Source organism: Bradyrhizobium sp. LA2.1 (assembly GCF_040547725.1).
Lineage (GTDB): Bacteria > Pseudomonadota > Alphaproteobacteria > Rhizobiales > Xanthobacteraceae > Bradyrhizobium > Bradyrhizobium barranii.
Genome location: NZ_JBEPQI010000005.1, coordinates 1 through 56,720 on the forward strand (window position 1 = coordinate 1; position 56,720 = coordinate 56,720).

The 56,720-nt window shown below is 58.6% G+C and carries 55 protein-coding genes and 2 pseudogenes; 42 read left to right on the forward strand and 15 right to left on the reverse strand.

Going from position 1 to position 56,720, the window contains the following annotated elements:
* Positions 1-52 precede the first annotated feature (52 nt).
* From ABIB95_RS10370 to ABIB95_RS10400, 7 genes are all read left to right on the forward strand, one after another.
* Entirely contained in the window at positions 53-796 is a 744-nt protein-coding gene (locus ABIB95_RS10370; protein WP_354239118.1) for an outer membrane protein, read from the forward strand.
* Between the two features lie 80 nt (positions 797-876).
* The gene (locus ABIB95_RS10375; RefSeq protein ID WP_354239120.1) at positions 877-1,593 is read left to right on the forward strand and encodes an outer membrane protein; all 717 of its coding nucleotides are present in this window, start codon (positions 877-879) and stop codon (positions 1,591-1,593) included.
* Between the two features lie 26 nt (positions 1,594-1,619).
* Positions 1,620-2,096 (forward strand): DUF992 domain-containing protein, encoded by a 477-nt coding sequence (locus tag ABIB95_RS10380; protein WP_354239122.1) that lies wholly within the window; start codon positions 1,620-1,622, stop codon positions 2,094-2,096.
* A gap of 56 nt (positions 2,097-2,152) precedes the next feature.
* Positions 2,153-2,509, forward strand: coding sequence for an HdeA/HdeB family chaperone (locus tag ABIB95_RS10385; protein ID WP_354239721.1), 357 nt, complete (start codon positions 2,153-2,155; stop codon positions 2,507-2,509).
* 51 nt (positions 2,510-2,560) lie between these two features.
* Positions 2,561-2,710: a DUF992 domain-containing protein gene (locus tag ABIB95_RS10390; protein ID WP_354239124.1), complete on the forward strand. Its 150-nt coding sequence runs from the start codon at positions 2,561-2,563 to the stop codon at positions 2,708-2,710.
* Between the two features lie 4 nt (positions 2,711-2,714).
* The gene (locus tag ABIB95_RS10395; protein WP_354239126.1) at positions 2,715-3,296 is read left to right on the forward strand and encodes a TAXI family TRAP transporter solute-binding subunit; all 582 of its coding nucleotides are present in this window, start codon (positions 2,715-2,717) and stop codon (positions 3,294-3,296) included.
* Complete coding sequence (locus ABIB95_RS10400) at positions 3,275-4,051, forward strand: type 2 periplasmic-binding domain-containing protein (protein WP_354239128.1); 777 nt, start codon at positions 3,275-3,277, stop codon at positions 4,049-4,051. The genes ABIB95_RS10395 and ABIB95_RS10400 overlap by 22 nt, the downstream gene beginning before the upstream one ends.
* A gap of 145 nt (positions 4,052-4,196) precedes the next feature.
* Here the strand turns inward: ABIB95_RS10400 and amiF are convergent.
* Positions 4,197-4,421: pseudogene (amiF, locus tag ABIB95_RS10405) on the reverse strand (formamidase); the annotation flags it as partial.
* Between the two features lie 360 nt (positions 4,422-4,781).
* Here amiF and ABIB95_RS10410 point away from each other — a divergent pair.
* Together ABIB95_RS10410 and ABIB95_RS10415 are read left to right on the forward strand one after the other, a co-directional pair.
* A complete protein-coding gene (locus ABIB95_RS10410; protein WP_354239130.1) occupies positions 4,782-5,333 on the forward strand; it encodes a hypothetical protein in 552 nt (183 codons plus the stop codon).
* Positions 5,334-5,465: 132 nt separating this feature from the next.
* On the forward strand, positions 5,466-6,365 hold the full coding sequence (locus ABIB95_RS10415; protein ID WP_354239132.1) for a hypothetical protein: 900 nt from the start codon (positions 5,466-5,468) through the stop codon (positions 6,363-6,365).
* On the opposite strand, the gene ABIB95_RS10420 is transcribed toward ABIB95_RS10415, so the two are convergent.
* Together ABIB95_RS10420 and ABIB95_RS10425 are read right to left on the reverse strand one after the other, a co-directional pair.
* A complete protein-coding gene (locus tag ABIB95_RS10420; protein ID WP_247312503.1) occupies positions 6,307-6,966 on the reverse strand; it encodes a Rossmann-fold NAD(P)-binding domain-containing protein in 660 nt (219 codons plus the stop codon). The genes ABIB95_RS10415 and ABIB95_RS10420 overlap by 59 nt on opposite strands.
* Before the next feature lie 104 nt (positions 6,967-7,070).
* Positions 7,071-7,469, reverse strand: a complete 399-nt coding sequence (locus ABIB95_RS10425) for a RidA family protein (RefSeq protein WP_247312506.1) — start codon at positions 7,467-7,469, stop codon at positions 7,071-7,073.
* Between the two features lie 183 nt (positions 7,470-7,652).
* Between ABIB95_RS10425 and ABIB95_RS10430 the strand changes: the two genes are divergently transcribed.
* The 5 genes from ABIB95_RS10430 (at position 7,653) to ABIB95_RS10450 (ending at position 11,507) form a co-directional block, all read left to right on the forward strand.
* Entirely contained in the window at positions 7,653-8,228 is a 576-nt protein-coding gene (locus ABIB95_RS10430) for a TetR/AcrR family transcriptional regulator (protein ID WP_247312625.1), read from the forward strand.
* 207 nt (positions 8,229-8,435) lie between these two features.
* Positions 8,436-9,395, forward strand: coding sequence for a quinone oxidoreductase family protein (locus ABIB95_RS10435; RefSeq protein ID WP_247312511.1), 960 nt, complete (start codon positions 8,436-8,438; stop codon positions 9,393-9,395).
* A gap of 313 nt (positions 9,396-9,708) precedes the next feature.
* Positions 9,709-10,767, forward strand: coding sequence for an NAD(P)H-dependent oxidoreductase (locus ABIB95_RS10440; RefSeq protein WP_354239135.1), 1,059 nt, complete (start codon positions 9,709-9,711; stop codon positions 10,765-10,767).
* Positions 10,768-10,770: 3 nt separating this feature from the next.
* Positions 10,771-11,136 carry an ABC transporter substrate-binding protein gene (locus tag ABIB95_RS10445; protein ID WP_354239137.1) on the forward strand — a complete coding sequence of 122 codons (366 nt, stop codon included), beginning with the start codon at positions 10,771-10,773 and terminating at the stop codon, positions 11,134-11,136.
* Positions 11,043-11,507, forward strand: coding sequence for a type 1 periplasmic-binding domain-containing protein (locus ABIB95_RS10450; RefSeq protein ID WP_354239139.1), 465 nt, complete (start codon positions 11,043-11,045; stop codon positions 11,505-11,507). The genes ABIB95_RS10445 and ABIB95_RS10450 overlap by 94 nt, the downstream gene beginning before the upstream one ends.
* A gap of 40 nt (positions 11,508-11,547) precedes the next feature.
* Here ABIB95_RS10450 and ABIB95_RS10455 read toward each other — a convergent pair whose 3' ends face one another.
* A complete protein-coding gene (locus tag ABIB95_RS10455; RefSeq protein WP_247312520.1) occupies positions 11,548-12,444 on the reverse strand; it encodes a LysR family transcriptional regulator in 897 nt (298 codons plus the stop codon).
* A gap of 148 nt (positions 12,445-12,592) precedes the next feature.
* On the opposite strand from ABIB95_RS10455, the gene ABIB95_RS10460 reads away from it, so the two are divergent.
* From ABIB95_RS10460 to ABIB95_RS10500, 9 genes are all read left to right on the forward strand, one after another.
* A complete protein-coding gene (locus ABIB95_RS10460) occupies positions 12,593-13,246 on the forward strand; it encodes a hydrolase (RefSeq protein ID WP_247312522.1) in 654 nt (217 codons plus the stop codon).
* Between the two features lie 249 nt (positions 13,247-13,495).
* Positions 13,496-14,224, forward strand: a complete 729-nt coding sequence (locus ABIB95_RS10465; RefSeq protein ID WP_354239142.1) for a nuclear transport factor 2 family protein — start codon at positions 13,496-13,498, stop codon at positions 14,222-14,224.
* An 18-nt stretch (positions 14,225-14,242) separates the two neighbouring features.
* Positions 14,243-15,286, forward strand: coding sequence for an LLM class flavin-dependent oxidoreductase (locus ABIB95_RS10470; RefSeq protein ID WP_354239144.1), 1,044 nt, complete (start codon positions 14,243-14,245; stop codon positions 15,284-15,286).
* A 31-nt stretch (positions 15,287-15,317) separates the two neighbouring features.
* Complete coding sequence (locus ABIB95_RS10475; RefSeq protein WP_354239146.1) at positions 15,318-16,163, forward strand: SDR family NAD(P)-dependent oxidoreductase; 846 nt, start codon at positions 15,318-15,320, stop codon at positions 16,161-16,163.
* Between the two features lie 54 nt (positions 16,164-16,217).
* The gene (locus tag ABIB95_RS10480) at positions 16,218-17,060 is read left to right on the forward strand and encodes an alpha/beta fold hydrolase (RefSeq protein WP_354239148.1); all 843 of its coding nucleotides are present in this window, start codon (positions 16,218-16,220) and stop codon (positions 17,058-17,060) included.
* Complete coding sequence (locus ABIB95_RS10485) at positions 17,057-17,362, forward strand: GNAT family N-acetyltransferase (RefSeq protein WP_354239150.1); 306 nt, start codon at positions 17,057-17,059, stop codon at positions 17,360-17,362. The genes ABIB95_RS10480 and ABIB95_RS10485 overlap by 4 nt, the downstream gene beginning before the upstream one ends.
* Positions 17,359-18,243, forward strand: coding sequence for a pirin family protein (locus tag ABIB95_RS10490; RefSeq protein WP_354239152.1), 885 nt, complete (start codon positions 17,359-17,361; stop codon positions 18,241-18,243). Before ABIB95_RS10485 ends, ABIB95_RS10490 begins: the two co-directional genes overlap by 4 nt.
* A 147-nt stretch (positions 18,244-18,390) precedes the next feature.
* Positions 18,391-18,705, forward strand: coding sequence for an ATP-binding protein (locus ABIB95_RS10495; protein WP_256472344.1), 315 nt, complete (start codon positions 18,391-18,393; stop codon positions 18,703-18,705).
* A gap of 100 nt (positions 18,706-18,805) precedes the next feature.
* Positions 18,806-19,435, forward strand: a complete 630-nt coding sequence (locus tag ABIB95_RS10500; RefSeq protein ID WP_354239154.1) for a CPBP family intramembrane glutamic endopeptidase — start codon at positions 18,806-18,808, stop codon at positions 19,433-19,435.
* A 185-nt stretch (positions 19,436-19,620) separates the two neighbouring features.
* Here the strand turns inward: ABIB95_RS10500 and ABIB95_RS10505 are convergent, their stop codons facing one another.
* Positions 19,621-19,962 carry a hypothetical protein gene (locus ABIB95_RS10505; RefSeq protein ID WP_247312543.1) on the reverse strand — a complete coding sequence of 114 codons (342 nt, stop codon included), beginning with the start codon at positions 19,960-19,962 and terminating at the stop codon, positions 19,621-19,623.
* Between the two features lie 491 nt (positions 19,963-20,453).
* On the reverse strand, positions 20,454-21,992 hold the full coding sequence (locus ABIB95_RS10510) for an alginate export family protein (protein ID WP_354239156.1): 1,539 nt from the start codon (positions 21,990-21,992) through the stop codon (positions 20,454-20,456).
* Between the two features lie 371 nt (positions 21,993-22,363).
* On the opposite strand from ABIB95_RS10510, the gene ABIB95_RS10515 reads away from it, so the two are divergent.
* A complete protein-coding gene (locus tag ABIB95_RS10515; RefSeq protein WP_247312548.1) occupies positions 22,364-23,944 on the forward strand; it encodes a Na+/H+ antiporter in 1,581 nt (526 codons plus the stop codon).
* A 305-nt stretch (positions 23,945-24,249) separates the two neighbouring features.
* On the opposite strand, the gene ABIB95_RS10520 is transcribed toward ABIB95_RS10515, so the two are convergent.
* Positions 24,250-24,990, reverse strand: coding sequence for an SDR family NAD(P)-dependent oxidoreductase (locus ABIB95_RS10520; protein ID WP_247312551.1), 741 nt, complete (start codon positions 24,988-24,990; stop codon positions 24,250-24,252).
* Positions 24,991-25,737: 747 nt separating this feature from the next.
* Here ABIB95_RS10520 and ABIB95_RS10525 point away from each other — a divergent pair.
* The 5 genes from ABIB95_RS10525 (at position 25,738) to ABIB95_RS10545 (ending at position 35,936) form a co-directional block, all read left to right on the forward strand.
* Positions 25,738-27,543, forward strand: a complete 1,806-nt coding sequence (locus ABIB95_RS10525; protein WP_354239159.1) for an amidohydrolase — start codon at positions 25,738-25,740, stop codon at positions 27,541-27,543.
* Positions 27,544-29,284: 1,741 nt separating this feature from the next.
* Positions 29,285-30,331, forward strand: a complete 1,047-nt coding sequence (locus ABIB95_RS10530) for an alpha/beta hydrolase (protein WP_354239161.1) — start codon at positions 29,285-29,287, stop codon at positions 30,329-30,331.
* Positions 30,332-31,605: 1,274 nt separating this feature from the next.
* Complete coding sequence (locus ABIB95_RS10535; RefSeq protein WP_502917816.1) at positions 31,606-32,817, forward strand: ABC transporter substrate-binding protein; 1,212 nt, start codon at positions 31,606-31,608, stop codon at positions 32,815-32,817.
* A gap of 25 nt (positions 32,818-32,842) precedes the next feature.
* On the forward strand, positions 32,843-34,816 hold the full coding sequence (locus tag ABIB95_RS10540; RefSeq protein WP_354239165.1) for an AMP-binding protein: 1,974 nt from the start codon (positions 32,843-32,845) through the stop codon (positions 34,814-34,816).
* Positions 34,817-34,925: 109 nt separating this feature from the next.
* Complete coding sequence (locus tag ABIB95_RS10545; RefSeq protein ID WP_354239167.1) at positions 34,926-35,936, forward strand: NADP-dependent oxidoreductase; 1,011 nt, start codon at positions 34,926-34,928, stop codon at positions 35,934-35,936.
* Positions 35,937-36,157: 221 nt separating this feature from the next.
* Here the strand turns inward: ABIB95_RS10545 and ABIB95_RS10550 are convergent, their stop codons facing one another.
* The 3 genes from ABIB95_RS10550 to ABIB95_RS10560 form a co-directional block, all read right to left on the reverse strand.
* A complete protein-coding gene (locus tag ABIB95_RS10550; RefSeq protein WP_354239169.1) occupies positions 36,158-37,321 on the reverse strand; it encodes an acyl-CoA dehydrogenase family protein in 1,164 nt (387 codons plus the stop codon).
* Between the two features lie 22 nt (positions 37,322-37,343).
* Positions 37,344-38,408 (reverse strand): acyl-CoA dehydrogenase family protein, encoded by a 1,065-nt coding sequence (locus tag ABIB95_RS10555; RefSeq protein WP_354239171.1) that lies wholly within the window; start codon positions 38,406-38,408, stop codon positions 37,344-37,346.
* 197 nt (positions 38,409-38,605) lie between these two features.
* On the reverse strand, positions 38,606-39,601 hold the full coding sequence (locus ABIB95_RS10560; protein ID WP_354239173.1) for an IclR family transcriptional regulator: 996 nt from the start codon (positions 39,599-39,601) through the stop codon (positions 38,606-38,608).
* Between the two features lie 454 nt (positions 39,602-40,055).
* Here ABIB95_RS10560 and ABIB95_RS10565 point away from each other — a divergent pair, with 454 nt between their 5' ends.
* The 3 genes and pseudogenes from ABIB95_RS10565 to ABIB95_RS10575 all read left to right on the forward strand — a co-directional run bounded on the left by ABIB95_RS10565 (position 40,056) and on the right by ABIB95_RS10575 (position 41,743).
* A complete protein-coding gene (locus ABIB95_RS10565) occupies positions 40,056-40,889 on the forward strand; it encodes an enoyl-CoA hydratase/isomerase family protein (RefSeq protein ID WP_354239175.1) in 834 nt (277 codons plus the stop codon).
* Between the two features lie 47 nt (positions 40,890-40,936).
* Positions 40,937-41,329 (forward strand): annotated as a pseudogene (locus ABIB95_RS10570) (glutamine--tRNA ligase); the annotation flags it as partial.
* Between the two features lie 27 nt (positions 41,330-41,356).
* Positions 41,357-41,743 (forward strand): YybH family protein, encoded by a 387-nt coding sequence (locus tag ABIB95_RS10575; protein ID WP_354239177.1) that lies wholly within the window; start codon positions 41,357-41,359, stop codon positions 41,741-41,743.
* Between the two features lie 203 nt (positions 41,744-41,946).
* On the opposite strand, the gene ABIB95_RS10580 is transcribed toward ABIB95_RS10575, so the two are convergent.
* The 4 genes from ABIB95_RS10580 to ABIB95_RS10595 form a co-directional block, all read right to left on the reverse strand.
* On the reverse strand, positions 41,947-42,231 hold the full coding sequence (locus ABIB95_RS10580) for a ubiquitination-like system serine protease family protein (RefSeq protein ID WP_354239724.1): 285 nt from the start codon (positions 42,229-42,231) through the stop codon (positions 41,947-41,949).
* Positions 42,232-42,419: 188 nt separating this feature from the next.
* A complete protein-coding gene (locus tag ABIB95_RS10585) occupies positions 42,420-42,662 on the reverse strand; it encodes a hypothetical protein (RefSeq protein ID WP_354239179.1) in 243 nt (80 codons plus the stop codon).
* 364 nt (positions 42,663-43,026) lie between these two features.
* Positions 43,027-43,722, reverse strand: a complete 696-nt coding sequence (locus ABIB95_RS10590) for a hypothetical protein (RefSeq protein ID WP_354239181.1) — start codon at positions 43,720-43,722, stop codon at positions 43,027-43,029.
* Positions 43,723-44,579: 857 nt separating this feature from the next.
* Positions 44,580-45,287, reverse strand: a complete 708-nt coding sequence (locus tag ABIB95_RS10595) for a hypothetical protein (RefSeq protein WP_354239183.1) — start codon at positions 45,285-45,287, stop codon at positions 44,580-44,582.
* 1,125 nt (positions 45,288-46,412) lie between these two features.
* On the opposite strand from ABIB95_RS10595, the gene ABIB95_RS10600 reads away from it, so the two are divergent.
* The 3 genes from ABIB95_RS10600 to ABIB95_RS10610 all read left to right on the forward strand — a co-directional run bounded on the left by ABIB95_RS10600 (position 46,413) and on the right by ABIB95_RS10610 (position 48,568).
* On the forward strand, positions 46,413-46,898 hold the full coding sequence (locus ABIB95_RS10600; RefSeq protein ID WP_502917817.1) for an Xre family toxin-antitoxin system antitoxin: 486 nt from the start codon (positions 46,413-46,415) through the stop codon (positions 46,896-46,898).
* Between the two features lie 760 nt (positions 46,899-47,658).
* Positions 47,659-48,126, forward strand: coding sequence for a hypothetical protein (locus ABIB95_RS10605; protein ID WP_354239187.1), 468 nt, complete (start codon positions 47,659-47,661; stop codon positions 48,124-48,126).
* 181 nt (positions 48,127-48,307) lie between these two features.
* Entirely contained in the window at positions 48,308-48,568 is a 261-nt protein-coding gene (locus ABIB95_RS10610; RefSeq protein WP_354239189.1) for a helix-turn-helix transcriptional regulator, read from the forward strand.
* 5 nt (positions 48,569-48,573) lie between these two features.
* On the opposite strand, the gene ABIB95_RS10615 is transcribed toward ABIB95_RS10610, so the two are convergent.
* A complete protein-coding gene (locus ABIB95_RS10615; protein WP_354239191.1) occupies positions 48,574-49,647 on the reverse strand; it encodes a helix-turn-helix domain-containing protein in 1,074 nt (357 codons plus the stop codon).
* A gap of 705 nt (positions 49,648-50,352) precedes the next feature.
* On the opposite strand from ABIB95_RS10615, the gene ABIB95_RS10620 reads away from it, so the two are divergent.
* From ABIB95_RS10620 to ABIB95_RS10650, 7 genes are all read left to right on the forward strand, one after another.
* Positions 50,353-51,369, forward strand: a complete 1,017-nt coding sequence (locus tag ABIB95_RS10620; protein WP_354130653.1) for an alpha/beta fold hydrolase — start codon at positions 50,353-50,355, stop codon at positions 51,367-51,369.
* Positions 51,370-51,614: 245 nt separating this feature from the next.
* Positions 51,615-51,797: a hypothetical protein gene (locus ABIB95_RS10625; RefSeq protein WP_354239193.1), complete on the forward strand. Its 183-nt coding sequence runs from the start codon at positions 51,615-51,617 to the stop codon at positions 51,795-51,797.
* Between the two features lie 392 nt (positions 51,798-52,189).
* Positions 52,190-52,831, forward strand: coding sequence for an HD domain-containing protein (locus ABIB95_RS10630; protein ID WP_354239195.1), 642 nt, complete (start codon positions 52,190-52,192; stop codon positions 52,829-52,831).
* Positions 52,832-52,899: 68 nt separating this feature from the next.
* Positions 52,900-54,237, forward strand: coding sequence for an MFS transporter (locus ABIB95_RS10635; RefSeq protein ID WP_354239197.1), 1,338 nt, complete (start codon positions 52,900-52,902; stop codon positions 54,235-54,237).
* A gap of 49 nt (positions 54,238-54,286) precedes the next feature.
* Positions 54,287-55,561, forward strand: a complete 1,275-nt coding sequence (gene soxC, locus ABIB95_RS10640) for a sulfite dehydrogenase (RefSeq protein ID WP_354239726.1) — start codon at positions 54,287-54,289, stop codon at positions 55,559-55,561.
* Positions 55,548-56,087, forward strand: coding sequence for a c-type cytochrome (locus ABIB95_RS10645; RefSeq protein ID WP_354239199.1), 540 nt, complete (start codon positions 55,548-55,550; stop codon positions 56,085-56,087). The genes soxC and ABIB95_RS10645 overlap by 14 nt, the downstream gene beginning before the upstream one ends.
* Before the next feature lie 10 nt (positions 56,088-56,097).
* Positions 56,098-56,622 (forward strand): DUF302 domain-containing protein, encoded by a 525-nt coding sequence (locus tag ABIB95_RS10650; protein WP_354239201.1) that lies wholly within the window; start codon positions 56,098-56,100, stop codon positions 56,620-56,622.
* Positions 56,623-56,720: the final 98 nt, after the last annotated feature.

Genomic DNA, 56,720 nt, shown 5'->3' on the forward strand with positions numbered 1-56,720 from the left:
CGGTACAGGCCCGCGAACTTGCGGCTGATGTGTGTTTCCAAAGGATTCAAAAATGAAAAAGATCGTACTCGCCGCTGCTGCGTTCGCTGCATTCGCAGTCCCTGCGTTCGCCGCCGACCTGCCGCAGCGAACCTACGCCCCGGTCAAGGCCCCCTTGATGGCTGCGGTCTACGACTGGACCGGCTTCTACATCGGCGGTAACGGCGGCTATGGAACGAGCCGTAATTGCTGGGGTGTCGTACCGGCAGGTGGCGCGGTCATTCCCGACGGTTGCCACAGTCAGTCGGGAGGCGTCATCGGTGGACAGGTCGGCTACCGTTGGCAGGCTGGTCAGTTTGTGTTCGGTCTGGAAGGCCAGGGCGACTGGGCAAGCATGCGCAGTTCACACGTGAGTGTTGTTGATCCGCTTCTTGCCGATTCTTCCAAGGTTACTAGCTTGGGCCTTTTCACCGGCCAGGTTGGCTACGCCTGGAACGCAGCGTTGCTGTATTTGAAAGGCGGCGCGGCGGTGACGAACAACAACCTTCTTCAAGCGACCACTTTTGGAGGCGTTGGCCTGAACTATGCGACCTCAACCCGTTGGGGCGGCGCCATCGGCGTTGGGTTCGAATACGGCTTCACGCCGAACTGGTCGGCCGCCATGGAATACGATCGCTTGATCATGGGTAGTGCCAACAATTCCTTCTCGGTACCGGCAGGCGCTGCTGCTGTGGTCAATCGGATCAGCCAAGATGTGGATCTGATCACCGTGCGCGTGAACTACAAATTCGGTGGACCCGTCGTTGCGGCATACTGATCTTTGCTAGCTAACGCAAAGGCCGGCTTGGCAGCTGGCCCTCGTCGGCCTCTTGGCCATTTTGGAGCGGAGTTTTCGTGATGAACGACATGAAGAAGTTTATTTTTGGAGCAGCGTTTGCTGCAGTCAGTGCTACCGGCGCCTTTGCGGCAGACCTTCCTGTGCAGGCCTATAGGAGCGCGCCCGTGGTGGCCCAGGTCTATAACTGGACCGGCCTCTATGTCGGCGTGAACGGAGGTTACGGCTGGGGCTCGCAAGATCCGCTGACGTTCGTCTCTAACAGGTTCGACCGTACAAGCTTCAATATCAGTGGCGGGATGCTCGGCGGCACTATGGGCGCCCAGATCCAGCAGGGATATGTGGTGATCGGCCTCGAGGGTGATCTTGATTGGGCGAACATCAAGGGCAAGGGCATCTCAAATCCGGCTATCGCTGGCATCGGGCAGGGTATTACGCTCGATATCGCGTCCAAGGTCAGCGCCATTGGAACGGCAAGAGCACGCGTTGGCGTCGCTTTGAATAACTCGCTGTTCTACGTAACCGGCGGTGCGGCATTTGTGAAATCGAGCGCCAATGGCACCTCAGTTGCGGGCTTGCCTTGCGGTACGCTCGGTGTGCTCCCGAATTGTGCGGCCTCCGCCTGGCGCCCTGGCATCGTTGCAGGCCTGGGCATCGAATATGGCTTCACACCTAACTGGTCCTTGAAGGGTGAATATCTTTTCACGCAGGTGGTCGGCACGGGCGCAAGCACTGACAAGCTCAACACCTTCCGCGGCGGCATCAATTATCGATTTTGAAATGGAAGATGCGGGGAGGCGTTATTATGAGTCCTAAGGCATTGGCTCTTTGTGCAACGTTGGTTGCACTTGCCGGTCCTGCTTCGGCCCAGGCGCCGACATGGACCCAGACGGGTATGCTTAGCTGTAGGCTTAACCCGAGCATTGGCTTCATTATCGTCGGACACCAGTCGATGGAGTGCCGCTTCGCGCCATCCATGCCCGGTCCCCCGCAACTTTACGAGGGGGCCCTCAACACGGTGGGAATTGATATTGGGATAATCGGTGGCGGCGCTTTGGCGTGGGGCGTTCTGGCGCCCAGCGCCGGCGTTCCTGCCGGCGCTCTGGCTGGCACCTATGTTGGTGCAAGCGGTGATGTGGCGTTGGGCGTTGGGGTTGGGGCAAACGTTCTGGTCGGCGGATCCAACAGAAGCTTCGCACTGCAACCTGTGTCAGTCGAGGGCTCGGTCGCGCTGGATGTCACACTTGGTCTGTCAGCGCTTCAACTGCGATCGGTTCCTTGAGCAAAGCGCGCCTGCCGCGGAACGCCCAAGTCGAACAAGAGATAGAGGATTTCAGAATGCGGTATTGCCACCTTCTTGCAGTTGCTATGACGATCGCTTGCTCCGGCGCTCTCGCCCAGACGCCGCTGTCGACCTATGTCGACAGCAACGGCTTCATCGATGTGCAGAAACTGACATGCGCCCAACTCGCGGGCACCTACCAGGAAGACGCGGACGCCCTGACGTCCTGGTACAGCGGTTGGTACAACGGTCTGGCCAAGAAGCACTACCTGGATCTCAGGAAGGGAAAGGTCGTGGAGCATGAGGTGATCCAGTACTGCAAGGCAAATCCTGACAAACTCATCATCGAAGCCATCGCTGTCGTATTCAAGGATGAGCGGGCGAAACTGGGAGTTCGGATGAAGGCCGATTGAGACAAGAGCGCCATTCGCTAGGTCTAGTGTTCGATGATAGGAGACCTGCTGATGTTGCCCATTGCGAAGCGGACAGTTGCCAACATACTGTTTGGTGGTTCAAACCTTACCATTGCACTGCTGCCGCTCTCGGTGAAGGAGCAGGCGGGTATCAATGTTTCCTTGGGGGTATGCGGCCTGATCCTGGCGTTCGTATCGTGATGCCATGAGCACCCTCGCAATCAATCTGTGGCCGCGATGGCTCAGGATATTGATTGTCGGAGCGGCCACAGCCGCGGCGATCGGCAGCGGATGGTTTGGGTATCGCTACTTCGCAAAGCCTGTTGTGCTCATCGTGGCTGCCGGGTCGGCCGATGGCGAGTCGCTGCCGCTGATCTCGGCGATATCAGCGCGCTTGTCGGCGTCGAACTCGCATGTCCTGTTGAAGGTCAGCGATGCGGGAAGTTCAGCGAAGGCCGCCGAATTGTTGGCGGCGGGCAACGCCGATCTTGCAGTCGTTCGCGGCGATACCAGAGGCCTGGCGGACGCGCGGAGCGTTCTGCTCCTGACCCATGGGGTGGTCCTGATCGTGACGCCCGCGGCTGTCAGCGCCGACAGCCTCGGTGACTTGCACGATACGACCATTGGCGTCGTCGGCGGCGCCGTCAACGCTCCGACAGTTGAGGCCCTCAAGCAGGTGTATCAATTCGACCGCGCCAAGGTCACCTTTCAGAATGTGCCATCAACGACGCTGCGGCGTCGCTCGCATCAGGAAAAGTTCACGCGTTGCTGGCCGTTGTTCCGCTAACGGAGAAATACCTCGCCAAAGTCAGGCAGTTCTTTCACCAGGAACGCGCTAAAGGGTCGGGGCCAAAACTGATCGAAATCGGGTCGGCTGGCGCGGTCGCCAACGTCGCGCAGTATTACGAGAGCTATGACATCCCGAAGGGCACCTTGCGGGGCGCTCCGCCGGTTCCCTCCGATGACCTGACGTCGCTGCGCTTGTCGTATTTTCTCGTCGCCAACAAGTCAGTCAATGCCGACGCCATTACCGATCTGGCGCAGTCGCTGGTCGATGCAAAACGGGATCTGCTGTCACAGTTTCCGATATTGGCCCAGGCCGCGGCGCCGAGCACGGATGCGGACGCGTTGATCCCGATCCATCCGGGGGCTGCGACCTATTACAATGGCAACCAGCAGAGCTTCTTCGACAAATACGATGACAAGCTTTACTACGGGTCGCTGCTGCTCGGCTCTCTGATCTCCATCCTCGTGGCAGCCTGGCGTTTCGCCCGCTCAGGCAGCGGATCGGAAAGTATGCTGGAGCCGCTTTACGAGCTTGGCAACGAAATCAGGATGGCGAAGAGCGAGGCCGAACTGGACCAAATCGAACGGAGAATTGACGGCATCCTCAAGGCTGAACTCGCCAGAAATGCAGGCGGTGAGGGCGCCGACGGAGCCGAGATGGCCGCGCTAGGTCTTGCCTCTCAACGGCTCCAATATCTGATGAGCCATTGCCGGACCCGGGTCGGCCACACATCGGCTCGCCCGGCGAGCAACTAGCGCGTGCACGAACACTCAGCCCTGCTGGGCAAGCGCCGCATCCTTGATCCGGATCAGCGCGGGCGGGGACTATACTCCGGCCGCCGATTAACCGCGCAGGTGACCGAGAACGTCTATGATACGCCGACTGGCCGCCTCATGGTGCTGGCCCGTCGAGGCACATAACCTCAGGATTGGTGTCCATCGACAGGCCATGCAGCGAATATTCCCGCAACCCCACAATGTCCATGGTCGAGAGTTTGCGCCGCGCTTTGCCGACCATCAAGGCGATGCGCTCGTTTTGCTCGACAAGATTGGCCCGAGTCGCGACATGCACGAACTGGATTGCCACGAGCTTCCGGAGCGCAGCTTCCATGGTGAGGAAGCTCATCGCCGATTCGGTCGAAGCAACACATTTGCAATACGCCGCAGGTAAGTCATTGTTTTTCCGTGCAAGAGAACGGCTTCCTAAACCGTAGGTCGGAAGTTCGAGTCTTCCCGGGATCGCCAACGCTCGAATTCGAGAAACCCAATAAATACGCGCATTTCTCGGCGTACGCGCTTCGTTCGCCTGTCAAATTGCGGTCCAATGGGCCCATTACGCCCATTACGCCCAGTACGTTGGATTACAATGGGTTAAGCGTAGTACCGTCTGCTCCATGCAACACGGATGCAACACGGTCGACCCCACAGTGTTCACCGTTCATCCCGCTTTAACCGCCGCCTTTTCATCCGCAGACCGGAGGCTCTTTTGAAGCTCAAGCGCCCGCGCTTCCCGACCATCGAGGGCACGGCGGGACACTGTTTCGTTCACGCTGGCCACAGGGAAACGGCTGTCGAACATGCGATCGAAGCAATACGCGATCATGCCGCACGGGCGCGATTGAGCTTTGCTGGCGACGTAGTGATGTGCGAGCTCGAGGCGCCGATGGAGGCTTGGGTAATCGAGTCTCTCATCCAGGGTGCGTGGCTGCGCGAATATCACGAGTGGGAGAAGGCCACGAAGGGTTACTTCGACGGCCAGCACGAACGAAATGTCAGCCCGAAACCAAACTGGCAGGCTCGGTTACCTGGACGTTCGGGCGGTGCCTCCCACGTAGAACGCGTCCGCGCCCAATTGATGATCTTCGGAGCACACGTGGCGAATGATATTCTCGACGCGATCGACGACCAACGTCGCTTGATCAATGTCTCGAAGCACGAAGACGAGTATTTCGCGACCGAGCAAGATTGCAGGACTCTCGTGGACGCCATTGCCGCCTTCTGGAATGAATTGGCTCAACAGGAGGAGATCACGGCGTGATCGGCACCAACCGCCTTCTGTTCTGCACAGAAGAGGGAAAAAGACGGGGGAAGGCGGCCCGCCCGCGAGGCCAGCGTTCATCGCGGGTCGATGCCGTTCTCATGTAGTTAAGCGAAAGCCCAAAAGGACAAAATGGCGACAATCTACGCGATAGAATCAACCGCCGAAACGCCGGATCTATCGACTGGCGATTACCCGACGGTGCTTTCCGAAGTCCAGCATGGAGAACTTAGTCGGGCGGTAGCTGTGATCGACGTGCTCTGGTATCTGGAAGAAAGCTACGACGTTGTGTTACAGAACGCGGTGGAGCTGGAGGTCGCGGTTGCTCGCATTGAAGCCGGCCAGCGGGCGAACGTTTCTTCTTTCCCCGACGAAGTCGACCTGGAAATTCGCCTGCTAAACAGGCTGCTAATCAATTTCCTGGCGAGCGCGCGGGCATTCGTCGACTCCGTGAAGCACCGGGTCAGTGAAGCCGGTGAATTGTTCGCCGGAAAGTTCGCTGGCTTCGAAGCGCTTTTCCGGGAGCAATTCGATGCCGAGTTCAGTTATCGTCTTATGGATGCCCTAAGGAACCATAGTCAGCATCGTGCGGCAGTGATCGGGCAGACGCTTAGCATCATCCGGACCTGGCAGAGCTCGAAAGGAGAATCGAAGCAGATGCTAACGGTTTCTCCGCAAATCGAACGAGACGCTCTCGTCCAGGATAAAAAGGTGAGGGGCAAGACCCGAGAGGAGATCGCTCAGAACTGCGACGTGATGATCGACCTGCTTCCTCATCTCGCAGTCTACGTTCGATGTTTCGGAAAAATCGTCGATAAGGCGCGGCTGCTTTTTCAATCTGAGTATGACGCCGCTGTCTCGACCCATATGTCACTTCTGAAGGACCATTTAGCGGACGATTGGGCCGCCGTTTGGGTCACGTGCAGCGAGGGATCGAAGCAATGCGAGACGCTCGTTACCGGCGCGTACGAGCTCAGACGGCTTGAGCGCATACGGTATCGCAACGCGGCGCGCGACCCCGAGTCAAAGTGATGGTGCTGAAATCTAAGACGCCCGGACCCGCGAACGACGAGCGTCGATCCGCTCTGCCGCCGTCAATTCGCGCGCCCCCGGCCGCGGGGTTTCGGCTGATGGCGCCAAGTGCACGCGCGGCGGCAGCAGGTAAAGTCAATCGGCACCATGCGCGACCTTGTCGGAACGTGGACTTCAGGACGCGGGTAGCCGCCCCTTGCCGCCGCACTTTTTGCAGGGCGGCGGATAGATCCGTCATCGCCGAGCGTGTGGGATCTTGCATGAAGCCCGCGACCTCGATGCCGATCTCCTCGATACCCGTGGAAATTCCAATGTAGGGCAGGCTTCGTCGCCGGGCAAAGCGGAAGCCGGACAGGGCCTCGTCCCGCAAGAGCACCGCAACGGCGCACACTTCCTGATCGCCAATACCCACGTCCGGCGCCGCGAGATCGAGCGCTACCCCGGCGGCGTGCCCGACCTCCTCCGCTGCTTTCCGCGCCTTGGCGAGATTTCGGCCTCCGATGAGCAGGGGAACGCCAGGAGCGGCTGCTCGCAGATATCTGGCTGCATGGCGACCGACGACGCCCGATCCGCCGATCAGAAGAATGGGATCCAGTGACATGACAGGCCCCCTTGCGGGTAACGTTTGTGTTTTCGATTGCTGCCGCCCGTTGTGGCCTGGCCCAGCCGTTCGGCGGGCCGATGGCTGCATCGGACCGCGACGGATCAGGATTTGTCCGGCACACGCGCGATCACCTTGATCTCGAAGTCGAAGCCGGCGAGCCAGTTGACTCCGATAGCGGTCCAGTTCGGAAAGGGGTCTCGCGGGAAGTTCTCGCTCTTCACCGTCATGATCGTGTCGAATTGCTTCTCTGGATCCGTATGGAAGGTCGTCACGTCGACAATGTCGTCGAAAGTGCACCCTCCTGCCGCAAGCGTGGCCTCCAGATTGGCGAAGGCCAGGCGGACCTGCGCCTCGAAATCAGGCTCCGGCGAACCGTCGGGTCGGCTTCCGACTTGGCCGGAAACGAACAGCAAATCGCCGGAGCGGATCGCCGCCGAATATCCGTGCTGCTCGTACAGAGCGTGGCGGTCCTGAGGGAAAATAGCTTCGCGATGTAGCATGGGAGTAGTTCCTTCCACTGCCCTCGTTCGGGCGATGGCTGATCGTGTTCAGCAACGACCGGACGAGCGGATATTGAAATACGGTCCGTATGTGAATATAGGACATACGGCGCGTATGTCAATTCACATGCACTCCGTATATGAAAAGAGGCGAAGGTGGTAGCCAAGCGGCGTATCGAGACGATGGAGGAAAATAGAGCCAGGCTCATATCGGCCGCGCGAAAGGCGTTCGCCGAGAAAGGGTTTGCCGCCGCTTCCATGGACGAATTGACTGCGGAAGCTGGTTTAACGCGCGGTGCGCTCTACCACAATTTTGGCGACAAGAAGGGGCTGCTCGCGGCTGTTGTGGCCCGGATCGATGACGAAATGGCGGCACGCGCGAAAGAAGCCGGCGCAGCAGCGGACAATGATTGGGAAGGGCTGCTTGCAGAAAGCGAAGCCTATATCGAGTTGGCGCTAGATCCAGAGGTGCAGCGAATTGTATTGCTCGATGGTCCCGCCTTCCTTGGAGATCCCTCGCGATGGCCCAGCCAGAACGCCTGCCTCCAAGTAACGAAGCAGACGATTGCGGGCCTCGTCTCCGAACATGTCCTCAAACCCGTTGATGTCGAAGCCGCGGCGCGCCTGCTTAACGGAGCGGCATTGAATGCTGCCTTGTGGGTTGCTGCTAGCGACGAACCAAGATTAGCCCTGCCGAAGGCCGTCGACGCGTTCCGGTTGATGGCAGCGGGGCTACTGGCGGATCAGCGCCGAGCGTGAACAAGACCTCCGGGAGATGGATTTGCCTCCCGGCAATACACGCAAGTCACTAGCGTTCCACCTTCTGCGACACAGATTGGCACCCCACAACACTATCGTACCAAAATCTGCGGTGGCCCTTGTGGTGGTATCGGCGCTGCACGGTCCGTCAGGCTTCTCAGCAGCATCAATTGTCCCGATCCGCCTTGAGCACGAGAAGGAGTAGCGATGAAAGCTGCAGTGTATGATCACAATGGGCCGCCAGAAGTGCTTCGTTATTCCGACGCCCCGGATCCGGAGATTGGCTCCGGAGATGTCCTGATTCAAGTGGAGGCGGTTTCCATTGAGGGCGGCGACGTGATCAACCGTCGCAGTTCTCCGCCGGCGCATCCTGCATACATTGTCGGTTATGCCGCAGCCGGGACCGTGGTCGCGATCGGCAACGAAGTCACGGATCGCAAGATTGGCGATCGGGTTACATCCTGGGGGCTGGTCGGTTCCCACGCGCAACTCCGCGCGGTGTCGGCGCAACAGACCTGGTTGTTACCTGCACGCGTAGACGTTGCCGAAGCCGCAGCAATCCCGATTGGCTTTGGGACGGCTCACCATTGCCTATTTGCGCGAGGACGGCTTTCAAGCGGAAGCACTGTCTTGGTTCAAGGTGCAGCAGGGGGCGTCGGGATCGCATCGGTGCAGCTTGCCCGTCAAGCCGGTGCGACTGTGATAGCCGTCGCAAGCGGCGAGGATCGTGCCAAGGGGCTGATCGAGCTCGGCGCGTCCAGTGTCATCGATCATAACCGCGAATCCGTCGCGGATGTGGTCCGTGAGCTTACCAACGATCGTGGCGTCGACCTCGTCGTCGATCCGGTGGGCAATACCTTGGCGACTTCACTGGCAGCGCTGTGCGATGAAGGAACCCTGGTGTCCGTGGGAAATGCGGGCGGTGGGCTATTGACGGTGGACCTCTGGCAAGCGCTGCAGCGCAATCAATCGATCCTCGGCGTATTCATGGGAACCGTGCTGTCACGTCCAGAAGTGCGTCGAACTGTCGACACGATGCTCGCCGACCTCTCGCAAGGCAGGCTAACCGTGCCGATCGATAGTCGGTTCCCCCTAGCTCAGGCTGCTGCCGCTCATCGTCATGTAGAGGACAACAAGATTCTCGGCCGCGTCCTTCTAATCCCCTGACAGCTGCGAACCCGACCGAAAGATACATCGATCCTCAAGCGCGTAAGGTCGATTACAAACGACTGCATGACCTTCGCGGCCATTCTAAGCTCGCGCATAGGGAGGGGCCGCGGTCTCTAAAGATACGAATTAAGTAGGTTCAGCTTGGAAATTGCTGTGCCCACGGCACATGGAGATATTAGTCGAGCGCAGGCGCGTGTTCAACGATAGCGGCCCATGTTCCACTTTCAGCGACACAGCTAGTCACTTTGCGACGCTACGGGAGCACATGCCGCAGTGCTACGCCAATAGTCGTAGCAACGTGGAGCATTGCGTGCGCCAGATCCTTGTCGTCAATAGCAGCGTCGCGGGCGAAGAGTCCGTATCACGGATTCTCGTCGAGGACGCCGTACATCGCCTGTTGGAGTTGAACCCCGACGCCGTCGTTACTTACCGCGAGCTCGGCGACGGGCCGATCCCGCATCTCACTCCCGCCACCGTTTCGGGTATCAGGGCCATCGCCACGACGGACGATGAACTGAGAACACAGGCCCTTTCGGATGAGCTGATCGCCGAACTGCAGGCCGCCGACTTTGTCGTGATCGGCGCCCCGATGTACAATTTCAGTATTCCATCGTCGCTACGTGCTTGGTTCGACCACGTGCTGCGCCCCCGCGTCACGTTCACATACGGTGAGACCGGTCCGCAGGGAATGCTGACGGGCAAACGCGCAATAGTGATTGAGCCGCGGGGCGGGGTCTATTCGGAGGGACCGACGAAGGCGATCGATTTCCAGGAGCCTTACCTGAAGCAGCTCCTGGGCTTTGTCGGGATCGCCGACGTTACCTTCATTCTTGCAGAGAAGATAGGTTATGGACCTGAAGCGCGAGATCTCGCGCTGCGGTCCGCGAGCTCTCGGATTGCGGAAGTCACCGCTCGTATCGCCGCTGGGGTTACGTCCGACAGCGATGGGGTTGCGTCGAACGAAACCAAAGTCCCCGCGGCGGGAATCGCATCGTCGGAGACTTCGGTCGATTATGATGAGATGATGCAGGCGAACCTCAGGCGCGTCTTCGGGGAGCGCGATCCTCTGCGCCGGATAAAGGCGATCCGCGAGCTTTACGACGAGGATGCGGAGCTCCACGAGCCCCAGCGTTCGGTTCGAGGCCATGACGCGATTTCGCAAGCCGTGACGGAGCTGCTGGCTCATCTGCCTCCAGAGTTCGCCTTCAGCGCGATCCGGCCGGCGCTTGGCCATAGCGGTGTCGGACGGCTGCAGTGGAGTGCCGGACCACCGGACGGCCCCGCTGCTGTGACCGGCATCGATGTGGCGCATATCGAAGGTGGAGTGATCCGGTCGCTCCATGTTTTTCTCGATCAGCCGGGTGCTTGACCAATGACGTCCGACTCGTCGCCCATCAAGATTGGCTACTGCTTATCGCTCACTGGACCGTTATCAGGGAACAGTAAATCCGCGCGGCTGGCACACGACATTTGGCGAGACGACGTGAACAGTCGTGGCGGCCTTCTTGGACGCCCCGTCGAACTGGTCCGCTATGATGATGAAGGGGATGCGTCTCGCGTGCCGTCGTTATATGCGCGCCTGGTTGACGAGGATAGGGTGGATCTCGTCATTGGGGGTACGGCACCAACACCATCCAGGCCGCGATGCCCGAAATCATTCCGCGCCAGCGTTTTTTTGTCGGTCTCATGGGACTGGGCGCTAACAACGAGCTGGAGTACCCAAACTACTTCGCGATGATTCCGACGGGACAGGATCCCAATGCTGCGCTTACGGAGGGCTTTTTCGAGACCGCCGGGCACTATATGGCGCCATTGGCCTACTCGCAGATGCAGGTCGTGGCTCAGGCTATTGAGGGTACGGGAAGTCTGGACGACGTCGCGCTCTCTGAGTTCACGCGACGCGCGGTGTTCTCGCCAGTTATGGGCAGCATCACCTTCGGGTCGCGCGGCGAGTGGACGCATCCCCGCGTGTTGCAGGTGCAGTTCCAGAGTGTCGTTGGCAATAGTGTCGACCAGTTCAGAGACGGCTCACGGCAAGTCGTCGTGGCTCCGCAGGCAATGGCGTCGGGAGTGTTGATCTATCCGTTCGCGAACGCTCGAGGGATCTAGGTCGCGCATATCACTTACCCACCTCGGCTCAGTGCTCCACTCAGACAGGTGCAGTGCCGACAATGTCCGGAGCTTTTCCGAAACACTCGATCAGCATTTCGGTGAGGATTCTTATCTTGCGAGCGGGATGCTGGCCTGGTGGCCGGACGACAAACACACCCGCCGGACGTATTGGGTGCCGGGTCATGACCGGAACAAGCGTGCCAGAGGCCAGATGCTCAAGGATCAGGCCCTCGGGGAGATAAGCGATGCCGAGTCCTGCTATGGCGGCAGTGACCAGAGCTGTGCCGTTGTCAGCTTTGAAGCGCCCCTGCGGTCGAACCGTGACAGTTTTTTCACCATCCATGAACTGCCAGGTTTCAGTGCCCTGCATGAGAGCCTGATGCGTGAGGAGTTCATCCGGTGTCTCAGGCGATCCGTGCGCTTTGATATACTCCGGACTAGCAACTAACTTCCCATAGATCGGTCCGACGCGCCTTGCGATCAGGTTAGAGTCCGGAAGATGGCCAAGCCTTATCGCACAATCATAACCCTCTGCGATAAGATCTACGAAGCGATCAGTGTAGCAGGTGTGGATGCCAAGCTGAGGGTAACGTCGCGCCATTTCGGCGAGCACCGGAGCAAGATGAGTCGGACCAAAGGTAAGTGGTGCAGCAATCCGCAAGCGGCCGCGAAGGTCACCTGCGGGTAGGATCGTTTCCTTGGCAACATCGATCTCGGCGCAGACTCTGGCGGCGTGATCTCGGAATGTGGAACCCGCCTCTGTGAGTACGGCGCCGCGAGTGGTTCGTGCAAGCAGCTGGACGCCGAGCTCTGCTTCAAGCCGAGCGAGCTGCCGACTAACGATCGACTTGGAGACCCCGAGCCGGCGCGCAGCAGGTGATACTCCACCGGTGTCAGCGACCTCTACGAATGTTCGCAGTTCTTCAATGTCCAATTTTAGCGTTCCTGCTTTTGCGACACAGTGTGGCGAGCGCCAGCGCTACCGTATCGCAAATGGGAATGGCAGTGTCCACGCTGACATCGTCGCAGTCGGCGGATGTCTCCTACAAATCAGCCTAATCTAACGGCACCAGAGGATATTCATGACCTTTCGCAACGGCCTTGCGTCGCTTCTTCGTCCCGAGGACTCGGTACTCGTTCTGATCGATCACCAGCCCTATCAGCTCACGAACTTGAACAGCCACGATCCGCAAGCTGTGGTCAACAACACGACCGCGCTGGCGAAGCTCGCAAAAGCCTTCAATGTTCCGACCATTCTCACCAGCGTGATCGCGGCGCGCGGTGGACTTCTCTTTAAGCAGATCACCGACGTATTTCCGGACCAGGAAGTCATCGATCGCACCTGGGTGAACACTTGGCAGGACGAGAATGTGGTGAATGTCGTCAAGGCGACCGGTCGCAAGCAGCTGATCATCGCGGGCCTGTGGACTGAGGTCTGCGTCGCAATGCCTGTCATCCAGGCCGCCGGCGAAGGCTGGGACGTGACCGTGATAACCGACGCGTCAGGCGGGATTTCGAAGGAGTCTCACGAAATTGCCATCCAGCGAATGATCTCGGCCGGCGCGAATGTGATGACCGTGATGGCGCTCGCTGGCGAATGGCAACGCGATTGGGCGCGCACCGAGCATGTCGAGGAGCTGACCGAGATTCTCATCCAGCACTTCGCCGGCAGCGGTATCGCTTATATGTGGGAACAGCAATTGCTCAACACTCCGGTACCAAGCGCCGCGAAGTGAATTGAAGGGGGTGACGGGCGTCCGGACGATGCATTGCGAAGGGTGTCCGCTGGCTAGTCTCGTCATCCCCTCTTTCCGGAAAACTGGGAACCGAACCGCTTTCAGCGGGGGGCCTACGGCGACCTCGATCGAATCGGGCAAGGAAACTGATCCATCTCCAACCGCCTGTCACTGTTCATCCGCGGAGGACGTCGCGGCCGCGATCGACCGAATGTTTGTGTTTCAATCGACCCGCAAGGAAGGCTCAAAATGGTGGCCGAACACTACCCGGTTGGACTGCAAATGGATGTATCCTATCCGAATTTCAAAGTCAGCCTGACGTTGCTGTCCGCGAGGCAATTGACGTTCGAAATCAAAGAGGGGCCTTTGGCCCGGACCGAAACCGTCGATATTCAGGTCGTGCCCATCGGCAACAGCGTCTTTGCCGTCAGTTGGCAAGAGAGGGATAGAGCCACGGTCACCAACATCCAGGACTTCGACCGCTGCCAAGTCCTTTCATTCGCTACGTTGCCGAGTGGTCAATTCATGCGAATGACAGGGCCTTTGGTTGTCACCCGGCCGCCCGACCGCGTCACCGACGATCGGCCCCAGCGAAACAAGGCGCTGGTCCTCGACGCGATGACATCTCTATTCCAGCGTCGAGACGCAGCGTCTGTCGAGCGCCTCTATGCTCCAGCCTACATCCAGCACAATCCCGGCATCCCACAAGGCCGAGACGCCTTGAAGGCGTTCGTCGCTAATCCGTCGCGCGACGTATACTACGAACCTGGCCTGATGGTCGCCGAAGGCAATTTCGTCGCGATCCACGGTCGAATCCGAGGTTGGGCAGACGTGCCGCAGGTCGTAGTCGATCTCTTCCGGATCGAAGGCGACAAACTGGCCGAGCATTGGGACGTTCTGCAGAACGATGTGCCGGCAACCGCGACGATCGGGGGCGCTTCGATGTTCGATCCCGACGAGGGATCTCGCCAAGCTTAACTGCTCGAAAGGCATCTCATGGAAATCGGTATCGACAGCTTCGCGGCCATGCTTCCCGATCCGGCGACGGGCAAGCTTCCATCCGGCACCGATCGCATGGCAGACCTCATCGCGGAGGTTGAGGTCGCCGACCGGGCCGGACTCGATGTATTCGGTGTCGGCGAGCACCATCGTGCAGAGTTCCTGGATTCCGCTCCCGCGGTCATCTTGGCCGCGGCCGCAGCCCGCACCAGTCAGATCCGCTTGACGAGCGCCGTGACCGTCTTGAGCGCGGCCGACCCGGTGCGCGTGTTCCAGGAGTTCGCGACACTCGATTTGATCGCCGGCGGCCGGGCGGAGATCGTCGTCGGTCGCGGTTCGTTCGGTGAGGCCTTCCCGCTGTTTGGCCTCGACACCATGGCGTATGACGAGCTCTTCGCCGAGAAACTCGATCTATTTCTCAAGCTCCGCGAATCGACCAACATCACCTGGAAGGGGCGCTTCCGGCCCGCGCTCCATGGCCAAAGCATCTTCCCACGCCCGCATCAGTCGCAACTTCCGCTCTGGATCGGGGTCGGCGGCACGCCGCAATCCTTCGCGCGAGCCGGCGAGCTTGGCCTTCCGTTGATGGTCGCGATCATAGGCGGCAGCTTCGAACGTTTCCGTCCTCTCGTCGATCTCTATCGCGAAGCTGGCGAGCGCGCCGGGCATGATTCCGAAAAGCTCGCGGTAGGCATCCATGCCATGGGCTTTGTCGGCGAAACCGACGCGGCAGCCGGCGATGCCTTCTTCCCCGGCTGGGCGCATTTGACGACGAAGATCGGTCGTGAGCGCGGCTGGTCGGCGCCGACACGCCGGCAGTTCGAAGAAATGGCCGGCCCGGAGGGCGCGTTTCTGATTGGTAGTCCGGGGACGGTCGCAGCCAAGATGCTCCACGCCAGCGAGGAGCTCGGCGGCGTCTCGCGCATCACATTCCAAATGAGCACCGCTTCGCTCGAAACCGCCGCGATGAAGCGCTCGATCGAGCTCCTAGGCACTGAAGTCGCGCCGATTGTCCGGGCGGCGGCTGGCGCAAATCCGTGAGGAGTGTTTCGTCTCTGGAAGGAAATACCTGATGGTATCCACTTCTCGACGATTCGGCCGTTCGGTCGTAGTCACGGGCGCCGGCGCCGGCCTTGGCCGCGACATCGCGCTCGGGCTCGCCGCCAAGGGCTATATCGTCTTCGGCACAGCGACGTCCGCGGCGGAGGTCCAAGATCTCAGGGACGCTTCCGGCGGACGTGTCAGCCTGACCGTCTGCGACGTCACAAAGGCGATGGGCGTGGAGGCTTGGGCCTCCGGTGTGACTGAAGCACTTGGCGCTGCCGGGCTCAACCTCCTGATTAACAATGCCGACATCCTCACTCAAGGTCCGATCGAGATTCTTCTGCTCGACGCCATCCGTCACGAGTTCGAAGTCAACGTATTCGGTGCTCTTTCGGTGATCAACGCATTCTTGCCGGCTTTACGGAAGGCGCACGGCCGTATCGTGCAGGTCAACACATGGATGGCGAGCTTGCCGTTGCCGTTCAGCGGGCCGTCGGCAGCTTCGTATGCGGCGATCGAGGTGTTTTCGGCTGTCTATCGTGCCGAACTGAAACCCTTCGGCGTTGAGGTCGTGGTGGTGACCACCGGCAACATGAAGACGGGTGGTTCAGCAAAGACCTCGGCCTTGGCGCGGATCGCAAACGGGATGACGTCGGGTCAACGCAAACTCTACGGCAAGACGTTAGGCACCTTCGCGAAGGGGCTGAGCAGTATGCAGGCGGCCAGTTTCGACTCGGCCGCTACCGCTGCACAAGTAATCGAAATCGCCGAGCAGCATCCCGCGCCGAGCCGCGCGGTAGTCGGCGCCGACGCCGAGGAGATGCTCCGAGCCACCCACGAAAGCCCGGCGCCGGGGGGGATGCACTCCGCCTGACGCTTGCCGGCCTGAGCTGATCTTCATCTCAATCACAAGAGGAAAACGGAGGAAATGGCGATACTAGCAACGCAGGATGGTACCCGGATCTTCTACAAGGACTGGGGTCCGAGAGAGGCCAAGCCCATCATGTTCCATCACGGCTGGCCATTGAGCGCAGACGATTGGGACATTCAGATGCTGTTCTTCCTAAGCAAGGGCTATCGCGTCATTGCGCATGATCGACGCGGGCACGGTCGCTCCGACCAGACCGATACCGGGAACGAGATGGACACCTACGCGGCCGACGTCGCGGCCTTGGTCCGAGAACTTAATCTGAAAGACGCGATCCACGTTGGACACTCAACCGGCGGCGGGGAGGTAATCCGCTATGTCGCCCGCAGCGAGCCCGGCCGCGTGTCGATGGCGGTGCTGATCGGCGCGGTGCCGCCGATTATGCTGGCGACACCGCGATATCCTGGCGGCCTGCCGATGGAGGTGTTCGACGGATTTCGCGAGGCGCTCGCCCGCAACCGTGCGCAATTCTACCTCGATGTCCCTGCCGGACCATTCTACGGCTTCAACCGTGAGGGCGCCGACGTAAGCGAGGGGCTGATCCGCAATTGGTGGCGGCAGGGGATGATGGGCGGCGCCAAGGCCCACTACGACTGCATCACCGCCTTTTCGGAGACGGACTTCACCGAGGACCTTCGGGCCGTTTCCTTGCCAGTCCTGCTGATGCATGGCGAGGATGATCAGGTGGTGCCGATCGACGCGACCGCGCGCAAAGCAATCGACCTGCTGCCGAACGGCACGTTGAAGACCTATCCAGGCCTGTCACATGGGCTGTTCGCTACGCATCCCGATCTCATCAACGCCGATCTGCTGTCGTTCATCGAGGGCCAGGCCGGAGCATGAGTGCGGTTAGGGACAATCCAACCGAACATCGTTTCGAACTTCCGTTCGATGACAGCAGCGAAATCGCGGCGGTATACTATCGCATCGAAGGTGGCCGGCTCGTCCTCACCCATACCGAGGTCCCACAGCAATTCTCTGGGCGGGGAGTTGGCTCGCGGCTAGCACGCGGCGTCTTCGATGCGATCCGCGTGAGTGGTCGCAAGGTAGTCCTGCGCTGCCCCTTCATGGCGGCCTACTACGTACACCATCCCGAATATTCCGACATCGTCGATAGCCCGAACCGATCAGGAGAGATGAAATGATTGAAATGGTCATAGAACAGCGACGTCGCGACCTCGGCGGGGGCTTCGAAGTCGGCCGCGTGCTTCCGATCGCCAAGCGTCGAATGGTCGGTCCCTTCGTCTTCTTCGATCATATGGGACCGCTCGATCTGGCGCCCGGTGTCGATCGTAGCCTCGACGTTCGCCCACATCCGCACATCGGGCTCTCGACCGTCACCTATTTGTTTGCGGGCGAAGTGATGCACCGCGACAGCCTCGGCTACGAGCAAGCGATCCGTCCGCAAGAGGTTAACTGGATGACCGCAGGTCGAGGCATTACCCACAGCGAGCGGCTCGAGCGAGCGAGACTGCAAGGGGATCATTTGCATGGCGTCCAGGCCTGGGTCGCGCTACCGACCGAACATGAAGAGACCGCGCCGTCCTTCTCCAACTATTCCGGAAGCGACCTTCCCCAGTGGAACGAAGCAGGCGTGGTAGGCCAACTCATCGCCGGCAGCGCCTATGGTCTGACGGCGAGTGCCACGACGCATTCGCCGCTGTCTTACGTTCATCTCAATATGGCGCGCGGCGCGACCGCCGAGATACCGGGCGGCCACAGAGAGCGCGCCCTGTACATCGCTACAGGGGCGGTGGAGCTGGATGGTAAGCGCTACGAGGCAGGCAAGATGCTGGTGCTGGCTTCCATCGCCTCCCGCGTGCTTGCCCTGGAGCAGTCTTCAGTGATGGTCTTGGGAGGAGAGCCCGTCGGCGAACGGTATACCTACTGGAATTTCGTATCATCCTCGAAGGATCGCCTCGCGCAGGCGGCCTCGGATTGGAAGGCGGGGAGAATGAAGCTTCCCGACGCCGACAATGTGGAGTTCATTCCGCTGCCGGACGGCCCGATGCCGACCTTCCGATGAGGCGTGGGTAGCGCGTACGAGCTGCGAACACCGATCGCTATTTTGAAGATGAAGATCGACGCCGGGAACGATAAGGGCATATGGTCGCTTTTGCCGGACGCGTCACGGCCTGCAATCCTCTCCGAGTAGTTGCTCGATCTTCATCGATTGGACCATGGCGCGCCGAGCGACCGGATCGACCTCCTGGTCCTCGCGCGCAGCGTCGCTGCCGACCTAGCGCTTGGTATTCCGGCGGAGGAACACGAGCGGGTGCTTGAACCCTTTCATCGGCCGCGGCCGCGCTTGTCTGGTGCCGGCCTGGGTCTTAGCCTGGTCAAGCAAGTCGCAGATCATCATCGCGGTCGCATCACCATTGCCACGGCGCCTAGCGGAGGAGCGATCTACCGATGGAATTTATCGCGGTTCAGTAGCGCGACCGAGCCAAAGTTGACGCAATGTTGTCCTGCGCATCTAACCCGATAGAGCGAGATACCCATGCACCGTCTTGTCTTACTTGTGGGTGATTATGGTCACAGAAGATCGATGGAAAAGACCTGGCTTGCTAGAGACATTGATTGGACTCGTGGCATATGCGACGCTTCTTTTTGCGTTCGCCTTGCTACTGGGACTTCTTCCCCAAGGCGATCCTGTCCTCCTGGGGGTTGTCGGCTCGACCGCGGGAGGTTTTGTCGGGGGCGGCGCTTTCTTTGCAGCATTCGGCCTGCGCATACGCGCCCTGCGCCCGTTCGGGTTCAAGCCGGTACCATCCCGATGGCTCGTGACCGCAGTTGGGGCGGGGATCGTCGGCTACGGTCTCAACCTGATCATACAGTTCACATATCTGGCGTGGTTCGGAAGCAGTGACCCTCAAGGCATACTGCATGCCGCCGCCCGGGGCGGCCCGCTTCCGTTTCTCCTATCATTCCTGGGCGGCGCCATTTTCACGCCCTTCGGCGAGGAAATCCTGTTCAGGGGCGTCGTTGCGAATGCGCTTAACCGCTACGGTGCGTTTGCCGGCGTCGTTCTCAGCTCAATTATATTCGGCCTCGCGCACGGCGTGAGCGTGATACTGCCCGTCGCGGTCATGGTCGGTATTCTTTCCGCGACTCTCTTTCGTGCAACGGGTTCGCTTTGGCCTAGTGTCGTCCTGCACTGCGTCTATAACGGAGCTAATAGCTTCGCCTCGGCGTTGGGCTTCGCACCTATGCAGTAGATCGCCATAAAATGCAGTCCTGCTGAACGACCGCCAGATAGGCGCGATAGCGAGGGTCTTCAGGCGGCGAAGGATGCTTTCCGTCGCAATTCAATCTGTCCCGCGTCCGTCACTGCTGGTCCTGCTCATCCGGATCCAGTCGCGCCTGAAGCAGCTTGCGCGGGTCGTAACATGACAGCCCTTTACTACTTGGGTGGGTAGGGCTCGATGTCCGCAGACCAATAGTGCCTGGCGATGTTCTGACTGTTTCGGATGACGTGGTATGCAATATCCGGATCGCCTCCTTCAAAAGTGTCCGGATCTGCACCGCACATCAGGCAATACATTCGCTGATGAACGACGCCTGCAAAATATTCCCGCACCGGCGCGGCGTCTTCCTGATCGATTGCGCGCATGTCTTCGGTAGCCTGTTTGACCGCCTCTTCCAAAGCCAGAGAGACCGCAGCAGCCAGCGCCATGTCCGCACGTTTGATTGCGTCGACGGCCTTTCTTTCAGCCGACGTAAGAACAGGGCAATTTTTTGTCACTACTAACCTCCGTGAACTTTGATGGTTTTGTGCAGCCACTGCGCCTGGTCGGCATAAGCGTCCAAGACTTGTTGCGCCATGTCATGCCTTTTTTCGGGCGACAGTCTTGCCGAAATGCGTGCTGGCTGTACGACTGCACGATCGACGAGGTCAAGCAATCTGCGGCGCGGCTCCTGGCCGGTTTGCGTTCGCACAAATATCAAAGGAAGACGTCGAACACACACGCATACACACAAAAAAATGCTGCGAATGATGTATCAGCGCGTAATCGACTTCAAGAACTCAAATCCCCCACAGTTTCGATACGTTCGGGCCGGCGGCGAGTTCGGCCGGTACCGTATCCGTCGACCGCGCAGTGGAGAAGCTCCTCTCCAATGCACAGCGTAATCAAAGTCTGCAGTAAGGCTGGTTGAGGGGAGGGACAACGAAGTCGTTGTGCCGGCCACTACATCACGGCATCGGAGCAGCACAGCGATTGGCCTGAATTTCTTTCAGAACTTGAATCTCACATAGGCCGAGCCATATTGGACGTCGCGACCGGGTATCGCGCTCGCGGTCAGGAACGGCCCAACGAAAAAGTAGGCATAGGCCAGCGAAACGTCTACGTGCCGGGTGGCTCGCCAAACGATCGACGCCGAAAGCTGGTCTCCGATGTAGCGCTCGCGGCTCTCCTGTCCCGTCCGAAGCAAATTACCGGCTAACCCGTAGACGCCGTCGTGTAGACTATTTCTCCAGAACAGGTCGTAGCCAATTCCCAGCTGAATTGAGTCCGATAGATTGGCCTTGAAAGTGGCACCCAGCGCCAACAGATTGGGAGCGCCGTTCAAGCCGATTGCAGCTTGACCGAAGTAGATTCCTGTGGGGAATAGAGCGCTAAACGTTCCGAATGTATCACTTGCCGGGCCGCCGTCACCGCTCGTCGCCGCCGCTTTCAGACTCACGCGGGGTGCGAATGGTATGGACTTGAAAGTGTAGCCCGTTTCAGTGGCGAAAGAATAGGCGCTTAACGGAAGACCCGCAAAACTGCCGGCCTGATATGTCAATTCCCAATCGTAGTCCCAGTTTCCCTTCGACCCGAAAGCCCGCGCGCCGAATGTATGACGCTGCTGGTCTCCCGTGCCGCGATCAAAGGTAGCTTGGCGATTGTTGATGCCCAGATAATACAGATCGAGACCGCCACCCATCGAAGAGACCGCCTTAGTCGCGTAGAGGCCCCAAAACGTCGTGCGCGTGTCCGACGGATCGTCGAACACGGACGGTCGGTTCAGTACTGGTCGGGCGACGAGCGCGGTTGCGTGCCAACCGCCGACATCCAAGACAGCCGAGACTCCATCGAATGCCCGCCGGACGTTCGGTCCATCGCGCACGTCCACGAATCTACCAGAGCCGAATCGAAACTCCTGCCGCCCAAGGCGGACCGAAATATCCGCGCCCGAGAAGGCCGGCACGTCGAACTGGGCAAACGCCTGTTCCAGCCACAGTTGAGCCTCATCCACCGGGCGGGGCCCGCCGTTGCGTCCAACTAATGTCGCGCTGGAAAGTTGCCCGAAGAGCCGTATCCCGTCTCCTAGATGCCAATCCGAGTAAGTTGAAATGCGCTGAAGGAGGTAACCGTCGCGATCTTGTGGTCCCACCCCCCAATTGGCGTTCCTAAATCCCTCGTACCACTCCCGAACTTCACCGCCCAGGGTTAGATACTGGTCCTTTTGAGGACTCAAAGAAATGAACTTGATGGGATCTACGAAATCGCGTTTGCACCCGGGGTCACGAAGATAGCTGTAGTCTTCATCCTGACGTAGCAGCGCATAGGGCGGCGGCGAGGGGCAGATCGAATCCGCCAATGCGCTAGAGGAGACCATGCTCAGGGCAAATATCCAAACCCACTTCGACGGTCTCCGCGATTCTTTCTCGCGCCACGAACCAGTTCCCGTCAGCGGCTTCTCGCTGCGGGCGAATATCGAAGCAGCCGGTCCCCTAGCTGAAAAGATCGCTCGCTGCACCTTCGGGCACTGCGGCATCGAGATCGTCATTATCCGCCTTTTCCCATCGCGATGAGATCAGGCGATCCCGAATCGACTCGGCTCTTCCGGGAGCGCCCACCATGACGCTCCAACTGCTCGCCGCATATCGCTTTGGGACCAAACGCGGTAGTCGCACGACTTGATCCTCTGTGTCGTGCAAAGTGGAACGCAGATTTCGCCTTTCCAAACTGGGGTAGCCTTAAAAGCGCGCTATGTTCGCGACGCAGCCGCTGTTGGGCAGGCTGAGACGCTTTTGCTCACTAGACGAGACACAACGGGCAAAAGCTCTCGCCGGCTCCTCTTGGATCAGGCCGAGCCCGTCCCAGTCGCAATGACTGCTCAATCAGGCCTGTTGATAGGCAAGTCCAGACAAGGAAGACATGTCCTCCGTCACTCGCTTCGAGATCGTGCTCTTGCTCATCGCTATGATCGTTGTTCTCGAAATGCTCGCGCAGCGGCTTCAGCTTCCTCGTGCCGCGGCGCTTATCGCCGGTGGGATCGGTCTTGCCATGATCCCGGGAACTCCAAACATCGAACTCGATCCCGATCTAGTGATGGTCCTTTTCCTGCCGCCGTTGTTGATGGCCAGCGCATGGTTCACCGCCTGGCGGGATTTCCGCGCGGACATAAGAATCATAATGCAACTTGCCGTGGGAGCCGTTGTTTTTACGACGCTGGTCGTCGGGGTGGTGGCGCACCTGGTGCAACCGACCCTTCCATGGGGAGCCTGCTTCGCTCTAGGCGCGATAGTCTCGCCGCCAGACGCCGTAGCGGCGAAGGCGATACTCCAGAAACTGCCTCTGCCGCAACGAGTCATCGTGCTGTTGGAGGGAGAAAGCTTAGTGAACGACGCGTCCGGGCTGGTTCTTTTCCGGCTCGCGGTCGCCGCAACCCTAACAGGCATATTCAGCCCAACCCATGCTGTGCTTCAGTTTTCGTGGCTCACAGCGGGCGGAGTGGGGTTGGGGGTAGCTTTCGCCAACGTATCCATTTTTGTCCTCAAGCGGATCGACGATGCAGACCTCTCCGTCGTCTGGGGATTCCTGACCGCGTGGATCTCGTATATCGCGGCGGAGAAGATCGGCGTTTCCGGAGTGCTGTCCACGGTATCGTGCGGCATGCTTATGGGGTGGCGGCAGCATGATCTCTTGTCGGCCGTCACTCGCACGCGATCGGCGGCGGTCTGGGGGGTCGTTGTCTTCCTGCTGGAATCCCTGATTTTCGTCCTGATAGGCCTTTCACTCCGCGGCATGTTGATCAGGCTCGGCGGATCAGAAGCCTTGCTCGAGCTCCTGCCCTCAACCATGGCGATCGTCGCGGCCGTGATCGTCGCGAGGTTCGCATGGATCTTCCCGACGACTTACATTCCTCGCGCGTTGATCCCCATGCTCCGTGCGCGCGATCCCTATCCTCCGCTATCCGTGCCCTTCATCATGAGTTGGGCGGGGATTCGGGGAGTGGTCAGTCTCGCCGCGGCCCTTTCACTTCCCGAGGCCTTTCCCGGTCGAGACCTCATCCTGGCGGTGACGTTCGCGGTTATCCTCGCGACGGTTCTTCTGCAAGGCTCTACCCTAGCGCCGCTCGTACGACTGCTCTCAGGAGCCAGGATCAGCTCGTTGCACAATTCGAAACTCTCTGAGGCCGATGCCCGTGCTCGCATTGCTGCCGCTCAGTTGGCGGCGGTCGAAAAAGAGTCACTCGAACCGGACGGAAGCCACCGTCATCCTCGCTTGATGGAGCAATATTCCTACCGGGTAAGGGCGTCGGCGCGATTCTCGGAGGAGCCCGAAATATTGACGGCGCACCGCGCGGATCACTTTACGGCCGTCTTGGCAGCTATTTCCGCCGGTCGCAAAGAATTGCTGCGGATGCATCGAGACGACCAAATCCACGACAGCGTGCTCCACGCAATCGAGCAGGAACTCGATCTGGAGGAGATCACGGTAAAGCGGTTCGTATGACTTATCGGGAGAATTAACCGTGTGCCTCGGAAACCAAGGCACACGGGGAGACACTCAAGGCATCAATGAACTCCGAGATAGGCGCTTGCCCTCATCCGACAGGAACGCCTCCATTCTCCGGCGCCAATCTCGTGAACGATCCGGCGGGGGCCATAAGCACGCCCGGTCTGTGATCTCGAAAGCTACGTCGACGTTCTGTTCGACGAGGAGCAAGCCCATTCCTCTTTGTCTCAACTTTCAGGTAGTCCAGTGGATGGCTCGTCCTGCGCGAGACGTTTAGTGATCTTCCAATGCCAGCGCCAGTTTCACGCGATCGCACCCCCGTCCGCGGTTAGGATAGCGCCCGTAATTATGCTCGCAGCGGGGCTGGCGAGAAACACCACGGCGTTCGCGACTTCGTGCGGCTCACCGAAGCGCCCCAAAGACGACAAGTTGCGCTGAAACTCGGCACCAGGGCCGTCCGCCGGATTTGCATCGGTATTGGTCGATCCGGGCTGTACAAGATTCACAGTGATACCTTTCGGTCCGAGTTCGCGCGAAAGGCCGCGGGTGAAGGAAGTGAGCGCCGCCTTCGACATCGCATAGGCGGTCACGCCAGCGAACGGGACTCGCTCTCCCAGCCCCGAACCGATCGAGATGATGCGTCCTCCCTCGCAAAGATGAGGAATAGCTGCCTTCGCGAACAGCACCGGCGCTCGTACATTGACATCCATCAGGGTTTGGAATTCCGCAACGTCGATATCGGCAATCATACCGTTGTGTCCGATAGCTGCGCTATTGACGAGGATGTCGAGCCCACCGAGCGCCGATACGGCTTCGCTCACGGAGCGCATGATGGCTCCCGGGTGAGCGCTGTCGGCTTCAATCGCGATCACACGACGCCCGGCGCTTCTGATCGAATCGGCCACCTTTTGCGCTTTCTCGGTCGAGTGCTGGTAGGTGAATGCGACGTCCGCGCCGTTCTCGGCCAGCGCCAACGCGATGGCCGCCCCAATGCCCCGCGACGCGCCTGTCACCAATGCACGCTTTCCACTCAGATCAATCATAACCTGCCCTTCTAGTATCGTGATTCGAACACCCGAGCGGCCCACGTAAAGATTACGAGCGGCGGGTGAAGCCCCATCTCGAGCAATCTGGTGCTCGAGTGGACATCTCGTAGCAGCGAGAAGTGTCAAACTGTGTCGCAGCGAGAGGAACGCCGACCGATACGTCGGTTATGATAAGGTCATCGGGTCCGAAGCGAATGTCGCTTCGTCTCCGAAGCCGAAGCTGCGACCTCATCAGACTTTACGACATCATCAGCGGCCCGTTCGGCCCCAGCGTGAACGCGGGTAGTCCGTACGCGCGCAGGTCGCAATTCATCAGACCGCTATCACGCGATAGCCTGACGTTCCTGAAGTCGGCGCTCGGTTGGCGCATTCGGCCATGTGCTATCGTCTAGTGCAAGTCATCGGCTCGTTCCCGATTCCGCGACACGGTGTATCGCTGCAACTAACTACCGTCGAATGAACGTCAATGGTATTGGCCGTTTAGGCATCGTCATAAGGGCGCGTGTCATCCAACAAGCCAACTTGCGACAACGGCATGCGAGGACTTGGATGGCGCTTTTTAGCGCATGGGAACGGGCTGAGCGCGCACCGAGCACGTTGACGAGTGGCTGACCGCCGTGAGTTGCGAGCTGGCAAACGGTAGACGTCGATGCTCGCCACCTGCCTCAATGCGATGAGGAACTTGTTATGGCGACTACGGTCTAGCGAGGCCGATCGACCTTAAAATTAGCCGAATGGGGTAAAATGATCAGAGGCATATTAATCGCGTTTGTGACGATTCTTCCGTTCTCTGCGATTCAGGCGCAATCGACGCAAAATGATCCTGGCGCTGACCTGATCGTTTTTAACGCAAAGATCTTCACCGGCAACCGTGCGCAGCCCGAGGCTTCGGCTTTGGCCGTCAAGAAAGGCCGCATCTATTCCGTCGGCTCCGACGGAGATATTCTCGGCCTAAAGCAATCCGAGACCAAGGTGATTGATGCTCGCAGCCGCAGGCTCATCCCCGGCATCGTCGATGCTCATATTCATGTCCTCAACGACATGGCCTATAACTACAATGTACGATGGGATGGCACGCCGACGCTGCGTCGGGCATTGACGATGCTGAGCGAGCAGGCCGAACGCACGCCGGAGGGCCAATGGGTCAAAGTGATTGGAGGCTGGTCCCCCTACCAATTTGAGGAGAACCGCTTTCCTACGATAGACGAATTGCACAAGGCCGTCCCCAATCGGCCCTTGATAGTACAGTATGCCTACAATCGCGCCTTTTTGAACAAGCGGGCGATGGAGGTTCTTGGTATAGGCACCGATCGGTTCCCCAAGGTGCCGGGCACCGAATTCGAAAGGGACAGCCGTGGACAATACACCGGCGTGGTCCACGGCAACACTTGGTTGTTTCTCGCATTGGAGACCATGGTCCCACAGCCCACGTTCGACGAAGAAGTGAGTTCGTTGATCTACAGCATCCGCGGTCTGAACCGGTTCGGCGTGACCTCGATCATCGATAACGGCGGTAGATGGGAATACCCCAAAGCTCAGGGAAGGGTAGACGTGCTTGCACGAGACAACCGTCTCAATGTGCGCATGCCCTTTGTGGATTTGCAACTCGGCAAAGGCGGGCCGGTAAACATGGTGGATTTGGAACTCGAGGCGATCACGAAAACGGCCCCGCTAAGCCCAGGACAAAACCTGCACCCCACCCTGGCACATGGCCATGAATATCGAGGGGCTGGGGAGGTTCTGAACGGAGAAGTGCACGATCATGAGAACTTCGATCGTCCGGCGGTCATCATCGAGCCGGAGAAGATGCGGCGCTTCGTCGAGCAGGACGTGAGGAAGCTGGTAGGGCGGCGCATCCCGTTCCGCATGCACACCACCTACAACGAGAACATCTCCCCCTTTCTCGACGCTCTGGAGAAGGTGAACGAAACAATCCCGCTTGATGGCTTGCGATGGAGTCTCGAACACGCTGAGACCATTAGTCCGGAGAACATTGATCGGGTGAAAAAGCTGGGTGGCGGCATCGCTCTGGACGCCAAAATGGCGCTGCACGCCGATGGTTTCATAAAGACCCATAGCCGCGAGGAGGCTTTGAGTACCCCTCGTTTGCGCATGCTCGTCGATAGCGGCATCCCACTGGCCATGACTACCGACGCCTTTCGGGCTGCCACGTTCAACCCTTGGGTCGGCATTAGCTGGATGGTATCTGGAAAGTCTGTGTCCGGATCCGAAGTTCTTGCCAAGGACAACCGTCTCTCCCGCGCTGAAGCACTGAAACTGTTTACCAGTGGTCCAGCGTGGTTCACGAATGCAGAATCCGAAATGGGCTTAATCGCCCCGGGCAATCTCGCGGATTTCGCTATTCTCGACAGAGATTACTTTTCCGTACCGGAGGATCAGATCAAATCCGTCTCTTCTGTTCTGACTATTATGGACGGTAAGGTTGTGTTTGGTGCACAGGACTATAGCGTTCTATCTCCAAAACTTCCCGAGATTCTCCCGAGTTGGTCACCCGTTAAATACTTCGGGAGCTATTACGGGGACAATTGAGCCCCGCGGGACTCATCGGGCTGCGTAGCATATCGGCCGAGGTCAACTAGCATCTGCCGATGCCACGCAAATCAAGCTCAGCCGCCCATTGAGATTGCTATGCCGCGATCGAGCACTCAGACAGCTTCTGTCGGGGCGCGAAGGCCATCGACATCGGTGGCGGCGGCCTCTCGTTCGGGTCAACCGGCTTGTAAGGCGGCATGGCGCTTTGTTTTCGAGACGAGGGATGTGAGCTTGGTCTGGTTCGGACGTCGCTTGGTTCTAGTGTGAGTCTGCCACGTGTTGGACTGAGCCCCGATCGCTAATCGACCTCGACCGGCCGATCGGGATTCAAAGTGTAAAAGAGAACGAGAGCCGCAACGAACTTGATTTTATCGATAGGATCTAAAATGTCACTCCAGAGACAACTTCGACATGTCGCAGCTGCATCATTCCTCGTATTTGTGGTTGCGCCGGCGAACGCGCAGTCGGCTCCGTTCTCGGGCTTCGCGGGCTTGTGGTCCGGAAACGGAAGTATTTCAATGTCGGATGGTTCGAAGGAGCGGTTGCGTTGCCGTGCGACGTACCGTGTATCTCCCGACGGAGCGACACTACGGCAGACGCTTCGTTGCGCAAGCGACAGCTACAAGTTCGAGCTGATCAGCGATGTCTTCGGCGAGGGAGGGCGCCTGTCCGGGTCATGGACTGAGGCATCCCGTGGTATCAGCGGAAGCCTGCAAGGAAGTGCTCAAGGAAGCCGAATGACTGCAACCGTCGATGCGCCCGGGTTCAATGCAAACCTAGCGCTCACGACATCCGGAAACAGGCAGTCAATATTGATAACCTCCGAGGGCGACATCAGGAACGTTTCGGTTTCGATGACAAGGGGCTGATGCCGCTCCGAAAGAACTGCGTCTAGGTCGTAAGACATCATTGACCGGAAAGCCCTGCACTGAGAACCACTACAACCGATGTCCCCATCTGCTGATCGTGTCGTAGGATGCGCGGCGTCTCCGAAGGTGCATGTGGTCCTCCTTGCTTTCGAGACTTCCCTTCGGCACTGCTGAAGTAATACACGGTCTAGAATGTTGACAGCCGGCCTTGGAAGCGACGACGCATTCGAGCGGAATGGTCGTGTCGCACTTCGGCTATTTAGAGCATGAACTTGCTGAGGAAATCGCTTCCTCTCATGGCGGCATTGAAGCTGTCTGTTCTGTAAGCCAGATACTCTCGGCTCGGTCGAAGGGTCGAAAACGCCGCATTTGGCCCGAGTGCGATAGGCCCAGCGCCGAGCGAATTCGCACGCGCGAAGCGCGCCGTGCCGCCATGGATTGAAACTGGCGTTGCCATATTCGGAACGGAGCGTTCCTAAACGGCGGACTATCGGCCAGGATGCAACCTCGTTAGCTTATTTCAACGCTAGGAGTGTTTGCCTTGCTTGCTGCTCATGTACGCACGTCGGACTCCGACAACAGAATCGAATCGATTTAACGATCGTCCCCGTTCAGGCGCTGGGGCTACTGCGGTGGTGTGGTGACCGTTGCGTTTGGTCGAACTCGGTTCGGCGTTAACCTGCGACTGTGGCGGGTTAGATTTTATTGGTGGCATAGCTGACGCGCCGACGAACCGCCGGGATCACGACTTTATGGGGGGAGCGGCATCGATGAGGTGCCGACGACGGTCGGCTCGCCATAATGTGACAGCTTTGATCGTAATTTGCGCCATCTTGCTTGGTGGCTGCGCGCGTCGGCCCGGGCCGTGGGTGCTCGAGCCCGTTCCGAGCGTCGGCGCTGTGAAACTTGTGAAGGTCTTCGTCGCGAGCACTCGTGCTGCGCAGCCTGAAGCGCCGGTGCCTCTCGCCGAAGGTGGCGCTCCAACGCCGGCGTACTTCCGCTATGTGATCTCCATCCCTCCCACTCATACGCCAACCGAGATTGAGTGGCCAACAAATGCTCCTGACCCAGCGAGGCATTTTTCAGTCGTTTCGGCAGAGCGTCTCGATGAAGAGAAGTTCCTTGTCGAAATCGGGCAGGCTGCTGCTCGCGGTGATTCACTTGGCCGCGACGTCGGCATCTTCGTTCACGGTTACAACAATAGTTTTCAAGAGTCGCTGTTTCGGACGGCTCAGCTCGTTGCTGACTCGAGTGCGGGTCGGTCCGCGGTTCTATTCTCTTGGCCGTCAAGGGCAGAACTCACCGGCTATATCGCCGACAAGGATGCGGTGACGCTCTCGCGTGACGCGCTCGCCCATCTTGTCACGCGTCTCGCGGCCGAGCGTGGGGTGAGGGGTGTCAAGCTCGTCGCGCATAGCATGGGGTCTTGGCTAACCATGGAAGCCGTTCGGCAAATTCGTATCGCGTCGGACGTTCGAACTGTCGAGAAGCTCAACGACGTAACGCTCGCGGCGCCGGACATTGACGTCGAGGTGTTCCTTCAACAATTGCGCGTCATTGGCCGCCTGCGCTCGCCCATCACAGTGCTTGTTTCCAAAGAAGACCAGGCTCTGTCGTTCTCCAGGTTTCTCGCGGGGGGACAACTCCGGGCTGGAGCGGCGGACATCGACGACCCCCGCGTCATCTCAGGGGCCAGGACCGCGAATGTTCGTGTCATCGATATATCCGGCCTTGCCTCGTCGGCGGGAGCCGGCCATGACGGGTTCACGGCGTACTCTACGATCTACGGCCGGCTTCAAACAGGCCGTGACGGGCTGAACGCTTCGGAGATAAGTGCAGGGGTGTACGCCCTCGACGTAGCCGACAGGCTACGGCCTCTGGACGCCCGGCTCGAACAGAGAGCCGCGGTCCCGTAGCGCTTCGAGCATGCACAGTCCGGAAACCTCGGCGAAGCGGAAGCCACGATCGTGGATCTTTAGTTTTCTAAGGCGTCCGCCAGGTTATCACCACGCCCCGTGTCAGCCCCCGTTTGAGCGATCACCTGTTCTCGACGGTCGTTTGAGCCCTCAGCAAGCCCTCTGATGCGCTCGAAGTGGCGACAACGGACCAACTCTTACGTGCACCCCCGTCAAAAGCACTGCAATCTTATGAGTCGCACTCGCTTCGGAATTACTCACTCATTTTGGTTGATGTAACGGTCTTATGAGTCACATGTCACGCTGACACAGCGACGTCTTGTCCAAGGCTCGAAAGCAAGCTGTCGAACCTGCGATCGTGCTCATCATGTCAGAATGCTTTCGGCTCCAATACGAGGCGCTCACGCTGCCCAACTCGGAAGACTTCTGTCCGCTGGGCTAGGGTCAAATCCGACAAACTGAAGCCCAAAATGCATATGAGTTTTATAGAACTCTTTAATTGTTTGACATTGGTTCGGAACGCCCGCCCTATTAGCCAGCCACGCGGAATTGGTTTCTGCGCGCGATTTTATCTCACGTTTCAGCGTTTGGTTCCCACGCACATGCCCCACAGCATCTTCGTATCGACAGCAGGCGCCGCGCCTTTCAGCTCGTCTGTCTGTGTCGCTCCGCGCATCGACCTAAACTATTTGTCTAACCGCGCCCGCTTTGGTTGCGCAGCGATCGTGGCGGCGGCACCGCAGGCGCACTGTTGCGCCGCCAGTTACGTCCGTGGCCACCACATCGGAAGACCGATCGAGAATCACCCGGTCGTTTTGGTTCGCTTGTTGGCGCTGAACGGCATCGGCGTGTCGATCAGGCCGATCAATCCCGCGAACCGCGCCTCAACCCCATGATCCGCTGCGCCGACATAAAAATACCGGCTGCGGAAGTCGAAGCGTCGTTAACCTGGATCTTTGCGTTCGGCAATCTGCCGTTGTTCCGCGCCACGATCCCATGCTTCAGGAGGGAGTCGTCGCGTTCATCTCTGCGGAAGCGCCCGGCTCGGCAGTTGCGGCCAAGCCGTATTTGATTTCTGCGCGAGCGCATTGGCCCACGGCAAACTGCCGGCGTGGATCGCCTATGTCGATGCGCCGCCGATGACAACAGCACAAGATCCAGAAGCACACGCTCCGAGCAGCGAGGATCCGGCCTCATGGCCGAAAACTCTCGATTTGCGCTCCACAACCAAAAAAATAGCCAAACAGGCTCTGAACAACACCTGGAAGGAAACCATGAGGAACATCCTGAACTTATTTACCCTCGTCTGGGTCGCGACGCTGATGACAACATCGGCGCGTGCACAAATATCGGATGACAGCGTCAAGATCGGCGTGCTGACGGATCTGAGCGGCGTTTACGCCGATGCCGCCGGTCCGTTGTCGGTAGAAGCCGTTCGGATGGCAATCGCGGATTTCGGCGGCAAGGTCGCCGGCAAGCCGATCGTCATGGTGGACGCCGACCACCAGAATAAGGCGGACGTCGGTGCCGCCATCGCGCGGCGCTGGTACGAAAATGAAAAGGTCGACGTCATCGTCGACCTCGTCAACTCGGCTGTGGCCTTTGCCGTGCTGGAATTAGCCAAGCAGAAAAACAAGGCTATTTTGGTTGCTTCGGCAGGTTCGTCGGATCTTACCGGCAAAGCGTGTTCGCCAAATTCCGTGCAATGGATCTACAACACCTACGCACTCGCCAATAGCACGGCGCGGGCGCTCGTCATGGAAGGCGCCAAAAGTTGGTATTTCTTGACCGTCGATTACGCTTTCGGACATGCGTTGCGCAATGATGCGGCCAAGACGGTGGAAAGGCTCGGCGGCGCTATCGCCGGTGAAGTTCGCTATCCCCTCAACAGTATGGACTTCTCGTCCTATATCCTGCAGGCGCAAAACTCCAAGGCCGACGTCGTCGCGTTCGCCAACACTGGCGGCGACCTGGCAAACTCGATCCGGCAGGCTCAGGAATTCGGACTCACCAAAGGCAAGCAGCGCCTGGCGGTGTTCCTGATGCAGAGCAGCGATATCCACGCTATTGGATTGCAGGCAGCGCAAGGGCTGCTGGTGACAACCGGCTTCTATTGGGATCTCGACGACCAAACGCGGGTCTTCGCCAAGAAGTTCATGGACAAGACCGGCAAGCGACCGAATATGGTTCATGCCGGGCTTTACTCAGCGGTGACCAATTATCTCAAGGCCATCGAAAAGTCCGGCACTGACGACGGTCCGAAGGTGATCGCGCAATTGAAGTCGATGCCTATCGAGGATTTTTTCGCCCGCAACGCGTCGCTGCGCGAAGACGGCCAGTTGATCCATGACATGTATCTGGTGCAGGCCAAGTCGCCCGCTGAATCGAGAGGGGCATGGGACTACGAAAAACTGGTTCAGGTGATCCCCGGCAAGGATGCTTTCGTGACGCCGGAAGAAAGCGCCTGCCCGCTGCTCAAGAAGTAACGCACTTAAGCGTGAGATAGCCCAGATGACAGACATGAACGACGCCACGCCGTATATCTGGACGCCGCCATCGGAACTGGCGGAGGCAAGCAATTTGACGGCGTTTCTGCGTACCACCGGGCAAAGCGATTATGACGAACTCGCGTCAAGAGCCGAAGCCGATCCCGCATGGCTGATGCAGGAAGTCTTCAAGTTCTGCGATGTGAGATTTTACCGCAACTACAACCAGATGCTGGATGTTTCCAGCGGTCAGGCGTGGGCGCGCTGGTGCGTCGGCGGCACCACCAATATCGTGCTAAATTGCCTCGACAAGCATCGGGATACCGCGGTGTGGGACCAGACGTTCCTCGTCTGGGAAGGCGAAGACAAGCGTGAACGCCGCTCGCTGAGCTACCGTGAATTCGACCGCGAAGTCGGGCGATTGGCGCAGGGGCTCCACGATATCGGAATCGGACGCGGCGACGTGGTTGCAATCTACATGCCGAATCTGCCGGAGACGTTCGTCGCGTTCTTTGCCATCCTGAAACTCGGCGCGATCGTCATGCCGCTGTTCTCCGGGTTTGGCCATGCGCCGATTCAGACCCGCTTGAATCATGGAGAAGCAAAGGCCGTCATCACCGCTGACGGGACATGGCGGCGCGGTACTTCGGGGCCGCTCAAATCTGTGCTCGACATGGCCCTGGAGGCCTCGCCGACCGTAAAACACGTGATCGTCGCGCGTCGCGGCAGTCTTGCGATCGATACGCCGATGCGGAAGGACCGGGATATCTGGTGGGATGATGCCATCGCCGGCAAGGGCGGCATGATTGAAACCGCCGAGATGCAGGCGGAAGACCCTGCGATCCTGCTCTACACCTCGGGCACGTCGGGCGAACCGAAGGGATGCGTTTGGAACCATATCGGTTTCATCGGATCCATGGTGACCCGCGATACGATCATCTGCGGCGATTTCAAATCGACGGATCGGTTTTTCTTCTTCAGCGATATGGGCTGGATGGTGGGCTCGATGTGCGCCTGCGTCCCGAGCTTCGCCGGTGGTAGCTTGCTGGTAGTCGAAGGTACTCCGGACTATCCGGATACGGGGCGTTTCTGGCGACTAATCGCCGAACATCGGGTGACCTACCTAGGTGTTTCGCCGACGATCGTGCGCGGTCTGATGCGTTACGGGCTCGAAGTCGAATCCTACGATCTTTCCAGCCTGCGGATGACGGCCTCCGGAGGCGAAGCGTGGACCACAGCGCCTTGGCTGTGGTTTTTCGAGCAGGTTTGCAAGAAGAAGATCCCGATCATCAACATGTCGGGCGGCACGGAAGTCGGTGGCTGCATCTTCACGGGGACGCCTAATCACCCGATGAACCCGGGCTCTTTCGCGCGACCCGCGCTGGGCGTGGGCGCCGATATCGTGGATCAGGCGGGGCAGCGCGTCCCCGATGGGACGGTCGGCGAACTGGTCCTGCGGCATTCTTCGATTGGACTGACCAAGAGCCTGTGGAAGGCCGATGCGCGCTATATCGAAAGCTATTGGAGCACACTGCCCGGATTGTGGGTTCATGGCGATTTCGCGATGCGCGGCCTCGACGGGCTCTACTACATTCTCGGCCGCTCCGACGACACCATCAAGATCGCGGGCAAGCGCACCGGGCCATCGGAACTTGAAGGCATTCTGATCGCGACCGGCAAGCTTGCGGAAGCCGCAGTGTTCGGCATTCCACATCCAGTCAAGGGCTCGGCCATCGTGTGTGCCTGCGTGCCGATGCCGGGCGTCATGGGCGATCGGAGCCTCGAAAACCAACTGTCGTTGGCCATCGTCGCAGGGATGGGCCCGTCTTATCGCCCGGAAATGGTTTTGTTCGTCGATGATCTGCCGCGCACCCGCAATATGAAGATCATGCGTCGCATTTTACGCGCCGTGTTCGAGGACAAGGATCCCGGCGACCTCTCAGCATTGGCTAATCCCGAGGCTGTCGACCGGTTGCGCGAAAAATTGGCCGCCATGTGAACTGCCCGGAAAGCCGACTAGGGGTGACTGGCGAACTTGCACGGTCTTCCTCTATCGAAGATTGGGCGGCATCGCCTTCTGATATCGACCTCAATAGGAACCGCTGGCCATGAACAACAATCGCAATCGTCAGGTCATTCTGAAATTCCGGCCGGCCGACATTCCGCAGGCCGATGATTTCGAGATCGTCGAGACTTACGTTCCCGATCTGCTCGACGGGCAGATCCTGATACGAAACGTCTTTCTTTCGGTCGAACCCGCTATGCGCGGCTGGGTCAGTAACGTCGCCAATTATTCGGAGCCCGTGCGCATCGGCGAAGTGATGCGCTCATTCGCCGCCGGCGAAGTGCTGCAGTCAGCACATCCCGACTTCAAGCCGGGAGACAAGGTGATGGGCATGTTCGGGTGGCAGGAATTCGCGGTCGTCGGACCTGCGGCCGTCACGCGAAAGATCCGGGAAGACGACCTGCCGCTTTCACTCTCGCTCGGCGTCACCGGTCTCAACGGGATCACCGCCTATTTCGGGCTGCTGGACATCGGCCAGCCGCGCCCTGGCGATACGGTGGTGGTGTCGACCGCGGCGGGAGCGGTGGGGTCGGCGGTTGGCCAAATCGCGAAGCTCTCGGGTTGCCGCACGGTCGGCATCGCCGGCGGACCGGCGAAGGTCGCCCAGTGCCGTGAGCTGTTCGGTTATGACGAGGCGTACGACTACAAGAGCGACGATCTGGACTCCGCGCTCGGCAAAGCCTGCGCACGGGGGATCGATCTCTATTTCGACAATACCGGTGGCGCCATCAGCGACATCGTACTTGGGCGTCTTGCCGTCGGCGCGCGCGTCGTGATTTGCGGAACCGCTTCGTTCTCGACTTGGGATCCTTGGCCAAACGGTCCGCGCGCCGAGCGTCACTTGCTGGTCAAGCGCGCACGCATGCAGGGTTTCGTCATCTTCGACTACGCATCTCGGTACGAAGAGGCCGTGTCTCGTCTAGCACAATGGGTTCGCGATGGACGTTTGCGCTATTCCGAAGACATGCAGAACGGCATCGAACACGCGCCGGGAGCGATCGCCGCACTTTACCGAGGCGAGAATACTGGCAAGCAACTCATCAAGGTCCGCTGAAGACATTTCGCAACTTTCCAGAGCTTCGACTGCAAGCCGGGCTTGACGCTCATCCGAAATTTGCAGGGCAGACGTTCTGCCGTTGTCCTGACGCTCTCCTTGACGATAAGTCGAAGAAATTTAGCGGCGGCCGGCGAGTTCCATGAGCGCGACGTGTCCCGCGAGGGGTTCAATTTGGTATCTCTTGCCGCGGCCATGAGCTGCTACTCAGAATTTTGATGTCAGCGTAGCCCGAGCCCGCGCGCGATGATCCCGCGCAGAACCTCAGTGGTGCCGCCCTGAATCGTGAGCTTGGGGGCGATCTTTAGATTGAAGGCGAGGCACTCATCAAGGGTAGCGTGGTTGCTGGTTTCGGGATCGACGAAGGCCACGAGATCGCGCACCTTGTGTGGCAACCGCTGCTCCCAGATCGTTCCCATGTCCTTGACGATGGCTGCTTCGACCACCGGTTCCCTACCGGCTTCGAGCATTCCGGCGACAGAGACCGACATGCGCCGTAGCGTGTGGAGTTGCGCCACCAGTCGCCCCAGTCCTTCCGCCGCGCGGATATCAGGATCCGTTCCGAGCGAGCGAACCAGTTGGGTCAGAACCGCGTAGGTTTCGAGAAAGCGTTCAGGCCCGCTGCGCTCGTAGGCGAGTTCGCTGGTTGCCTGTTTCCAGGCGCCGTCGATCTCACCAAGCAGGTTGCCTTCAGGAACGAACGCATTCTGAAACACCACTTCGTTGAACTCGTGCTGCCCGGACATCTGGCGAATGACGTTGCAGGTGATGCCTGGCGTTTTCATATCCACCAGGAACGACGTCAGGCCATGCCGCCTGTTTTCCTTGGTGGGCGCCGAAGTCCGGAATAGGCCGATCATGTAGTCGGACACGTTGGCGTTGCTGGTCCAGATCTTGGTGCCGTTGATGAGCCAGCCGCCATCGGTCTTGGTGGCCTTGCATTTGGCCGCAAACAGGTCCGATCCCGAACCGGGCTCGCTCATGCCGATACAGAAGCTGGCTTCGCCGCGGATGATCCGGGGCAGGATGGACTGCTTGATTTGTTCCGATGCGTAGCGGATCAGCGTCGGGCCGCTTTGCCGGTCAGCGACGAAGAACGGACGAACCGGCGCGTTGGCTACGCACATCTCTTCGGTCACCACGTAGCGCTCCAGAAAGCTGCGCTCCTGACCGCCGTATCTCTTCGGCCAGGTCATCCCGATCCAGCCGCGCTGGCCGACGCGCCGGCTAAACGCCTTGGCGCCTTCTGCTTCGGCGCTTCCCGATCTCAGAGGATCAAAGGTCCCGGCGGAAATCTCGTCTGCCAGGAACGCGCGGACTTCGCGACGCAACTCCTGGCAATGCTCCGGCAGCCGGATGGGATCGAATCGTAATGCTGTCGTCATGGTCTTGGCTCCTAAAATCCGGTCAACGCGACGCGATCAGCGGCCACAGTTCATCGGCGCCGCGCCTGCCGATCCACCAGCCGAGTTCGGAGGACCAGTAGCTCTCGCTTCCAAAATCATCCCGCCACGCCAGAGCGCGCAATGTCATGCGATGCAGTACATGCTCGGCCGTGAAGCCGATGGCGCCGTGTACCTGATGCGCGATCGACGTGCCCTTGTCGGCGGCCTCGCCGCAACGAATCTTTGCCGACGCTACCTCAAGCAAGATGCCGTTCGTATCGTGCGGGTCCGCGCTCAACGCATCGGCCGCAGAGGTCGCCGCTGCGACCGCGGCGGCGACCTCGCCACCTAGTCGCGCGAGATTATGCTGCACCGCTTGATATTTCGAGATGGTTCGCTCGAAGGCAACGCGTTCCGTCGAATAACGCACGGACAACTCCAGCATCGCTTCCAGCGCCCCGCTGATCTGTTGGCTGCGCACGGCGCTGCCCATCAGGAAAAAGGAGGTCGGATCGAACCCGCTTGGCGCAGTCGCAATAGCGACCGGCTGCACGCCAGCAACAGAAACAGTATCCGCCCCGTCGCCTGCAAGGTTCTCGAAGCGATCAATGCGGCACAGCGAGGCATCGACCAAAGCGATCCTCACGCCAGCAGCGCTCTTGGCGAGAACGGCCAAATGAGCGGCATCGCGCGCGAACGGGATGCGCCTCGCCTGTCCGGTCAATCGTCCCTCGGCGTCCAGTCCGATCAGTTCACGCGGGCCGCCGGGCAACACCGTCATCATTCCCTCCGGCGCGACGATTCCGCCCTGCGACAACAGCCATCCCGCAAGCATGGTCTCCGCCAGCGGCACCGCAAGAGCTGACCTTCCGGCTGCGCGCAGCACGGCAAAGCCGTCGATCAGGCTCACGCCTGAACCGCCGTGCTGCTCTAATACCCACGCCAACGGCAGACCGGCCTCGGCAAGTGCGCGCCACAACGGCGCCTTCCACGCATCGCCCTGAGCGTGCGCAACTTCTTGCAGATCCGCCAGGTCGGCGAAGATCCGTTCGGCGGTGGAAACGACGATATTGTCTTCATCTGACATGGAGGCTCCTGACTTGGACGGAACGTAACTCGAGCGGGACAGCGGCCTAGTCGGTTTCCGATCGTCCGCTCGATTCTAGGCTTGCGATCTCCTCTGGCGACAGCTTGAGCATGCGGGCAAGATCGATCGAGAAATCCGCCGAAAGCAGAATGGCGAATGCCTTTGCACACCTGCGAAAATCGCCGATTGCGACGGAATCAATCGCTCAGGTGAAACTTGATCGCATCACGCATCACGGCCACAAATGCCTTCTCTTGCGAGACAAGCGCGTCGGTCAGGCCAGCAACGCAAATGGCGAGAGGCTCGCTGGATTCGGCTACTCGCGGGAGAACCATGGCCACTACGCCGGCGCCCGGCGTCACCAGACTAAGCGACAATGCATGGCCCTGCTTTCGCACTTTGCCGAGCTCGACCAGCAACGCCTTGATGTCGACCTGCTTTTCGGGATGCATTTCATAGGAGTTGAGCAGCTTAACCAGACGACGGACCTCCTTGTTGGAATACCTAGACAGCAGCGCATAGCCCAATCCGGATTTTGCAAGCGGGCGAAGCGTTCCGGAGCGCACATGCAAGCGCATGGGAACCTTGGACTGGATAACGTGGATATATTGCGCGGCCAGACCGTTGCGCAGGCCGACCATGACGGTCTCCCCGGTCTTTGCCGACAAATCCTCCATCAGGTTGATCAAGCGCCCACGGCGGAACAGAACGGGGCTGAGCCAGTGGCCCAGCATCGAGATCCGCGCCGTCGGGATGTAGGTTCGGCGGCCGGCGTCATAGTGCAGATAGCCAAGCGCGGTCATCGTCCGCATCAGAGCGGACGTGCTCGACTGCGGAAAAAGCAACGCGGCAGCCACGTCAATAACCGATGCGGCGGACTGATGCTCCTCGAAAAACTCAAGAACTTCGAACACGCGCTTCGCTGACTTGACCGTGCTGTCGATCTTCTGATCTGGCGGCACCAGACTCTGCGTAACCTTGGGAATGTCGCGACGCAATTCAGGTGTTAAACCGCGCGTGGGCGCCCGTGTGACAGGCTCATTCCTTTTCACGATCGCCATCTCCGTTGCTGGGCTTGCTGCAAACCCGATCCTTGAGCCACCAGCATACTGCTCGGGCAGGCCTGCCCACCCGGGATCGCAACCCATTGAAAGCGCCGCCCGCGCCGGCCAGCCAAAGTAATTTTCGGCCAAGCGCAATCATCGCCTTTTCGTGTCGCAGCGTGCTTCGACGTATTAGGGTTCATCAACGAGGCATATGGCAATCGATGAACTTTCCCCCTCGCGCAGGATGCGTTCGGCGCTGGCCACCTTGAAGCCCAACGCTTCCTATCGATGCCGACTTTCCCAAGCTCAATTGCGAATGCCAAGGAGTCCTGGATCCGCCAGCCAGTATCGACGCCATCGACAGACGATTTCCGCACCGGCGCTGGGAGATGATAGGGCCAAGACATTCCACGCACGATACCCGTTCGCAAATCATGGCGTCAAATTAGAAAAGCGTTCTCAAGAAACTCATATGCAGTTTGAGGCGACATTTTGGGTGAATGCCCATTGACGACGTCGGGAATTCGCAGCATCGGTGCGTTCGCTGACGTGAGGTGCCGAGCGTTAGCGGTGGTTATTCAAAGCAAACGGAGAGAGCCAGATGAAGGACGAGACGTTGGCGGCCGGGCTCGACAATCGCTATGCCAAGTATGCGCGGCTTCAGTTCGACTGGCCGCAGCCGCGCGTCCTACGGGTTACCATGTCGAACGGCAAGATGAATTCCGCCGATGAGAAAATGCACGGCGAACTCGGCATGGTCTGGCGGGATATCGACAGCGATCCCGGCGTCTCAGCCGTCATCCTGACCGGTGCGGGCAAAGCCTTCTCGGCGGGTGGCGATTTCGCGATGATGGAGCGTATCATCGACGATCATGACACGCGGATCCGTAACTGGAAGGAAGCGCGAGACATCGTCTACAACGTCATCAACTGCTCCAAGCCCATCGTGAGTGCAATCAGGGGGCCGGCGGTCGGTGCCGGCCTCGCTTGCGGGTTGCTGGCAGACATCTCCATCGCCACGAAGACGGCGCGCATCATTGACGGGCATACGAAGCTAGGCCTGGCAGCGGGTGATCATGCGGCGATTGTGTGGCCGCTGTTGTGCGGAATGGCGAAGGCAAAATACTATCTGTTGCTGTGCGATCAGCTTTTGGGCGAAGAGGCGGAACGGATCGGTGTCGTATCGATGTGCTGCGAGGACGACGAACTGGACGCAAAAGCGATTGAAGTCGCCGGCCGTCTTGCTGCAGGACCGCCGAGTGCCATTCGCTGGACGAAATACGCGCTCAACAATTGGCTCCGGCAGGCCGGCCCGACATTCGATGCTTCGTTGGCGCTTGAATTCATGGGATTTACAGGACCGGAAGTAAAGGAAGGCCTTGCGGCTCTCGTGGAAAAGAGACCGCCGGCCTTTCAATTGGACTGTCCGCTCTAAAAGACAAGGATCATCGTATTCTGCCGCTCGTCCTGAGCCTACGCTCATTTCATCAATGCACCGGCGTCATCAAGAACGACGTCGGCGCGGTGGTCGAACTGCGCTGTACCTACGATTGCGCGACCCGCGGCGGGAACGCGCCGATGCATTTGCTGCCGGCGGCCCAATCGCGCCTACCCGAAATCCGCGTTTACCATCAGCGTTCGCCAAGCCGAGCCCCGAGCCGGCAATTGTACCGCCGACATCAATCCGCAGTCGATGGAAGTGCTGTCCGACGCGCGGATCGAGGCCAGCGTGGTCGAAGCAATTCGCACGATGTGATGAAGTTCGAACGGAAGCGCTATTTCGTGCGCAACAGGCAGTCGACATCGCAAAAGCTGGTGTTCAACTGTACCGTCGGGCTACGCGACACTTTTGCCAAGGAATACGCCAAGGGCTGAAGCCCATTCAAAACGATTGGATATTCGATGGCACATGCTGCCGACGACATCGCATCCGACATCATCGCGAAATGGGCCGCGGCTTTCAGCAGACTGGACGCCGACGCGCTTTCCTTGCTTTATTCGAAGCAGGCGCTGTTCTTCGGCTCGAACCCGAAACTGTATCGCGGGAGAGACGGTGTTGCGGCCTACTTCAAGGAATTGCCGCGGTGGCCAACATCTGCCGTTCAATTCAGCGACGTCGTCTTCGAACAGGTCGGCCCCGATCTGGTCAATGTCGCCGGCACCGCGTCGTTTGACGTTGATCAAGGTGCGATAAAACTGTCGCTCAAGATTACCTGGGTGATCGCCCGCGAGGACAGCGACTGGAAAATCATCAGCCATCACGTCTCGTCGAAGGCGCCGTTGATTTAACAAGTGCAAGGCCATCATGGAGGGGGAGCCAAATGCGATCCGGCGGAGGACGCACTCTGTAGCAAACCGGACATTCTTCGGGAGCTGCACGTCGCAGATTGGCCAGAATGCGATGTTGACGCATGCCGCCACGGGAGGCGGCCCGAACGATAGATCTTCCAGCGCCAAGTGTCTCATATCCGCAAGATCGACCTAAGGTTTATCTACGCTCTCGCAACGATAGCTCGGGCTCGGCTTCTCCACGTTTGCCGTTTCGCGTCGCGATCGGCATGACGCGCGATTTGAATGCGCATGACTGAAGACGAGGCCGAGAAGGCGGGCAGCCATTCGACCACGCCGGCCGTGATGAAATAGTGCGACTTGCAAGGCGCGTCGCAGACCGAAATCGACGGGCGGACCGTGGCCAAGCCGCCCTGCGACGAGACTTGGTGGCTGGTAGAGCACGCCGTGGTCGAGCTGCTTCGGCAAGAGTTTACATTTCGAGCCATTACCTTCAACACTCCGCATCGCAAGCTTTTGGTTGACGGCCAAGCCGACCCCGACCGTTAGTCTGGCTCATCACCTCAGGAGCGGCCTGATCGCCGCCCGACATTACCTGTCGTCAAATGGCGTCAAAAAAATAGACAAGTTGACCAAAGTGAAACGTCGATCGTGCAAGCTCTCGAGAAGGCGCTTGCTACTGACGCGTGCGAGCAGTCCGGCGGGGCAATGCCTTGCGCAATGCTTTCTTGCGGGCCGGCGGTGACTTCGGTTGTTCTTTGTCAATCTGGTATTGCTTGAATGCGCGTCGGGCAGCGACGTGCTGATCGATCTGGAACCCCGTCGGGACAACTCGTCGTCCATCGATGATGTGCCAGATGTCCTTGCCGCTGCTGTCGCTGGGGATGGACATTACCAGATAGCTCTGACGTTTCGCCATTGATCCATTCTCTCCTACATGTACTCGCCGGCTCTATGCCGGACATCGCTTTAGTCCGACTCGCGGGCTTGGTTAAGTCAAGGCGACGGCATTATGAGAGCGGGGAAAACCCCCGGAGGCTTCCGTGGACCGGCTCCCGACGGCGTTTACCGCGACGCTACGGTGGTGGGCGGTGTCCCCGGTGCAACTGTTCTCCGGAGGTCCCGCCGGACCGCACTCTTCGAACGCCCTGGGGGCTCACATTGGATGCACCACGCCATCTATCGCGATATTGAAGAACTCGTCGGCAGCCTCGTGTTGCTCTAGGGCGTCGAGGAGAGTCCTGAAGGGAGATCCCCAATCGGCACGTTGCTCGTGAACCCGACTACGTGAAACGAGTAATCGGAGGACGGCGCTTCGTCGTCCGCCCAAGCATGCTGATCTTGAAGTCGTACATAACGCTTTCAGCGAAGTCACGAGAGATAACAGGCATTTTGAGCTCGCGCGCCAGCTGCGCGGTTCGCGCGAAGAAGTAAACGAACGACAGATCGGGATCAAACTGTTCGTTGGACAGAGCGATCGAGAACGTCAAGACCGACCGAAATTCAGCGCGCTCCCATAGCGGCTGACGCGCGATCAAGCGGAGCAGGTCAGATCGATCTTCGATGCAGGACTCGCTTTCAATCAGTTCATCAACGGCCATAAGGTGAGAGTGTTTATCGCACCAAGTCAAAAGCTGCGCCGGAGTAGGGGGGAGCGCGGGCATAGAGGAAAGCGCTTTATCAGACGCTCGCGCTTCTTCGATGAAATTAATCGCTGCCAGAAGATTACTGTCGCCGTAGATCGAGCTCCCCCGAAAGCTCTCCAACAGAAGGAACGAGTGGACATAGGCCTGTTCGTGAAGTTCCAATGCGCGCTGCCAGGAATTGCCGAACCGCCGCCGTGCTTCCCACTGCTCCTGCAGCGCCGGGCTGGTGGGCAACGACTCGACAAGAAGCCACTTGCTCAGGAGCGCGTTCCGGTCGCCTTTGCTGAAGTTATTAGTCTCGCTGGCAAGTTCGATGTCACTCAGCCCATACATTTCGGCATCCTTCGATTCAGTCTGTGAATTAAGCAGCCATTTGTTGAGCGACTGCTGTTTGGCATGTCGACCATCGCGTCAGACGAGCAATGAGTCGATCGAACAGCTCAGCCGTCCACCGCCGGCGCTACGCAGCGGCGTTAACCATTCGGTTGAGACACCCGCGAAATCCGAAATGTGCGAAAAATCAGCAGAATCCCCCAACTTTTCGAAATCATATGCGTGTTCGAGCGCGGAGATTTCTGCTCCTGAGTGTTGGAATGGTTAACCCGGCCGTCCACAGATTTCCTCTAAGAATTTTTCGGCTGCGAGCCTCTCGCCAGAGACGACAACGCAGAAATCAACTACTTGCCTCCAAGCGCCTCTGGGGATCGGGCGGAGGTCTTGCTGTACAAAGTCACGCTAGCATGGCGTCAGTTGCCGGCCTCACGGCCGAAATGGACGATAGCCCGCACATCTCCCGACACGCTTGAAACACGTCGATAAGGTATTTGAGGGGGGACCCTTGGTCTGGTCCGGACGGGTTGCCAATGTGCGATGGGCGTTTTCGTAAGCATCGGTCGTTTGAGAATGAATTGGACAGGTTGAGCGTAGGCATCTCTCGAGCGCGCCGGTCGCTGTCGTTGGGACTAGTAATATGAGCCGTTCCCTATAGTCGGTTGCGTACGAGTTAGTTTCCGACTGTCCGTTCTGAAGATAGTTGCCGGTCAGCGAGCTGGTCGGGTAAGCATTAAAGTCGTTAAGCACTACTTGACCGTTTACTACTCAGGCGGGGCCAGAGTAGCCCGCAAGCATGACCCGCATCGCTTGTCACCTACCTGACCTCGATATCTTCGGGCAAAAGCTGACCGCCATCCTCAGGAAAAGACGCCGTTCATCTGGTTTTGGGCTACACCCAAGACGGCCTCCTGTTGCCCGGCCTTCAAGGCGTCAAGGGCGGTCCGTCCGCCAAGCTCCGCGTGCACGGTCCGCAGGAACCGGTAGACCGTCCATGGCTGCCTGCCCAGCACCTCAAACAGCCTGGATAAACCTGGCAACGGCAGGCCGGCGTCCGTGACCTGCCAGCGCGGATATCGCACCGCGCGGGTCGCGCCCTGCAGTCCGAGAACTTCGCCCCGGCCGCGTTTGACGTTGACGGTCTCATGGGACGCGCCGATGAGCGAGCCGAAATCGCTCGCTGTCAGCATGTCATCGCCTTTCAAAATCTCGGCGACCTTGACCTGCCCCCGTTCTCTTGCCGTCGTCAGAGCTGACTCCAGCGCATCACTCTCCGCGACCGGCGCGGCGACAGGTTCAGCGACAAGTTTCGCGTCACCATCAGGTGAGACGCGCACTGTGTAGTCGAGAGGACGCCCCACCTTCTTGGCTCTCTTCGCGACCGCGATGTAGCCTTTCAAAATCTTGTCGATCGACCCCTTCCTGGCGATCTCCGAAAGGCCTTCCGACGAGACCTGCAATTTCCTCACGGTCACGTACTTGCCTGTCGTGCCGCGCAGCAGACTACGCTTTTTGCCGCGCTTCTTCTTCGCGGTTGTCGGTCGATGCAGTTCCTTCGGTTGCGCCATGTCGGACCTCCTCCCTAAAATGGGATTTATCATCAATCCCCTGGGAAATGGGCCCGGACTTAGCCTGGACATGGCACCTGTGAGCTCTCAGCCGTGGCCCCAGAAGAAGTTTCTAAAGATCGACGATTGACGGCCGAGTTCGACTCATATCGCAAGAAAAATAGGACAGAATTACTGTCGGATTCGACGCGGTAATGTTTTGCGCGTTATCCGGGCGCTGATGCATCCTACCGCTTATCGCGGCGCAGACGGCGGCGATTTTCCCAGCCGCTGATGCCCGTCTCCTCAGTGATGATCGTGTAGCCAATATTGGCGGAGGTGATGACGAACGCGTTGGTCCCACCACTGCCAACGCGGGAGTTCTTACTGCGCGAAGCTCCGCTAGCTAAGACAGGATCGCGCATGAAAGTTATGGCGGCAGTTGCCGACCTCACCGCCGCCGAAACAGACGACGGCCGGTACATCTGTCGATACGCTCGAGTCGCATCGATAAGGTATTTGGGCGAAGGATCCTTGAGCTTGTCCCGACGCCTTACCAATATGCGATGGGCGCTTTCGCAAGCATTGGTCGGTTGAGGACGAGTTGGACAGGTTGAGCCATGGCATCGCTCGGGTGCGCCGGTCTTCTGGACAGACCGCTCCGCTCTAGTGGCATCCACAGAGTGGTGTCCGGTATTGATGGTCGGACGATAGGCGTCGATAAGTAGTCCAGTCTTCCAGAACTCTCCTCTTGGGCACGCAGAGAAAAGCCGGTCGGCGCAACACTGATCGGTGGGGTCGGTCCGGTCCAAACTAGGTGTGCTCGCAAAGAAGAATCGATTCGATTTAAGCGAACCTTGAGTCTGGCTGGCGACGCCCACCCACCAGTGGCTACGCAGCATAGCCGACATCCCGCACCGCGAAGCCCAATGGTGCGCGCTCAATCGCTTGTCTGAATGCCCCGGATCTTGGTCATAAGGGTGCGACCCAACCATGTTCAGTGAGGTGGCTCGACCCGCTTCGAGGCCTTTGAGCATGCGTCCTGCCGGAGGATCCCGCGGGCACCGGCCGGAACACCGATCCGCCTTTCTTGAACGTTTGCGCCAACTGTCATAGATGGAACGACACATGACTGGACGACTTCAAATGCGTAACCGAGAGACCGACCGGCCACAACCGATTGAGAAGACGCGGCTGGCTGCAGTCGCCAGTCTGCTTGGCGCTCCGTCTACTTTTCGAAAGGTTCCCCAAAGCCCGTTGGAGGCGCATGAGATGCTTCTGAACGGGCTGCCGTCCAGAGCACTGTTACATCTGGTTGAGAACCTGACGTTTATTCGCTGGGACGACTCTTTCGCCAAAGCGATTGGAATGAGCCATCGCACCTACCAACACCATGCCTCCGCGGGAGCCAAGCCACTCAGCCGAGAGCAAAGTGGGCGAACATGGAAGCTTGCGGAAGTCCTGGCGAAAGCAATCTCCATTTTCGGTTCCATGCAGGAAGCTGAGCAATGGTTGGAACGGCCGGCTATCGGCTTGAACCAGCATAAGCCAATCGATCTGTTGGCCACACCGGCTGGTGTTGAGTTGGTGGAAGATTTTCTCGTTCGACTTGAGCACGGTGTCTACGCGTGACGCCATTGCCTGGGGCGCTCGGCGGTACCGAGCTTGTCGCTTGGCGATTGGACCAAGCGACTGCCGGCCGTTAAGGTTTTGCCGAACTACTGGTTTCGTGCGCATCGGCTCGGCGCTGATCGCGGTACAGGTGCGGTACTTAGAGAGTAGAAGGGATCTCGCGTCGGACGGCGGAACAATTTTAGGTAGAGTAAATCTACTTTTGCGCGGCACCGAGCGAAGACCAGTCCACTGCGATCATTGGATTGAAATATCTGCAGGAGAATCGCCTCAGAATGCCGATGAGCGCGTCAGCAGGAATCGGAGATGTTATTGAAGTCTTGAAAATTTGTCGGCCCAAACCGAACAGATGAGCGGAGGTTGAAAGGGTACTTGATGCAAGCAGCAAGTGCCCTTGCAGCCACCGGCTATCCCAAACCTATCGCGCGGATGAGTGTGAGGTCTGCGCGAGAATGATACCCGACGGGGTATGCGCGCTATTCTTATCCACACCAGTCGCTCTTCAACCGATCGGCGTGAGCTCACAGGATGAGCCGAGCGATGTTTATCGATTAGGAGCGCTAAAGTCGAATCCTTGCGTATGTCCGGATCGAAGCCTTTGATCGCATCGTGTGTCTGGTAGTCGGGATACTGGACGGCCAAATCCGCTAGATTGTAATAAATGTAACGTCTGCCGTCGCCAACCATTCACCGTCCTCGCCGGAGATTCTTGCTCTGCTTTCTGGACCGTGTTGTTTCTTGTCCAGCGGAGGACAAAGAGATGTCGACGACTACCCCGAGCCTGGACAATATTGTCGCCAATCTGGATGCCCAGATCAGTGATAAGCATGCGATCGTTTCTGGTATTCTGGACGAGATCGTCCAGCTTAAGATCCGCCGAGAGCGCATCGTGGACACGCTTAGGGAGATCTCCGGAGCAGTAGGGGCAGGCGCGTCCCCTTCGGGTTTAGACAGCCAGCGCGTCTCGGCGCCTGATGGCATGAACAAGGCTCCGATCCAAGGCAAGGCGTCAGCGCTGATCGTTGAGGCGTTGCGGACCGCAGGTGAACTAGGTCTCTCGGGAGCCGAGCTCAGTAAGAAAGTGATCGACGCCGGTTTGTCGAGTGCTGCGGCCGACAAGGCCAAGACGAGGCTTAGGCAGGCAGGGATGGTGACGCAGAAGGGTGGCCGCTGGTACTCGCCTAATTCAGCAGATGCGACGGCGCTTAGCCAATCTGAAGAGGTCTAGAGCCCGGTGGGATAGCGCCGTCGGCGTCTTGGGAGCAGGCTGGGTTCCTGCACCAAGAAACGAAGGCCCGATCTTCGCGCATTTTACCTACAGATGGCGAGCAGTCCAAGGACGGTCCCTCGCTGTAGATATATGATTAGTCATATGGACCGATGGTCTATCGCCATTCGATCGTGCCGGGATGGTGCGGTCAGGATTCGATGCACGGTTTCCTAAGCGAAGCTCGCACGTTGCGAGGACGCTCGGCCGTAATGTTCAGCGCTTGCGAAAGGATAGGGGGTGGACCCAAGACGAACTGGCGGCAAAATTGGAGGTCGAGCAAATGGCTGTTAGTTTAATAGAAAACGCGCGAGCCAACCCAACGCTCGAGACAATTGAGGCTCTTGCAGCTTGCCTGGGTGTTAGGTTCGTTGACCTCTTTGAGGTTCGGACGATGAAATAGCGGGTTTATGTAACTCGAATTCCCTTAGCAATTGCGCCTTCAAACTCAAATTGGACGCCCGCATATTCGAATGCCGCCCGAATTCTTCGCAATGTTGATGGGTACGGCAGGGATCGATCCATTTCAAATCGCGAAATGGTTTTTTCCGAAACCCCGGATTTCTCAGCTAATTCCTGTTTACTCCAGCCAAGCCAAGCGCGGGCTCCTCGGGCCTGGGCGGAGGTAAGTAGTTCATTAACCGTGAGTTGGTTTGACACGAGACGTCTTACCTTCGAAGGCTCATATCGCATGTTCGCAGCATTGCGTCGCCAGCGCGCCGGAGTGTCACCCACGCGTGCTTTGAAGACAGTCGAGAAGTGCGCCTGCCCCTGGAAGCCGACGAAGAGAGCGAGCTCCACGAGTGGCATATCGGTGCTCGATAGAATCACCTTCGCGCGTTCGATGCGCCTGTGGAGAAGGTAGTCGTGTAGACCGTTGCCCGTCGCTCTTCGAAACTGTGCGGCGAAATTGCTCTGCGACAATCCCGCCACACCGGCCAATGTGGCGAGCGTTGGCGGATCGTCGAGGTGCGCGTCGACGTACTCTTGTACGCGTTCCAAGCGCGAGGGCGGAAGAGCTCCATCTGCTGGACCCGGTCGCTCCAAAGTTGCGATATGCGTGACTAGACTGCGGCCGATGCTCTCGGCGTACCGCGGGTCGTTTGCGTAGCAGCTAATCAATTCACGCCCTAGGAGCCTCGCCAACGGATCGGAGACGACGACATCGCCGAGATCCGGCACTAAGGTGCGTTTTCCACGGAGTGGGGTTCCTTGAAGCGCTCGAAAATAGTCGTCCAACACATATAGGTGCACAAAATCGAACGGGTCGCGAAACTCAGCGGTCATACGCTGGGCGGGAGACGTAATATGCAAAGTTCCTTCAGGCATTGCGCCATCGAAGATCAGGCGCTGCCCTCTAATGAGCTTCAGCCGCGAGTCCCTTAGCGCGATCCGAATGATATGCCGATCGTATGGAGACGCCGCGACTTCCCGGCGAAACCGATTTTCGAGATCGGTCCAGCGTGAGATCAGGATGTCCACTTTGATGAGTTGATCCCCGGAATCGTCGATAGGGCGATGCCAATATCGCTCTTCGTAAATCGAGCCCGAGCGTCTAGAACATTGTTCGCAGAGCGCCTGTTGCGCATATCCAGGCGCGCCTCCCGAGGTCGATGCTGCTTTGATGCTTCGGTGCCGCATGTCATCCGCAATTGCCGAAATGAAGTTGTGGGAGACGCGGGGCCGCTGAACGATCCATTGATCGGCCTTCCGGCGTCATGTGTCGTCCCTCATGAACCCTGCTCCAGGCCGATGTTAAACGCGAATAAAAGTTTGAAAATCAGACGAGATGGGTTCGCCCGCGCGTCAATTGGCGGTCGCGCATGTCAGCCGAACTGGGTCCTCAGCGAGACAGTGGCTGAGTCGATCGTCCTATCGAAAGGAAGAATGGCCGTGGCGAGGGAGGGCGTGCATTTCCAAAAAGTCACTTTCGTCTGAAAGACGAGCTATGCAAGCGGCGATAGTGATAGCCGACGCTAGCGAGAAAGGCGTTCCTAGAGGTGCCGCCTTGGGACGTCTGCAATCATGAAATGCCTGAGGTCGGGGATGTCGCGGCCAGGAGATACTTTTGGCGCGATTGCGAATGCTCCAGTCGTGGAGGCCGTCCGTATCTGCAAGTCGGCTTCGTAAGTCAAGCAGCGTCCGTCACAAGTACCGTCGTGTCGACTCAATTCCATGGAGGCTAAAATGAGAGTCACCCAGTTCACGCGCCTTATGTCAGGTGTCAATCGTCGTCGTGCCGTCTTGGGTATGTTCGGAGCGATCGCTGCTACAGCGTTGCCAAGTCAAGCAAGAGCAAAAGCGAAACGCGCTTCGCCGGGTGCTCTCCCGGCTTATCCAGTGACGCACTATCGGAAAAAGACAATCGACGGCGTTAATGTGTTCTACCGTGAGGCCGGCCCCAAGAATGCGCCTGTGGTGTTGTTACTCCATGGATTCCCGACCTCGTCGCACATGTTTCGCAACCTCATCCCTGCGCTTGCAGACCGCTATCACGTGATAGCGCCGGACTATCCCGGTTACGGCCAGAGCGATATGCCGAACCGCGCGGACTTCGCCTACACGTTCGATCATTTTAGTGAGCTAGTAGATAATCTGCTCGTTCAACTTGGCGTCGACCGCTATGCGATGTACGTCATGGACTATGGCGCTCCAGTTGGCTGGCGTCTGGCATTGAAACATCCCGAGCAGGTGACAGCCCTGATTGTTCAAAACGGCAATGCCTATGAAGAGGGGCTGCAGGAGTTTTGGGATCCGATCAAGGCATACTGGGTCGATGGTTCTGACGCGCACCGACAAGCACTCATGAAGCTTGTGACGGTGGAGACAACAAGGTTTCAGTATACCGATGGAGTGTCGGACCTTAGCCGAATTGCCCCCGATAACTGGGTGTGTGATCAGGCACTTCTCGATCGGTCTGGAAACAGTGATATACAGATGGATCTGTTCTACGATTACCGGACGAATCCGCCGCTATATCCCGCCGTGCAATCGTACTTCCGCAAACATAAGCCGCCTACGCTGATTGTTTGGGGCAAGAACGACAAGATTTTCCCCGCATCCGGTGCGTATCCCTTCAAGCGCGATCTCCCCCAGGCTGAGTTTTATCTCATAGACAGTGGACATTTTCCGCTGGAGGACAAGTTTAGTGAGATGGTGCCGCTGATCCGCGGGTTCCTCGATCGAAGCCTTTTGCGCGGCTGATTAGAAGAGCGCCTGGCGCGCCCGGCGCTCTTAGCGTTTGAGAGTATCCACGAGGATGCGGGGGATACCTGTTCCGTGAAGGCAGTTACGAACAAAAGCGCACAAGCCAAAGCCAACCGGATGGGAGTTGGCTCGTGGGTGGTTATAATTGTGCTTCTGCTATTCTTGTTGGCGGCGGCGGTCCCCATCTACCGTAGCTGGAGGCTTGGGAATGGCGCGGGCTACCGCTGTCGGCGTATATCGCAATGGCGCTCGGAATCGTGTTCTCGCTTGGGGCTGGCTTTGGCCTGATGGCGTTGCTGTTTTATAGCAGTCGTAAAGGCTACGACGAGCCGCCGGTGTTGATGGACGAGAGCGAGCGCGCGGAGAGCGCGAACCCGTCAACGGAGAATGCGGAGCAGCTGACAGGCCACCATGAGTCTCAATAATTAGCCGATGTACTGGCGGTCAACGGCTAGAGTCGGCCGGTTTGTATGAAACGACGCGTCTCCGCCAGCACAGGGTGCGATGCAGCCTGAGTGCAACACGCGGGGATTTTTAGATCCCGGCAATCTCCACGAACGTAGCGTTGCGCTAGGAGACCGATCCCGTTGGTGTCATCGGCTTCGGACGGCCTGTCTCCGTGCCAGCCGCGATTGGCTGCATATCGTTGGATTACCTCTCGCCAGGCGTATCCGAATGTGAGCCGAGAGCCGATCATTGATCACGTGCAATTCCTAAAAGCAGCTAGAGCTCGAAAGAAGAGTGGGAGCTCCTCACGTACGCTGGCGATGAAGACGGGATAATGCAGGCCAACCTCGGACAATCATGGAGAAAGAGCGTGAGTGCAGCCATCATCGCCGGAATCAAGATTCCGGATTCCAAGCTAGCGCACCATACCACGGAATTCATCCGCGATACAGAATCACCGCTGCTTTACCACCACTCCAGACGGACGTTCCTGTTCGGCATGCTTCACGGTGAGCGACGCGGTCTGAAAGCGGATCCGGAGCTGCTCTACGTAGCGACGATGTTTCATGATCTAGGTCTAGTCGAGGGACACCGACACATGGATCGACGATTTGAAGTCGACGGTGCCGATGCGGCTCGTGAGTTTCTCAGGTCTCATGACGTCCCTGAGGACGCCATCCGCCGGGTCTGGTCGTCGATCGCCCTCCACACCACGCACGGTATTCCGGAATTTATGGAGCCAGAAATAGCTCTCGTAGCAGCCGGAGTGGAGACCGATATCGATGGAAGAGATCTGAAACTGCTCGATTCAGCCACGGTCAAAGAGATCCTTGCGGAGCATCCACGCATCGACTTCAAGCGTCAGGCATTCAAGGCCTTCACCGAAGGTTCTAGAGATCGACCAGACACAGCTTTCGGCACCATTACAGCCGACGTCCTCGAGCATTTTGCTCCCTGCTTCAGGCGAAAAGACTTCGTTGAGGTGGTCATGAACAATGAATGGCCGGACTGAATCCTGATCAGGAGCCGCTTTCGGTCTGAGCTGGGGTCTCCTTGGCGCGTGAAAGGCGATTCAGCAACATGCAACAATACGTTGATCCGATCCTCCATCGCCGGCGCGAACGCTTGGTCAGAGTTATCGCGCTGGCAACATTCGTGGTCTTCTTTCAAGCGTACATGGTGGCTCCGATTATTCCCGTTCTCTCCAATGCCTTTGGGGTATCGGACGAGAAGATTGGCCTCGTCGTACCAGCTTACTTGATCCCATATGGCGTTTCGACATTGATATACGGAGCGGTGGCTGACCGTATTGGTATTGCCCGTGTCATGTTCACGTCGCTGCTGGCCTTCTCGGCACTTACGATGCTGACCGCAACCGCACGATCATACGAGGAACTGCTCCTGTGGCGCACCATTACGGGAGTTGGCGCGAGCGGGATCGTTCCCCTTGGGTTGGCGCTTGTGGGTCGGCTGTACCCCTATGGGCAGCGCGGTCGCCCCCTGGGCTGGCTGTTCGGAGCTATGGCCGGCGGGATGGCGTTCGGATCTCCGTTGGGAGCGTTGATCATTCCCGTCACGAACTGGAGCGGGTTGTTTATCGTTGTCGGAGTGTTCGGCCTGGCGCTGCTGCTCCCTTGGCTGCGCTATCTCACCGTTATCGAAACTACGGTGCCTCCGTTGAAGGGTACAGTTTACCAGGTTTTCGATGGCTATAGGCATCTCTTGGGAACGCCGCGTGGCCAGCGGACCTATGGCTACGTCTTTCTCAACTCAATGTTTCACTCGGGCGTGTTTACCTGGTTAGGTGTCTATCTCGAGCGTCGTTATCACCTTGGACCCGCAGCGATCGGCTTCGCGCTGCTCGGCTACGGCATACCGGGATTTCTTTTAGGGCCGTTGATCGGCAGAGCGGCAGATCGCTGGGGCCGCGCGAGGCTGATTCCGATTGGTCTAATCTTGAGCTCGTTGGCGGCGATGGCGTTGGCGCTTGGCACACCGGTGATGTTCATCCCGATCGTCGCAATCATACTGTCCTTGGGGTACGACATGACCCAACCGATTTTTGGTGGAATCGTTACGTCTCTCGGAGGAGAGCGGGCCGGCCAGGCCATGGGGCTGAACGTATTTATGCTTTTTGTCGGCTTCGGGCTCGGAAGCCTGATCTTCGGCGCGCTCATGCACTACGGCTTTACGGTCGCATTTGGTGCATTCGCGATGATCGAATTGCTAATCGCCCTGATGTCCTTTGGGCTGTTTCGTTCAGAGGTGATTCTTGTCGGCCTGATCTTACTTTGCTTGGCCGGGTCAGACGTGCTGCCCCGACGATCTCCATCGACCGCACAGACGCTGCCATCCACCAACTCCGAATCGAGATTGGCCGAACTTGGAGAAGCATCGTCGAATTCGCCGCGTGGATAAAGCAGTCGAAATCTCAATCAGTCAGTTTCTGCAGATAGGAGAAATCGGCATGAGGCCGGTATTTGAGAACTTTCCAAGTGAGGCCGCCGAAGACGCAGTGTCGCGTCGAAGATTCTTGACAGGCGCTTCCGCTGGGATCGCGGGGAGTGTCGTCGCAGGGAGAGCAATGGCTGACTCGTTGGCCGATGTGCCGCCGCGGGAAGTTGGCGCCGATCTCAGCGGCCACAGCGAGCGATCAAAGTACGTTCATATCGAGCGGATTCCCGAGGCGGGGCCAGGACGACGCCACGTCGACCCCGGCGACGCGATCAATTCGAAAACGCCCCTGGACAAACTGGTCGGCGCGATCACGCCGTCGGACCTTCACTACGAGCGCAGCCATGCGGGTGTACCCGAACTCGACCCTGCCAAACACCGTCTTCTGCTGCATGGCATGACCCAGAAGCAACTGGTTTTAACATTGAACGATCTCAAGGCGATGCCGTCGATTTCGCGGATGGCCTTTATCGAATGCACCGGTAACGGTTGGGAGAACTGGAAAAAGGCGGACGAGAATCTCACCGTGCAGAATACCCATGGCCTGGTCAGTACGAATGAATGGACCGGAGTGCCATTAAAGTTCCTGATCCAATTGGTCGGCAAGAACTCCGGGGCCACGTGGATGCTTGCCGAGGGTGGCGATGCCGCGGGCGTTGCGCGTAGCATTCCACTCACGGACGAGATCATGGACGAGGCTTTCGTCGCCTACGGTCAGAATGGCGAGCCGCTCAGGCCTGCTCACGGTTTCCCGATCAGACTTATCATGCCCGGGTTCGAGGGAAATCTAAACATCAAATGGCTTCGGCGTCTGAAGTTCGGCGATCAACCCTGGATGACCCGCTGGGAAACCGCTCGCTATACGCAGCTTCTGGCAGACGGAAAGGCGACCCAGTTCCAGCTCAGGATGGAGACCAACTCCGTTATCACCTCGCCATCCGGAACGATGGTGATAGAGCCTGGATACAATCGCATCACAGGCTTGGCCTGGAGCGGTCATGGCAAGGTCGAGAAGGTCGAGATCAGCACCGACGGCGCGAAGAGCTGGAAGCAAGCAGAGTTGAGTCATCCAGTACTTCCAAAAACCCAGACCCGATTTCAGATGAACTGGATCTGGGATGGCCGAAGCACAAAGATTGTAAGTCGTTCTACCGACGATAAGGGCAACGTTCAACCAGATCGCGCTGCACTTATCGCACTCATGGGAACAAACGCGCTCTTTCACTACAATGCGCAGCAGACCTGGAGCATCGACGCAGCAGGGAGAGTCCGCAATGTTCTTGCATAAGCTCTTCTTGCAAATTGCCCTTGCCAGCAGCTTGGTGACACCGGTGCTGGCCGAAGAATTCGGGCGTCCTGCTCGGCCTGATGAGATCGAACTATGGGACATCGACGTGAGGTCGGACGGCAAGGGCCTGCCAGAAGGCAGTGGCACGGTGGCGCAGGGTAAAGCGATATTCGAAGACAACTGCTCAGGCTGTCACGGCACGCGCGGCCAAGATGGCATCAAGGATCGCTTGGTTGGTGGTCAGGGCACGCTCGCTTCCGAAAATCCCATCAAGACCGTCGGCAGCTTCTGGCCCTATGCCACAACGTTGTTTGATTACATTCACCGGGCCATGCCTTACCAGGCACCCGGTTCGCTAGGTGTCGACGACACCTATGCCGTCGCTGCCTACCTGCTTAGCCTGAACGGGATATTACCCATGGATGGGAAGTTGGACAAGCAGAGCCTGCCTAAAGTTCAAATGCCGAATCGCAACGGATTTGTTCCGGTACCGGAATTCGACTACCCGCAGAGCCACCATAACTGAGCTGGACGTCATGAAGGAAGCGACAACGACTGCCTCCGATGCGCATGCGTCGAGCCGAGGTGCGATTATTTGTGTGGTCGTTGCCATCTGCTTGTTCGGATTTAAAGGAGTAAAGGCGATGTCTATAGAGGGATTGATTTCGATCACGAGCAACTACGGCCCAGAGGAAACGATGGAGCGGCTCGAGGCCGCGATCAAAGCCACGGGCATGACGGTGTTTGCCCGAATTGACCATGCGGCTGCCGCTGCCGCTGCCGGCATGAAGTTGCGCCCGACAAACCTTTTGATCTTTGGCAGCGTCAAGGGGGGGACGCCCCTAATGCAAACGGTGCAGACTATCGGCATAGACTTGCCGCTCAAGGCTCTTATCTGGCAGGACGAAGCGGGGGCGACCTGGATCTCATACAATGATCTGATTTGGCTCGCCAAGCGACACAAGGCAGAGACCAAATCGAAGGCGGCCATCCACGCTATGTTGATCGCGCTTGACGCAGTGGCTTCCACAGCCACCACAGCCAGAGTGGCACCGAACTGAGCGGTCGAATTCTGATCAGCGGCGAGGCCCACCCGGACGTTCAAGCGTCATCAGGAACGATGCGGCGATCTTATGGAGAGGCAGTGCCTCGAGAGCCG

Excerpts from the sequence above, each read along its gene's own strand:
- ABIB95_RS10370 (WP_354239118.1), top strand. The coding sequence starts at position 53 with ATGAAAAAGATCGTACTCGCCGCTGCTGCGTTCGCTGCATTCGCAGTC.
- ABIB95_RS10375 (WP_354239120.1), top strand. The coding sequence starts at position 877 with ATGAACGACATGAAGAAGTTTATTTTTGGAGCAGCGTTTGCTGCAGTC.
- ABIB95_RS10380 (WP_354239122.1), top strand. The coding sequence starts at position 1,620 with ATGAGTCCTAAGGCATTGGCTCTTTGTGCAACGTTGGTTGCACTTGCC.
- ABIB95_RS10385 (WP_354239721.1), top strand. The coding sequence starts at position 2,153 with ATGCGGTATTGCCACCTTCTTGCAGTTGCTATGACGATCGCTTGCTCC.
- ABIB95_RS10390 (WP_354239124.1), top strand. The coding sequence starts at position 2,561 with ATGTTGCCCATTGCGAAGCGGACAGTTGCCAACATACTGTTTGGTGGT.
- ABIB95_RS10395 (WP_354239126.1), top strand. The coding sequence starts at position 2,715 with ATGAGCACCCTCGCAATCAATCTGTGGCCGCGATGGCTCAGGATATTG.
- ABIB95_RS10415 (WP_354239132.1), top strand. The coding sequence starts at position 5,466 with ATGGCGACAATCTACGCGATAGAATCAACCGCCGAAACGCCGGATCTA.
- ABIB95_RS10420 (WP_247312503.1), bottom strand. The coding sequence starts at position 6,966 with ATGTCACTGGATCCCATTCTTCTGATCGGCGGATCGGGCGTCGTCGGT.
- ABIB95_RS10425 (WP_247312506.1), bottom strand. The coding sequence starts at position 7,469 with ATGCTACATCGCGAAGCTATTTTCCCTCAGGACCGCCACGCTCTGTAC.
- ABIB95_RS10430 (WP_247312625.1), top strand. The coding sequence starts at position 7,653 with ATGGAGGAAAATAGAGCCAGGCTCATATCGGCCGCGCGAAAGGCGTTC.
- ABIB95_RS10435 (WP_247312511.1), top strand. The coding sequence starts at position 8,436 with ATGAAAGCTGCAGTGTATGATCACAATGGGCCGCCAGAAGTGCTTCGT.
- ABIB95_RS10445 (WP_354239137.1), top strand. The coding sequence starts at position 10,771 with ATGACGTCCGACTCGTCGCCCATCAAGATTGGCTACTGCTTATCGCTC.
- ABIB95_RS10450 (WP_354239139.1), top strand. The coding sequence starts at position 11,043 with ATGCCCGAAATCATTCCGCGCCAGCGTTTTTTTGTCGGTCTCATGGGA.
- ABIB95_RS10460 (WP_247312522.1), top strand. The coding sequence starts at position 12,593 with ATGACCTTTCGCAACGGCCTTGCGTCGCTTCTTCGTCCCGAGGACTCG.
- ABIB95_RS10465 (WP_354239142.1), top strand. The coding sequence starts at position 13,496 with ATGGTGGCCGAACACTACCCGGTTGGACTGCAAATGGATGTATCCTAT.
- ABIB95_RS10470 (WP_354239144.1), top strand. The coding sequence starts at position 14,243 with ATGGAAATCGGTATCGACAGCTTCGCGGCCATGCTTCCCGATCCGGCG.
- ABIB95_RS10475 (WP_354239146.1), top strand. The coding sequence starts at position 15,318 with ATGGTATCCACTTCTCGACGATTCGGCCGTTCGGTCGTAGTCACGGGC.
- ABIB95_RS10480 (WP_354239148.1), top strand. The coding sequence starts at position 16,218 with ATGGCGATACTAGCAACGCAGGATGGTACCCGGATCTTCTACAAGGAC.
- ABIB95_RS10485 (WP_354239150.1), top strand. The coding sequence starts at position 17,057 with ATGAGTGCGGTTAGGGACAATCCAACCGAACATCGTTTCGAACTTCCG.
- ABIB95_RS10490 (WP_354239152.1), top strand. The coding sequence starts at position 17,359 with ATGATTGAAATGGTCATAGAACAGCGACGTCGCGACCTCGGCGGGGGC.
- ABIB95_RS10510 (WP_354239156.1), bottom strand. The coding sequence starts at position 21,992 with ATGACGATCTCGATGCCGCAGTGCCCGAAGGTGCAGCGAGCGATCTTT.
- ABIB95_RS10515 (WP_247312548.1), top strand. The coding sequence starts at position 22,364 with ATGTCCTCCGTCACTCGCTTCGAGATCGTGCTCTTGCTCATCGCTATG.
- ABIB95_RS10520 (WP_247312551.1), bottom strand. The coding sequence starts at position 24,990 with ATGATTGATCTGAGTGGAAAGCGTGCATTGGTGACAGGCGCGTCGCGG.
- ABIB95_RS10525 (WP_354239159.1), top strand. The coding sequence starts at position 25,738 with ATGATCAGAGGCATATTAATCGCGTTTGTGACGATTCTTCCGTTCTCT.
- ABIB95_RS10535 (WP_502917816.1), top strand. The coding sequence starts at position 31,606 with ATGAGGAACATCCTGAACTTATTTACCCTCGTCTGGGTCGCGACGCTG.
- ABIB95_RS10540 (WP_354239165.1), top strand. The coding sequence starts at position 32,843 with ATGACAGACATGAACGACGCCACGCCGTATATCTGGACGCCGCCATCG.
- ABIB95_RS10545 (WP_354239167.1), top strand. The coding sequence starts at position 34,926 with ATGAACAACAATCGCAATCGTCAGGTCATTCTGAAATTCCGGCCGGCC.
- ABIB95_RS10550 (WP_354239169.1), bottom strand. The coding sequence starts at position 37,321 with ATGACGACAGCATTACGATTCGATCCCATCCGGCTGCCGGAGCATTGC.
- ABIB95_RS10555 (WP_354239171.1), bottom strand. The coding sequence starts at position 38,408 with ATGTCAGATGAAGACAATATCGTCGTTTCCACCGCCGAACGGATCTTC.
- ABIB95_RS10565 (WP_354239175.1), top strand. The coding sequence starts at position 40,056 with ATGAAGGACGAGACGTTGGCGGCCGGGCTCGACAATCGCTATGCCAAG.
- ABIB95_RS10575 (WP_354239177.1), top strand. The coding sequence starts at position 41,357 with ATGGCACATGCTGCCGACGACATCGCATCCGACATCATCGCGAAATGG.
- ABIB95_RS10580 (WP_354239724.1), bottom strand. The coding sequence starts at position 42,231 with ATGGCTCGAAATGTAAACTCTTGCCGAAGCAGCTCGACCACGGCGTGC.
- ABIB95_RS10585 (WP_354239179.1), bottom strand. The coding sequence starts at position 42,662 with ATGGCGAAACGTCAGAGCTATCTGGTAATGTCCATCCCCAGCGACAGC.
- ABIB95_RS10590 (WP_354239181.1), bottom strand. The coding sequence starts at position 43,722 with ATGTATGGGCTGAGTGACATCGAACTTGCCAGCGAGACTAATAACTTC.
- ABIB95_RS10595 (WP_354239183.1), bottom strand. The coding sequence starts at position 45,287 with ATGGCGCAACCGAAGGAACTGCATCGACCGACAACCGCGAAGAAGAAG.
- ABIB95_RS10600 (WP_502917817.1), top strand. The coding sequence starts at position 46,413 with ATGCGTAACCGAGAGACCGACCGGCCACAACCGATTGAGAAGACGCGG.
- ABIB95_RS10605 (WP_354239187.1), top strand. The coding sequence starts at position 47,659 with ATGTCGACGACTACCCCGAGCCTGGACAATATTGTCGCCAATCTGGAT.
- ABIB95_RS10610 (WP_354239189.1), top strand. The coding sequence starts at position 48,308 with ATGGTGCGGTCAGGATTCGATGCACGGTTTCCTAAGCGAAGCTCGCAC.
- ABIB95_RS10620 (WP_354130653.1), top strand. The coding sequence starts at position 50,353 with ATGAGAGTCACCCAGTTCACGCGCCTTATGTCAGGTGTCAATCGTCGT.
- ABIB95_RS10625 (WP_354239193.1), top strand. The coding sequence starts at position 51,615 with ATGGCGCTCGGAATCGTGTTCTCGCTTGGGGCTGGCTTTGGCCTGATG.
- ABIB95_RS10635 (WP_354239197.1), top strand. The coding sequence starts at position 52,900 with ATGCAACAATACGTTGATCCGATCCTCCATCGCCGGCGCGAACGCTTG.
- soxC (WP_354239726.1), top strand. The coding sequence starts at position 54,287 with ATGAGGCCGGTATTTGAGAACTTTCCAAGTGAGGCCGCCGAAGACGCA.
- ABIB95_RS10645 (WP_354239199.1), top strand. The coding sequence starts at position 55,548 with ATGTTCTTGCATAAGCTCTTCTTGCAAATTGCCCTTGCCAGCAGCTTG.
- ABIB95_RS10650 (WP_354239201.1), top strand. The coding sequence starts at position 56,098 with ATGAAGGAAGCGACAACGACTGCCTCCGATGCGCATGCGTCGAGCCGA.